Raw genomic sequence first — 56,354 nt, forward strand, 5'->3', positions numbered from 1 at the left:
AGTGGCAAGACAGGCATAAGTGCTATTACCATTGGCGAAAACCAAAGCATGCTGCTGGATGCGGTATTATCTAAAGATGAAGTGCTTACTGTGCGTAATGCAGACTCCGACTTTATCCCGATGCAACAGGTACTGAACAATAAAGTGAAGCTGTCTTTTGGCGATTACCCCGAAACAGCAGGAAACTATGCTGTCACAAAAGGTAATGAGGCGTTGAAAAACATCAGCTTTAACCACGCCCGCACCGAGAGCAACCTGGGCCTGCAAAACAAAGCCATATTGAAGGACTTTACCGAAACCGAATCCGTCAGCACTGTGTATAATGACATTAAATCGGAACGCACCGCCAGCGAACTTTGGAAATGGTTCGTTATCGGCACACTGATATTCCTGTTACTCGAACTACTGATACAAAAATTTGTAAAATGAACCTGATATTCAAAAATGCAACCATCATCGATAAAAACAGCCCGTTTCACAACAAGCCTGTTGACATTAAGGTGGAAAATGGCATTATCAAACAAATAGGCAACAATATAACCGCGGAAGGTTATGAAGCTGTTGAGCTCGACAACCTGCACATTTCGCAAGGATGGTTTGACAGTTCTGTAAGTCTGGGTGAGCCGGGTTACGAGGACAGGGAAACCCTTGCCAATGGCCTTGATATAGCAGCCAAAAGCGGCTTTACCGACATTGCCCTGCAGCCCAACAACAATCCCATTGCAGAAAGGCAGGGCGACATCAGTTTCCTTGTGAACAAAGCTGCCGGATATGCCACTAACCTCCACCCCATAGGCGCATTGACAAAAGGAAGTGAAGGGAAGGATATGGCCGAGCTATTCGATATGAAGAATGCGGGTGCGGTGGCATTTGGCGATTACAACAAAGCCATTGCCGATGCCAATATCCTGAAGATAGCGCTGCAATACGTACAGGATTTCAACGGGCTGGTTATTGCTTATGCACAGGATGACAAAATAAAAGGAAAAGGTGTAGTTCACGAAGGAATTGTAAGCACACGCCTGGGACTGAAAGGCATTCCCGCACTCGCAGAAGAACTGCAGATTGTACGTAATCTTTTCCTTTTAGAATATACCGGCGGCAAAATGCACATCCCAACTATTTCTACAGGAAAATCCATACAAATGATACGTGAGGCAAAAGCTAAAGGAATGGACGTGACGTGCAGCGTTTCGGTACACCATTTAGTACTGACCGATGAAGTGCTGGGTGATTTTGACACACGCTATAAAGTCGCTCCCCCACTCCGTCCCGATGCAGAAAGGAAGCTATTGATTGAGGGTGTGATGGATGGTACGATTGACCTTATCACCTCCGACCACAACCCGCTGGACATCGAGAACAAGAAACTGGAATTTGACCTTGCTAAAGATGGTACTACGGGACTGGAGAGCGCTTTCGGGGCGCTGATGACCGTGCTGCCGCTTGAGGTTATTATTGAGAAATTTACGGCAGGGAAAACCATATTCGGGTTTGGCAGCCACGACATTTCCGAAGGCTCTAAAGCAGGATTTACACTATTTACGCCAACGGGAGATTGGGCATTCGCCAAAAAGGACATCCTTTCGAAATCGAAAAACTCCGCTTTCCTCGGCCAGCCAATGAAGGGCAAAGCGTATGGCATATACAATAACGGAAAATTAATTTTAAACGGTTAATCATGAAAAAGCTATTGGTTCTCGGTGCTGTGCTGACACTAGCCATCGCATGCAAAGAAGAAACGGAAGATAAAGCCCGTGATGTTATCAACGAAGGTGGAAAGGCCGTAAAGGAAACTACCGAAAAAGTAGTGGATGAAGTATCCTCGCACTTTGAGGACAGCCGGGGATGCACTATCGCACTTTCTGAAGAGCTGAAAAACAAAGGCATTGGCACCGGGAAATTTTACATAGAAAAGGATTCGGTAACCAAAAAACACAGCAAGCTGGTAATCTACCTGATCAACGACAAGAATTACAGCGGCGCTGTCAACTTTAAAGTAGCCGATAAGGACGGTGTAGAAATAGGCCGCACATCACTTAACATTGATACTAAAAACGGTTCGGCAGGCTACCGCGATGTAATTTTTGACAGCCGCACCGACATTGAACCAAAAAGTACAATTAGCATTTATTAAATGGACAATACAGTAGAACAAGGCAAGACCAATGCCATCATCAGTTATCTTACCATCATAGGAGCCATCATCGCAATGATACAAAACAGCGAAAAGAAAAATCCTTTCGCATCCTTCCATATCCGCCAGGCACTGGGGTTGGAACTTGCATTTTTTGCCTTAGGCTACCCCATCGGCTATTTTGACAGCTGGGCCATCTCTATGGGGTTTTATATCTTCTTTTTTATACTATGGATTTTTGGATTTATCAGTGCCTTGCAAGGCCAGTACGGTTTATTGCCGATTATAGGGCCGCTGTTCCAAAAATTATTTAAAAACCTGTAATAAATGGATTTATCCCTATACCACCTTGTCCGTGAGCCAAAAGTAAAAAAAGAAAAGAATCCTATGCTGTTACTGCTTCACGGCTATGGCAGCAATGAGGAAGACCTGTTCTCCTTTGCCGCGCAGCTGCCGGATGAGTATTTCATCATATCTGCCCGGGCGCCCTATAACCTGCCGGGGTATGGCCACGCATGGTATGCCATCAATTTTGATGCTGACATGAACAAGTTTTCGGATGAAGTGCAGGCCTCGCAATCGCGCGACGTAATTGCGAAATTCATAGATGAGGCCGTGGCACATTATCCTATAGATAAAGACAGTATAACGCTGATCGGCTTTAGCCAGGGTGCAATACTGAGTTATGCAGTAGCGCTATCCTATCCTGAAAAAATACAACGCGTAGCAGCCCTTAGCGGTTACCTGAATGGTGATATCATTGCCGAAAATTTTAACCACAAGGACATTTCAAAACTGCAGTTTTTTGTTTCGCACGGAATAGTGGATCAGGTAATTCCTGTAGAATGGGCGCGTAAAGCACCTGAATTCTTAAATACATTGGGACTTCAGGCTGAATATCATGAATACCCGGTTGGGCATGGCGTGGCGCCGCAGAATTTTTACGATCTGCTTTCCTGGTTAAACCGATAAAGTTTCAGGTTTTAAGTTATGGCTTCCGGGTTGCAGCTCTGAAACAGAAACCCTGGGTTTATATGCCTTCCGGCTTATCATCACCGGTTATTTGCCCCTCCTCTATTTTGGCGCCGGCATAAAGTATCTGCGAACCTTTTTGGAGTTTGTAGCTATCCTGCTTATGAAGTTTCCATTGCCCATTGACATAAGGGCCATTTTTGGAATCCCTATGCAGTATAACCGATGTTTCGGTATCAGGAAGGAAAAGTTCGGCTTTGTCGCCATCGTCTTCAAAAATTACGAAAGCGCTCTTTACAATGCTTTCGCCTTCCAACTGGTCTATGGAATTGAGCCTGTAGCCTTCTTCAAATGCCCTGATACATTCTTTTCGCAACTGCGACCACTTATAGCCTGCTGAGGTTACACAGCCGTTTTTGTCCTTATCGGTACCCAACTGGACTTTCTTGTCAGTAGTTATGTCGGCTTCGTCGTCACTGCGGTCTTTCATTATAAAATCACATGACTGCAGGAAACAACCCGCCACAAAAAGCAAAAGTATCTTGTTCATCAAATGCATAATAAAGGTTGGCTAATGTACGAAAAAAATTAGTTTACCGTACCGGCATGAAGGAGCGTTTCGATGGTTTCATATTTAAAGCTGCCATCGGGTTCCACGAAATATTTGATGAGTACTTCGCCCCATGCCTTGCCACTGCTGAAGTCGGCAATGATCCAGCGGTGGTTGAGTACCTGTACTTTGTTGATGATCCAGTTTTGGCCGTTAACAGGGTCATAACCTACAAGTGGATTGCCATTTTTATTAGCGTTCAGGCTCATGACGCCGTCCGTTATCCTGGCCTCAAGTGTTGCTATATCTTCATTCTCGAAATATTCCAATGCATTGTCATTGGTTGACAATCTAAAATAATTGGCATCAACCACCCTGCTTTTTTCAGTTTCAAGGCTATCCTTCAGCGACTTCCTGCCGGCTTCCAGCTTTTCAATGCGGCCAGCTTCAAATTTCTGCTTGTTAGTGAAGTACATATAGGTAAACACGTTGATGAGCAGGGCAAAAATGAACAGGTATAAAAAGATATTCTTCTTCATGAGTTAAATAGTAATTTCTAAATTATCGTAAGCTAAAAAAACATTCTCGGGCAACGTTTGCTCCACCTCGGCATGAAAGCCCATGTTGTGGCTTATGTGGGTAAGATAGGCACGCTCCGGTTTAAGTAATTTTATCAGCGCAAGGGCCTCTTCCAGGTTGTAATGGGTATCGTGTGGCTCATGTCGCAGGGCACTTACCACAAGTACTTTAAGCCCTTTCAGTTTTTCAGTTTCCTCCGGTGTAATGTACTTTACATCGGTAAGGTAGGCAAAGCTACCAATCCTGTAGCCGAAAATATCAAGATCGCCATGCTTTACGCTTATGGGTTCGCAGGTCTTATTACCAACAGCGAAGGCCTGTCCCCGCACTACCTCGTTAACAGTAACCGAAGGTGCTCCCGGATACCTGTCAACTTCTGTAAACACATAATCAAAACGCTGACGGAGATTTTTTATTACTCGCTCATGCCCGTAAATGGGTATGTCGCCCTGCCGGAAGAAAAACGGCCTGATATCGTCAAGCCCGGCGGTGTGGTCGGAATGTTCGTGAGTGTATAGAATGCCGTCCAGTTTTTGGCATTGCGATGTGAGCATCTGCTGCCGGAAATCGGGCCCGCAATCAATCACCCAGGAATGGTCATCCCAATGGATCCATACCGATACCCTGAGGCGTTTGTCACGGTGGTCCGCACTGCGGCATACCCCGTCATTACAGCCAATGACAGGGATTCCCTGAGACGTTCCCGTACCTAAAAACCAAACTTTCAAAAGAGGTAATTTTTTACAAAAATAACACTATTTGTTTTAAAAAACCTCTTTGATTTGCTAACTTTGCAACATATCGCTTCCCGCTATGAAATTAACTGAGACTGATATTACGCTGAAAGGCGACAGGATGATTGAACATGTGCCATCGATAAAAGACAAGGCATTGCGCATCAACCTTAATGAAAATATTTACGGAACTTTTTCTGAAATCGGGGCCGGGCAGGAAACTGTTCGCCATTTTTTCAGGTCGGGCGGATCATCCGGCACCATTGCCAAGGCAATGTCGGCTTATGACAAAGATTTCAGTGATGCCATATATGGTGTGGAAGACGATGGACGCTATGTTACCGAAAGCCGCCTGAAAAAGATGCTTAGCCATGAGGTACGCATCATAGAGCAGCGCCTTAAGAGGGATAAACATCCGAATAAGGTATTCTTCAGCTACGCCAATACGGTTGCTACCATCGATTTTGCAAAGCAGTTCAAGGGCCACGGCTGGGTTGGCCTCAAGTACCAGGTAGAACCGGATGAGGACTACAACGAAATCATCCTGCACATACGCTTTAAGGAAACAGATGCACGCCTGCAACAGGAAACACTGGGCATACTCGGTGTTAACCTTATATATGGAGCATTCTACAAATACAACGAGCCTAAAAAGCTGTTGCGCTACCTGTATGACCACCTGGACAAAGACCAGCTTGAAATCGACACCATCAATTTCTCGGGACCGCGCTTTGCCGATGTGGACAACAGGCTGATGAGCCTCCAACTGGTTAAGAACGGCATGACCGATGCGGTAATGTTCGACCCCAGTGGGCACAACGTATTGCCAGCCGCCGTACTCTACAAAAAAAACATACTCGCCCTGCGCGGAAGCTTCCGGCCGGTGACGAAAGTGAATATGGACATGTATGAGAAATCATACAAAATGTTCCTTGAAGAAAATAAGGTAGACAAAGACAAAGCCCTCGTAGTTTTTGAAATAACCCTGTCAAACCTGCGCTCCGAAGGTGAAATCGACGAACGTGATTTTATGGATCGAGCCGAACTGCTATGTTCTCTAGGACAAACAGTTATGATATCCAACTTTCAGGAATACTATAAGGTTGTAGAGTATTTCTCTGCTTATACCAAAGCCCGTATGGGCCTCGCCATGGGAGTGAGCAACCTGGTAGACATATTCGACGAAAAATATTACCGCCACCTTAGTGGGGGAATATTGGAAGCATTCGGAAAACTATTCTATCGTGACCTCAAAGTATTCCTGTACCCTATGAAGGATGAGGAAGGAAATGTCATCGACTCTGAAAACCTGAAGGTGCATCCACGCATGAAGGAACTATACAAGTTCTTTAAATTTAACGGCAAGGTGGTCGACATCAGCGACGTTAACAGGGAACATTTGGAGATTTTCTCGCGTGAAGTGCTTAAAATGATCAGTAAGGGAAAAACAGGCTGGGAAGCCATGCTGCCATCCGGTATTGCGGAAGTCATTAAAGAAAATCATCTTTTTGGTTACGACCCAAAGAAACTGGTTGCGGAAGAACCCAGACCCGAAGGGGCCAGCCAATCACAGTAACCGCATAGTTGTAGACAATGGTTTTTACCACAAAGACACATAGCTATTAAATTCGGATAGTGGGAAACTGAGTACCACAAAACCTGAAGCTTAGCTTGACTATGCCTGTCTACTACCCGGGAGTAATAAAAGACCATACTTTACACGTAAGTGTTTGGCTATCAAAATCCACAAAGTCACATAAGTTAATATGACTAACCCTATCATAGGCATAATGGGCGCCATGCCTGAAGAAATTGACGGTGTCATTTCTTTAATGGATAACCCGCAGTGTACCATTATCGGCATGAGGACTTATACGTCTGGAACGATAAACGGCACCTGCGCCGTGGTTGTTTTCTCCCGTTGGGGAAAGGTTGCTGCATCGGCTACCGCTGCCACACTCATCCATGCCTTCAAAATCACAGAACTGATTTTTACCGGAGTTGCCGGTGCTATCGACCCTACCCTTAAAGTAGGCGATGTTGTGGCAGCGAAAAGGCTGATACAGCATGACCTGGACGCCAGGCCTTTGATGCAGCGATTTGAAATCCCGCTTTTGGGGATGACTTACCTTGAAATCCCTGAAAAAAGAATGGATGAAATAAAAGAGGCCATAGCTCCCCTGTTCATCAACAGAACATTGCAGGAAAACATAGGAAAAAGCATTTTATCAGAATTCGGCATAACGGCCCCAAACCTCCACATTGGCGATATAGCCAGTGGTGACCGTTTCTTTGCTTCAGAATTGCAAAAACAGCAATTGAACGAGGCATTGCCCACAGTGCTTTGCGTAGAAATGGAGGGCGCCGCGGTAGCGCAGGTATGCTATGAGCACAACCTGCCTTTTACAGTAATCCGCACCATATCAGATACGGCAGACGAAAACTCGCACATCGACTTTCCGAGATTCATTGAAAATGTTTCAAGCCGGTATTCCGTAGCCATAATTCAGGCTCTATTAAAGGATTAGACCCAACCGTTATCAAAAGCGAGACGTATGAGCTCACCCGTGGATCTTGCTGCCGATTTTTTTAAAATATTCTTACGGTGTGCATCAACAGTATGCTTGCTGATATTCAGGTAAAGGCTTATTTCCAAACTGCTCTTACCGTTGGCAAGTTCCCTGAGTACGTCCTTCTCCCTTTTTGTAAATATCCCGTTCCTGATCCTGAAAAGGTCTTTTACATCTACATTCATATAAGAAGGCTCCCCATCAAGTCCTATGAAGGATAGTATGGGCTTGGAATCTTTTTTCAGGTGCGTGATATCGGTCTGCACTATAAACGTGCGCACATCGTCGGCATCGTGCTGAATGATTACATACTGGTTAAGTATGCGGACATACTCACCATCGGCACGGCGAAGGCGATGATCATACTGTACTTTGTACTTAAAAAGCTGTTCACCCGAAACTTTGGAGAAGAACTGTGCCACGGCAGCTTCGAAATTAAGGAAATAAGGCATGTCGTCAGGATGTATCGCATCGGAATACACGGTAAGGTCAAAATTTTCCGGAGCATATCCCAAAACATTCTCCATTTCAGGGCTGACCAATTCAAACCTTGATTTCCTTACATTATTAATCATATAATAATAATTACCCACCTGAAAAATGTCCAGAAGTTTTTTGTGCATCCTGATATCAAACGTCAGGTCTGTAACATTCTCTTCGGTAGTAATATTAGCCCATATTTTTTTGAGCTCAGAATAAACATTAGCAGGCATATATCAGCATTTAAAAGGCATTTGAAAAATAACTATTATTTTGATATAAATGCCGTAGTGCATGAGGTTTGCCAAATAGTCAATTATCAAAACAACATTTGACAATTTCAAATACCCGGATTACAATTTACATCAAAAATTGAGCGTTATACAAAAATAACTGTAACAGTTAAGCAAAAACATACCTATAAATAGGGATATTTACAGAATGATTTCGAATACTCAAGCCGCAAACAGGTGTATTGAATGCAAAGGTTGGCGATACGATTCATTTCAAATTGAATTATTCCGATCCCGTCAAAGAGATACAAATTGCAACGAATGTATTCGACATTCAGGATATTTACGATGATTTTAGCAATGATGAGGAAAAAGAAGGGTTTCGTGGGGAGGAAACACTGCAATATAAAAAAAACGTGATTCCCTACGAGGAAAAACAGGGCAATTTATTTGAATTTGATTACGTGATAGATAATAAAAGCATAAGGTTTATTGATATTTACTTTGATTATACCCATGTAATGCGGTTTAAAATAAAAGCCGGACAATAAAAGCAGATTACTTCAATATCTGCTCTGTGTGCATTTTGCTCTTCACATCAGTAATCACTTCCTCAATGATACCTTTCTCATCAATTACGAACGTGGTACGGTTAATGCCGTCGAATAATCTCCCCATAAACTTTTTAGGCCCCCACACGCCAAAGGCATTGATAACCGATTTGTCCTCATCAGCAATCAGGGGGAATGGCAAATTATACTTGTTGCGGAAGTTGCCCTGCTTCTTTTGGGTATCGGCGCTTACACCAAGCAGCTCATAATTAAGGGCCCTGAAACGCCCGAAGTTATCACGAAGGTTGCAGACTTCCACTGTACAGGTAGGTGTACTGGCACCGGGATAAAAAAAGACTACCAGCTTTTTGCCTTTGTAATCGGATAGTTTGTGCATGTTGCCGTCCTGGTCGATGCCCGAAAATTCAGGCGCCTTGTCTCCTTTTTTTAGTGGTGTCATTCGCTTATATTTGTACTGCAAAGCTACTCTAAAATGACCAAAGCGCAAAAAGCCCAATTCATAATTGACACCCTGGACGAAATATACCCGGAAATTCCCATCCCTTTGGACCATAAAGACCCTTATACACTCCTAATAGCGGTACTGATGAGTGCACAAAGTACCGATGTACGCGTCAACCAGATCACGCCGTTGCTGTTTGCCAAGGCCGATAACCCGTATGATATGGTGAAGCTGTCAGTAGAAGAGATACGTGACATCATCAAGCCTGTGGGCCTATCGCCGGCCAAGGCAAAGGCGATACACGGGCTTTCGGAAATTCTGATCGACAAGCATGGCGGCAAAGTACCCGATAACTTCCCCGACTTAGAGGCGCTGCCCGGCGTGGGCCACAAAACGGCCAGCGTGGTCATGAGCCAAGCATTTGGCGTACCTGCCTTTCCGGTAGACACACACATCCACCGGCTGATGTACCGCTGGGGACTTAGCGATGGTAAGAATGTGGTACAAACAGAAAAAGATGCTAAAAAACTTTTCCCTGAAGACCGCTGGAACGACCTGCACCTGCAAATCATCTGGTACGGCAGGCAGTATTCGCCCGCCCGCGGCTGGGATCTGAAAAAGGATGTGATTACGGCGACTATCGGAAGGAAAGAGGTGCTGGAGGAGTATGGAAAAAAGAAGGTAAAATAAACGATACTCACTGTTGATTCCGTCATTGCGAGGAAGAATGACTAAGCGATTTTTCTACATCAACAACAGTAACTGAGCAAAGATTGCCACGCTCCGTAAACTGCGCTTGCAATTAACAACAAACACCATACCGCCTTTAAGGCTCCCCAAGTGTCGCTTGCGCCAAAGATATGTCGAATTGGAACCAAACAAAGCATAAAAAAACCTCCCGTAAATTACTGCGGGAGGTTTTTTCGAATTAATTAGCAATATTCTCGTATGTTCCGTTATCTGTCTTAACTATTTTAAGTGCTTTGGAGTAGTTAAGTATAAAGTCGATTGTCTCTTTTTTAGGTAACATTGTCTGAGCTGCTAATTTCTCTTCAGAGTAGATTTTTGCCATATAGATTGTTTATTTCCCTATACAACGCCATGCAGCTTCATTATATTGCCTAATTGGTCAAAATAATTTTATTTTTTTCGATCACCTTCCTCAGGTTCATGAGCGCATAGCGCATCCTGCCCAGGGCGGTATTGATGCTAACGCCAGTCAAATCGGCTATCTCCTTGAACGACAGGTCCTGGTAGATACGCATCTGCAGTACTTCCTTCTGGTCTTCGGGAAGTTCCTCAATAAGCCTTTGCAGGTCGCTTTCCACCTGTTCGGTAATGATCCTGCTCTCGATGTTCGGGCTGTTATCCGTCATGATAGAGAAAATGGAAAACTCCTCTGTTTCGCGGTGCATTGGCATTTTCTTGTTCCGGCGGAAGTGGTCTACGATAAGGTTGTGCGAAATACGCATTACCCATGGCAGAAACTTACCCTCTTCGTTGTAGGAGTTGGATTTCAGCGTTTTTATCACCTTGATGAAAGTGTCCTGGAAGATATCGTCAGCGATATCCCTGTCGGATACTTTAGAGTAGATAAAACCGTAAATTTTCGATTGGTGCCTGTTGATTAGTATGGCAAGAGCGTTTTCGTCTCCGCCAACATAATTACTAACAAGAACAGCGTCTGGGATTGCAACATTAGCCATAGCACTTACTTTTTAGCGTTTTTGATTGATTTTGGTAATCTGAACTTACGTTCCTAAAAAGTAGTTTTTGCGTATAGGCAGTGTTAATTTTGAATTAATTATAAGCCAAATATAATATAATAAAATTATAAAAAACAACAAGTGATTGAAATTTTAACATATAAAATACAATAACTATAGTAAAATTTCAGCAGAATGCTTATTACTGCTATACTTTTCGCATTACATTACATTTTTGTAAATGCATGATTGTTAATATTTAAACTATCTTTTCACGTCGCTGCAGCCTTCCGATTGTTTTTAATATCCTTTCATTCACAGTTTCAGGCCTTTTAGCTGAATAAATCCAGTTAATGCACATTTTCTGCTCCCAGTTCCTGTGTTTTTTGAAAATTGTGTATAATCCCGGATATTCTTCAAGCCTCGATGTAAAGTCCTCAGGTATTTCAAAAACAGAATTGTCACGGTACAATGTCACACGTACATAGTCACCCTCCTCCTTTTTTATCTTTTTGCGTATTTCGGCCTTTACAGGAAGGAATAAGCCGCCATTGCCCATAGGCATCAGGTTATAATTATTGATGGCATAGGCATCAATCGTACCCTTAACTTTCACCCAGCCAAAGGGCATACCCTTGTCCTGTGGTATTTCCGGTATCCGCACATACGTCCACCCTCCCTTTCCTGCAAAGCGCTCAAGGAGGTAATCTTTATCGGTCAGCAGCTTACTCATCATACGAAATTAATTTTAATGGTTTCTTTTCCGGATATACGGATGTCCCTTCCCATGATCAATGCCCTGTTATCCGCCACATGACCTGCAGGGAAATCAAATAGCACGGGGCAATCGAAATGTTCCAGGGTAATTTCATAGTCATTTTTGCCCCAAGGCAGTGTCGATTCCTTTATATACACCATTTGGCCAACAATAACTGCCTTAAGGGCTTTGAGCTTACCGGCACGCTTCAGCGACACCAGCATGCGGTCGTAATGGTACAGGTATTCGTCAATATCCTCAATGAAAAGTATTTTGCCCTCCCAATCACAATCTGAAGCCGACCCAATCACTGAATAAAGCATGGAAAGGTTGCCGCCAATAAGTGTACCTTCAATTACCCCGCCATCCCAACGGTTCTGGGGGTGCGATGGAATTTGATACTCCAGACTTTCGCCAAAGAGCGCCCTGCGTATGGTTTCAACCGATTCGAAAGAAGCCCTAGTATACGCCTGCAGCATCACAGCATGGAGGCTTTGTATGCCAAAATGATGCACGTGGCAATGCAGCAGCGTGATGTCGCTATACCCTACAAGCCACTTGGGGTTTTGGCGAAATTTCGTCCAGTCGACACTGTCTATGATACGTAATGTACCATACCCTCCCTTGGTAAAGAAAATAGCCCTGATGGTTTCATCATCCAGCATTTGCTGAAGGTCGGACAGCCGTTCGGCATCGGTACCGGAAAGGAAGCCATATTCATTAAAGGCATTTTTACCGATAACAGGCTCCAGCCCCAAGCTTTTCAGCGTGGCTAACCCCTCCTCTATTTCCTGGGGTTCGGTGCGCTTGGCGGTGCTGATAATACCGACTTTGTCGTTGGGTGAAAGGTAGGATGGTGTGATCATTTTTTCAAATTATTGGATGCGACATCAGGCATTATTTTATTTTTCACACGTAAATATATATAATTGCGCAATACATCCTGTTTTCCTGACGTCTTCATGGTATATGTTTTCCAAACCAAAAATACCGTTTTCCTAAAATTAAAAATAGCAACACCTTTTCTTTACCTGCATAACCATTTGATGATTTAAAATTAACCGCCTGAAGATTTTCGCATAAGGCACGCTTAACCGTTGAAGGGTACTTTTACTTCAAACAAAAACTACTTCAACATGACACAATTCAACAAATTTGCACTGCTCGGGGCAGCGTGCTTTGCCCTCGTATCCTGCAACGAGGACGACAACAATTCAACATCGGTAAACAAGGAGATTGACTTTGCCAGCCATTCATCAGTACCTGCTTTCGTATTTCCGATGACGGGCTTTGAGGACATGCAGATCTCTACCCTTATCAGTTCGACCGATGTGCTTTCCCAATCGCCTTCTTTCGTATTTGCCGGACAGCCGGACGGAGCGGGTTTCATGAAAGACCCTGACAGCGATGGCTACATCATGATCAGCAACCACGAAATTTCACAATCGGTATCCAGGGTTTACCTCGACAAAACCTTTAAGCCGGTAAAAGGCGAGTACATCGTGAACAGCCTTGGCGGCATGACAAGGTTGTGCTCTGCAACGCTTGCTACTCCGCAAATCCATGGTTTTGGACCTGTATTCCTTACAGCAGGCGAAAGCGGAGAGGAAAGCATGGTTCACGGCATCGACCCGCTTGGGCTTACGAGCAATGCCGGAAATACCGACAGGGTACTTCCTGCCCTGGGCAAAGCAAGCATGGAAAACGCAGTGCCCCTTCCTAAAGGCGTTTTCTCAGGAAAGACAATCGTATTCATCGGTGAAGACCAGTCATACTCATCATCGCACGCCAGCGCAGGCCAGCTTATCATGTACATGAGCAATACCCTTGGCGACCTGCAAAACGGTAAGCTGTATGCCCTGAAAAGGAATGATGGCAACCAGGTAGAAATGACGATGCAGAAAGGACAGTCGTACGATGTTAGCTTCGTAGAGATACCTAATGCCAAAAACCTTACAGGAGCGGTAATAAACACAACCGTGAATGGCCTTGGCGCCATCCGTTTCTCAAGGGTTGAGGACGTAGATTACGGTAAAGGAAGCAAGTCTAAAAACCGTGACATTTACTTTACGGCTACCGGCCAAGCTTCGTCTAACCAGCCGGTTGAAGGCTACACGATGTGGGGCCGCGTATACCACCTGACTATGGATGCCAATGATCCTTTGAAAGGCAAGCTTGAAGTAATCGTGGAAGGCGACTCAACTCCGGGTACCGGTATCATCAACCCTGATAACCTTTGCGTTACCGAGAACTTCGTATACATCCAGGAAGATGGCGACAGCTACTACACGGCTGCACAGCACGACTCCTACATATGGCAGTACAACATCAATACGAAAACCAACAAGCCGTGGCTGAACATGAACCACAAAAGGAACGACCCAACATGGGTAGCGGCTTACAACCAATCCGGTGAAACACGCTTCGGATGCTGGGAATATGGTGCAATGGAGGACATTTCAGACATCATTGGTGTTCCGGGTACTTTTGCAGTGAATATCCACCCGCACACATGGCAGAAAGATGCTTTCAGGAATGCCGACGGTAGTGGTAACAGCACCAACAAAGAAGGTGGCCAGGTGGTAATCATCAGGAACGTAGAACAATAAACCAACTAATTATTTTTGACTACTGCAACCCTTTTTCACGAAAGGGTTGCTTTTTATTATTATGTATATGAGATATTTTTTATCGCTGATAATAACCCTTTTAGCACTGACAAGCTGTAAAAAGGATAACGAATATACTGTTTCGGTAAAAAGCACAGTGCTTGCTGAGGCCGACAGCCTTTTGACCCTCACAAAGCAATTTTCTGACCTTGCAAAAAAGTCGGACGACACAAAACAGTTGCAGGCTAAATTCAATGAGTGCCGCCTGCAATACAAAAAGTCGGAATGGGCCATTGAGTATTTTATACCCGATGTGGCACGATTCATTAACGGTCCCGCACTCGACGAACTGGAACTGGAAGAAAACAGGGAATTCCCACCCCACGGCTTCCAGGTAATCGAAGAGCTGCTGTTCCCTGAGTTTGATCCTGAAACGAGAGAGGAACTGGTACGCGAGATCAATACGCTGGCCTCCAACATTATGATCTGCCAGAAGCACCTCGATGCCATAACCATGAGCAACGACTATGTGATGGATGCCGCCAAACTACAGGTGTATCGCATCATCACGCTGGGCATTACAGGGTTCGACTCACCTGTAGCAATGGCCTCCATACCCGAAGCCAAAGCATCACTGGAATATCTGCCACAACTGGCTGCTATGATCGATACAGGTACTAATGCCAAAGCCATTAAAGATGAAATAGCAGCACTTGCAAAAAAAGCCGCAAAGTACTGCACCGATAACAACGACTTCAACACATTCAACCGGGCGGTGTTCATTTCGCAGTACCTCAACCCGGTTTCCAAAAAGCTTTCGGAATTGCAAAAAGCCGCCAACATCCCGTATGTGAACCGTACCAATGCGCTGCGTACCAATGCCGAAACGCTATTTTCGGATAATGCTTTTGACGTAGATGCTTTTACTCCTTCACCGGAATATAAATTTACAAAAGAAAAAGCCCTACTGGGCGAAAAGCTTTTCTATGATACCATGCTTTCGGGCGACAATACGCGTAGCTGTGCATCCTGCCACAGACCAGAAAAAGCCTTTAGCGATGGCCTTAAAACCAACACCGGCCTTTCCGGCAACAACCTGAAGCGCAATACCCCTACCCTAACCTACGCCTCATTGCAGCACGGGCAGTTTTGGGACCTGCGCCAACCCGACCTGGAAAAGCAGAGCGTGGACGTTGTAAGCAATGCCGACGAGATGCATGGTTCGATGGCCAATATTGCCAAAAAAGTGGCCGCCAGCGAAGAATACAAAAAATTGTTCCTATCCGCTTTTGGGAAAGGAGAGCCGAAGGAATGGCAGATACAGAACGCCATTGCCAGCTACATCCGTACACTGAACAAATTTAATTCGCGTTTTGATCAGTACATGCGTGGCGATGACAAAGCGCTTGCCACGAATGAGATAAACGGCCTGAACCTCTTTATGGGCAAGGCCAAATGCGCTACCTGTCATTTTACACCCATATTCAACGGGACGGTACCGCCATCCTTCAGCAAGACAGAGCATGAAGTGGTTGGCACGCCTGCTGATGCCAAAGGTACGAAGCTAAGCGAGGATACAGGCCGCTATATTTATAACCAAATGCCGCAGCTGAAGAATGCCTACAAAACGCCGGGGCTTCGCAATGTGGCGAAAACAGCGCCCTACATGCACAACGGGGTGTATAATACCCTGGAAGAAGTTGTGGATTTTTATAATAAAGGTGGCGGTGCCGGAATGGGATTGCCCGTAGATAACCAAACCCTGCCTTTTGACCAGCTAAGCCTTACCCAACAGGAAATGGACGACATCGTGGCGTTCATGAAAACACTTACGGATGAATAAAAAAGAAATGGGCTGTCATTGACCGTTTTGTCATTTCGAGCGAAACGCAGTGGAGTCGAGAAATCTCAAGGTATTCAATTCTGAGATTTCTCCTTGCGTCGAAATGACAAAGCGGTTATAACAGCCCTTTACTATTCCAGTGATAATGTTATCTGCCCGTCATCATCCAGTGTGATGGTCGTATTCTCATCGGTAATGTCAAGCCCTTCCTTCACTTCCGGTTCAGGGATTTCTTCTACAGGCTCCTCATACGGCAAGGGTTCCAGCAGGCTTATCTGCTTCACCTTGTCGGCCGTGAGCTGGTTGCCCAGCGCTTTAATGCCCTTAACAGCAATGAAGTTTTCAAGGTCCACCGTAAGCGTTTCCTTTTGCACGCCTTTTACTTTGGCAAAAACCACCTCGGCAACAGGCCTGTAGTCTGTCGATACAATCTCAAGCTGTGATTTGTCGTGCTCTGAGATGAACGTCTCTTCCTTATTCTCGTTCTCTACCAGGAAGCGTTTCACATAGTAGCGTTCCTTTTCACCATCGAAATAAATGGCGGAGATCGGCTTTTTCGGGTTCCACTTTTCGAGTACGATCATGCCTTCATCAAAATGGGTGGAAAGTTCGGGGATGATGGTCTTCAGCTTGCCCGACTGGTTGATGATGAGCAGCCTGTCGTTTGGCCTGAACTCGCCCAACAGTTCCCCCCTGCCGTCAACATTGAGGCGGTGCACGGTATCGTCAAACCATATCCTGCGTGGCTTAAGCGTAGAAATCCCTTTCTCCTTAAGCTCGATCTTCTTGATCGGGTATTTGGTAACAGTGTTGCCTTTCGAAGCACGCCCCTTGATTGCCATAGTGGCAAAATCCAGGTCGAATTTCAGTTTTTTCACGCTTCCCACCTGGCGTAACAGTACCGTAATCACTTCCGCTTCGCCATTAGGGTTATCGGAGAAGTAGAGCACCATCGAGTCTTTTGTCCCGGCAGTGAGGTCGTACACCTTGTCCCGCGTCACACCCGAAACGTTGAAACGCTTGATGTAGGATGGCCCCGACTTCCCATCGCGGTAAATCATGTTATATATGGTACGCTTGTCGTTCTTGTCGAATACCGCCACGTGTATGATGTCCTTGCCCACAAAGGTCTTGACATCCACTTTGGTAATTATCATGCTGCCGTCGCGCAGGAACACGATCACATCATCGATATCCGAACAGTCGGCTACATATTCGTCTTTCTTCAGTCCGGTGCCCACAAAGCCTTCCTCACGGTTTACGTAGAGCTTGGTGTTTCGCAGTACCACTTTGGTCGCCTCGATATTGTCAAAGCTGCGGAGCTCGGTCTTGCGTTCCCGGCCCTTGCCATACTTGTCTTTCAGGTTCTGGAAATAGGCAATGGCAAAGTCGATAATGTGGTCGAGGTGGTGCTTCACCTGCTCGATCTCGCCTTCAAGGGCCTCGATCTTCTGCTGTGCCTTGTCAATGTCGAATTTGGAAATGCGCTTGATCCGGATCTCTGTAAGGCGTACAATATCCTCTTCTGTTACGGCACGCTTCAGGTGTTGGGTAAATGGCTTCAACCCTTCGTCGATGGCCTTTATCACGCCCTCCCAGGTTTCCTCCTCTTCAATAAGGCGGTAAATCCTGTTCTCGATGAATATCCGCTCGAGCGACTGGAAATGCCAGCTTTCCTCGAGTTCGTCCAATTCAATTTCCAGCTCCCGTTTCAGCAGGTCGACCGTGCGGTGGGTAGATATCCTTAGCATTTCGCTCACGCCAACAAATCGCGGCTTGTGGTCCTCGATAACACAGCCCAGCGGCGCCACCGACGTTTCGCAGGCCGTAAAGGCAAAGAGCGCATCGATGGTCTTATCGGGCGATACGCCCGGTGGGAGGTGGATGAGTATTTCCACTTCCGCGGCAGTATTGTCTTCTATCTTCTTGACCTTTATCTTGCCCTTCTCGTTGGCTTTCAGGATGCTGTCTATCAGCGTAGTGGTATTGGTGCTAAAGGGTATCTGTGTAATAACGAGCGTGCTCTTGTCCTGCTGCGCAATTTTTGCCCTTACGCGCACGCGCCCACCGCGCATCCCGTCGTTGTAATTGGAAACATCGGCAATGCCCGCGGTCGGAAAATCGGGGTACAGCGTAAACGGCTTGCCCTTTAATATCTTAATCGAAGCATCAATAAGTTCAAGGAAGTTATGCGGCAGCACTTTCGTGGAAAGTCCCACGGCAATACCCTCGGCGCCCTGTGCCAGCAGCAGCGGGAACTTTACCGGAAGGTTGATGGGCTCGTTGCGGCGGCCGTCATACGACAGCTGCCACGGCGTGATCTTGGGGCTGTACAATACCTCGAGGGCAAATTTGGAAAGGCGTGCCTCGATGTAACGCGAAGCCGCCGCACCGTCGCCGGTAAGGATGTTGCCCCAGTTACCCTGTGTATCGATAAGCAGGTCCTTCTGCCCTATCTGCACCATGGCATCGCCAATACTCGCATCGCCGTGCGGGTGGTACTGCATGGTATGCCCCACCACGTTGGCCACCTTGTTGTAGCGGCCATCATCCAGCTCACGGAGCGAATGCATAATGCGGCGCTGTACGGGCTTGAAGCCGTCCTCAATGGCTGGAACGGCACGCTCCAGGATCACATACGATGCATAGTCAAGGAACCAGTCCTTGTACATGCCGGTTACCTTGGTTATGGTATCCTGCGGATCGGCGTTTCCGTCCCTCTCGTAAAAATGCTCTCCTTCAAAGGAGTTTATGTTTTCGTCTTCTTCGTTCATCTACTCTTTAAAATATTTTATCCCTGCGTCTTTGAAAATCATCCAAAAAGAACCCACATTCATCAAGCCGTGAGTAAAGTTTTTGGATGTTTCATAATTCCCACACATAAAGCAAATTTCTATGTAAGCAATTATTTCAGAATTTTTATTGTAAAAAAGAATTGAATGTCTGGGATCGAAACAAGCCGCACTTTCAGTAGGTGGGTCATCTATATAAATGGCTTTAAACAGATCCTTTTCGAGTTTCTCATTAATTACTATTCTCTCTTTAATATAGCTAGTATCAATTACCAGTTTTTTATCTTCGACGATAACATTGAAATTTTCCCTGTCCCTATCCCACGAATATCTGCCGGAATAAGAAATCAACTCTATCTTCTCTGCCTCTGAAAAAGGAAAAGTCTCCTCCATTTTGGGGAGTTTTACTTCTTTTTGGACAGCAGCTTTCTCTTCAGCTTTTTTACAACTGAATAATGAAAATGTTACGGCAACAATTATTAAAAATTTACTCCACCGCATCCAGTTCCACTTTCAAATTATTAATGATAAACTCCTGCCTGTCAGGGGTGTTCTTGCCCATATAGAACTCCAGCAGGTTTTGTATCGAGGTCGCACTGTCCAGCTGTACCGGATCGAGGCGTATCTCCTGGCCGATAAAGTGCTTGAACTCGTCCGGCGATATTTCCCCTAATCCCTTGAATCGCGTTATCTCCGGCTTGCCCGAAAGCTTTTCTATGGCGTTGCGGCGCTCCTCCTCGCTGTAGCAATATATCGTTTCCTTTTTGTTGCGTACGCGGAAAAGCGGCGTCTGCAAAATGTAGAGGTGGTTCTCCTTGATAAGCTCGGGGAAGAACTGCAGGAAGAACGTAATGAGCAGCAGACGGATGTGCATACCGTCAACGTCGGCATCGGTAGCGATCACGATGTTGTTGTAACGCAGGTTCTCCATTTCCTCCTCAATGTCGAGCGCGGCCTGCAGCAGGTTGAATTCCTCGTTCTCGTACACGATCTTCTTGCTCATGCCATAGGAGTTCAGCGGCTTACCGCGAAGGCTGAAGACCGCCTGCGTATTCACATCCCTCGACTTGGTTATCGATCCCGAAGCGGAGTCCCCCTCTGTTATGAACAGCGTACTTTCCAGGCTTCGCGGGTTCTTGGCATCGGTAAGGTGCACGCGGCAGTCACGCAGCTTTTTGTTGTGCAGTGAGGCTTTCTTGGCCCTGTCCCTCGCCAGCTTGCGGATGCCCGAAAGCTCCTTGCGCTCGCGTTCGGCCTGTAATATTTTTTTCAGCAGCGCATCGGCCGTTTCCGGGTTGCGGTGCAGGAAGTTGTCCAGCTTATTTTTAATGAAATCGTTGACGAATGTACGTACCGACGGCGCATCGGGCCCCATGTCGGTCGACCCAAGCTTGGTCTTGGTCTGCGATTCGAAAACCGGTTCCTCCACCTTTACGCTAATCGCGCTCACAATAGATTTACGGATGTCGGATGCTTCGAAGTTCTTGTTGTAAAATTCCTTTATAGTACGCACGATCGCCTCGCGGAAGGCGCCCAAATGCGTACCGCCCTGTGTGGTGTTCTGCCCGTTTACGAACGAGTAATATTCCTCGCTGTACTGGGTCTTGCTGTGCGTCATGGCAATTTCTATGTCGTCGTCCTTCAGGTGGATGATGTCATAAATGCGGTCCTCTTCGGCAATGGTTTCGCCCAAAAGGTCCTTAAGCCCGTTCTCGCTAAAGTATTTTTCGCCGTTGTAAATTATCGTCAGCCCCGTGTTGAGGTAGCAATAATTCTTGAGCATTTTTACGATGTACTCGTTACGGTACTTGTAATTCTTGAAAATGGCCTCATCGGCAGTGAAGGTCACTTTCGTCCCCTTGCGCTTGGAGGTTTCCGCCTGGTCTTCCTCTAAGGTCAGCTCACCGGCGGAGAATTCGGCGGCCTTGATGAGCCCGTCGCGCACCGACTCCACACGGAAGTAGTTGGACAGTGCGTTCACTGCCTTGGTACCCACACCGTTCAAACCTACAGACTTCTTAAACGCCTTGGAATCGTACTTACCGCCCGTGTTCATTTTCGACACTACATCCACCACCTTGCCCAGCGGTATGCCACGGCCAAAGTCGCGCACGCTTACGGTCTTGTCCTTCAGCGTCACCTCGATGGTCTTGCCCGTACCCATCACAAATTCGTCGATGGAGTTGTCAATAACCTCTTTTATAAGGATGTAGATACCATCGTCAGGGGAAGAGCCGTCGCCCAGCTTTCCGATGTACATACCCGGACGCATCCGGATGTGCTCCTTCCAGTCGAGTGAACGGATATTGTCTTCAGTGTACTGATTCTGCTCCAGCATAAAATTTTATGGATTTTCCGCTAATATAGCGTAAATGCGCATAAAATGAAAGCAGGCAGGCAGAAACTTATTAAAAGGGTCTTAACAAGTGCGACAAGTATTCTGAGGTATATTTTTGAAGAACTACCACAGAGATTCACAGAGCAGGCACAGAGATTCGCGGAGTAATTTAGATGGCGCCTGGCGCGAGAACATAGAGTAGCCTATCATCTCTGTGTTCTCGCATTGAAGATGCTTCTCAAAATTAATTTCCTCTCTGTGTATCTCTGTGCCTGCTCTGTGTTCCTCTGTGTTATAGCAGACAAATATTACCTAATCCTATACGCCGCCACCGATTTCTGGTTGATGTAGATCGTCAGCACGCCATTCGAATTGCGGTCCAGCGGCACATCGAACTCCGCTATGCTTCCGGTAGTCACGGGTTTGGCATCCTTAAAAACCTTCTCCTTGCTAAAGGCATAATGCACCTTGTCGCCCGGCTGCAGGTTCTTTATTTTAAAAGGGATGTAGGTCGACGGTTTATTGGTGAACGTACCGCCATCAGGGGTTACGAACTCATAGCCGCCCATCAGGTAGTTGCTGTAGTACAGAGGCAGTTCGGCAAAGTCCTTTTCCGTTTTTGTGGTCAGCAGCCATTTTTTATCATCGGGAAAATGGTTCAGGAAGAACACGTTGGGGTCGGTAAAAAAGTATTTGTCATTGAAGCGGAAACCGAACTGCGGCTTCTCGCCCGTTACCGTACCCGCACCCCAGGTGGCATCGAGCAGCTTCCACTCACCGCCTATTTTTATCGCATTCCACGCGTGGTCGCTGGCGCCGGGAGCGGCACCGATGTGGGCGGGATGCGACTTGGACGTACCCGTGATGATCACCGGTTCAAGCCCCGCCTTATCCGCAACAATGTAGAAAAGCGTGGCATAGCCCTGGCATACGCCTTTCTTCGATTTCAGGGTTTTCGTCGCCATGTCCTCCTTGAACTTTTTTTCCTTAGCCTCCTTTTCTGCCTGTGTCTTAAACGAATAAGCCACCGGGCGCTCGTTCACGCCATAGGCCGCGAGGTCGTATTTGATGTGCGTTGCGATCCAGGTAAATATGGCGCGTGCCTTTTCATCTTCGCGTTTAAAGTCGGCATTGACCTTGGCGGCAAATTTATCTGTGTCTGCGAAATCAGGCCAGCCTTTTACAGTGGCATCTACTTTTGCGAAATCCTGTGCCTGTGCAGTTACAGAAAAAATCAGCAAAAGTATAGTATAGAATAGGTTGTGTATATTTTTCATGTGTGTTATTTATCCAAAAAGAGTGCCGGTACTGTTTAACGTTTATATTGTCACATCGAGCGCAGTCGAGATGCGTCAAAATTCCAAATAATATGATATTGTTGTTCTCGACTGCGCTCGAACTGACAAAACGTAATGAACAATATTACGTTAGATTAATTAATTTTATACGCTGCTACCGACTTGCGGTTGGCAAATATGGTAAGCGTGCCTGTTGCCGACTTATCCAGAACAATCGTGAACTCTCCCACCCCACCCGTGATCTTTGGGGTGACCTTGTGCGAGAAGGCGCCCGACGTATATTGGTACAGCACATCGTCGCCTGCTTTCAGGCCGCGTATCTTAAACTGTAATAACTTCGAACCGTTCGATTTTAGTATGCCTGTTGTCGGGCTTATGATTTCATAATCAAGATTGTACTGCAAGGGCAGTGCCGCAAACTCCGACTCGCTTTTGCCCGTGAGCAGCCACTTTTTATCGTCGGGAAAATGGTTCAGGAAAAACTGTTGCGGACTGGTAAAGAAGTAATTGTCATCATACCCCAAATCGCCCGAAATGCCGCCCGATCCCCAGGTAACATCTACCAGCTTCCACTGCCCGTCGGCCTGCACCACATTCCACGCGTGGTTGCCCTTGGCAGGCGCCTTGCCAATGTCTGAGGGTACCGACTTTGCCGTGCCATACACCACCTGGCTTTGCAGGCCCAGCTTCTCCGCAACTACCTTGTATAGCATGGAGTAGCCGTGGCATACCCCTTTGCGGGAAAGCAGCGTTTTGTTGGCCAGGTCGTTCTCAATGGCAACCAGCTTTTTCCTGCGTTCGGCTTCGTTCTTAGCCGAAAAACGGATGGGCTTGCGTCCCGGTGCGTTGGTCGAACGGTCATAGCTGATGTTCATGGCAATCCAGGTGTAGGCCGCACGTGCCCGATCATCCTGACGGGTAAAGTCGGCCGCAATCTGCGAAGCCAGCCTCTCGGTTGTGGCAAATGTTTTGGGGTACGATTTTACTTTCGCATCGACTTTTGCATAATCCTGTGCGTTAGCTAATGCCATCGAAAAAATGCTGATAAAGAGTAGATTAATTGTCTTCATGCATATTGCTATCCAAGAAGGATGCCAAAATAGTTGCAAGGTTATAAGTTTCAAAGTTGCAAAGTTTTTAGGACACCTGAACTTTGAAACTTTGAAACTTTGAAACTTTGAAACTTTGAAACTTTGTTACTTACTATCGATAATGCGTAAATATCCCGCCTTCATAAACCGTCCACAGTGCGGCTTTCTGGTTGGCGGCTTTCAGTGCGTTATTGGCCCAGGTGTTGCAGGTATAGAACAGGCTGTACTTGCCCGTACCTTCATAAAAAGCATCGTACTGCCCGTAGCTGTGGTTGGCGATCCAGAGGACTTTCTTATCCTCACCGAACTGGAAACTTTCATTGATGTACTGCACCAGGCTTTCGTAATCTTTTTTGCTGATAGTGAGCTTTATGCAGCTGTCATCTTCTTTGAGGTCGGAATAATAGCGTGTATGCATGGCCGAGGTACCGAGGTAGAATGCCGCTTTGGCCGCAGTACTGGCCTTGAGGTCGCTCCACTCGGGCGTGTCGAGGTAAAAGCCCTTATCGCCCCACCCGAACGCTACATACTTCATGATGCTGTCCTGAGACTTGGTATGGGCATAGAGGATCTCCTTGCTCCAGTCCTTCACGTCATTCTTTACGGGGACAACGATGTCGGTATGTACGCCGTTGGAATTGATGAAAATGGTCACATCGCTACTGGCTTCCGGTTCGTCGTTTACGGTGATGTGCGAGCAGATTATTACCGCCAGCACATACACCACAAGGAATGCGACGATGGCCAGCAGGAACCTGCCTGTAAATTTGAGTGCCTGCCTAACCTTTTTGTTCATGGTCGAAATTGCGTATAATATCCCTTAACGCATCGTCGAACTCTTTATTGGATATCTTGCCGGCCTCTACATCAAAATTCTCCTGGAACTTGGGCAGGGAGAACTCCGCACGGATATCGCCACCATAACGCGGCAGGCTGATCTTGGCGGCTTCCAATGCATTTTTCGCGCCATAGCCTCCCGGTGAAGTCGACAGCAAAAGGACAGGCTTATTATCAAAAACCAGCTTCTTTTGGCGCGAAGCCCAGTCGTATATGTTTTTAAAGGCCACGGTCATCCCGGCATTGTGCTCGGCCACAGAGATCACGAGCATGTCGGCCCATTCGATCTTGTCGAGGAACACACGGGCAACGGGCGGCTGGCCCATTTTCTTTTCTTTGTCTACACTGTACGAAGGCAATTCAAAATCGTTAAGGTCGAGTATTTCGGTTTCAGCCCCATCAAACAGGCTTGCGGCATAAGTAGCGAGTTGCTTGTTGATGGATTTTGTAGAGCTGCTTCCGGCAAAGGCGAGTAGTTTCATATGTAGTTTATTTGTTGATTCGGTAATTTGGTGATTTGGTGATTTGTTCATTCGTTTAGGGTAAAAATAAGAATATTTACAGAGTGTACCGAATATAAAGGCAAACTTCCTATATTTGGGATATGGAACTGGCTCCCGAAATAGAAATGAAACGGAATAAGCTTGCTGAACTTTGTAAAAAATATAAAGTTAGCAGGCTGTTTGTGTTTGGTTCTATGGCTAATGGAAATTTTAATTCTGGTCAAAGCGATGTCGACCTTATTGCCGAAATTGATGAAGAAAATCCGGTAGCAAAGGGAGAAACCATAATGAGTTTATGGACGGAACTGGAAAATCTCTTTTCACGGAAAGTTGATTTAGTAACCGGTGAAGTACGTAATCCTTATCTCAAAAAGCAGATAGAAGCCACCAAACAAATCATTTACGATGCAGCGGTCTGATAAGTACTTGTTTGATATCCTGCATGCCATAGAAATGATCGAGGACTTTTTGGCTGAAACACCATCATTTGTACAGTATTGCAATGATTTAAAGACCAAGAGCGCGGTCGAGCGGCAATTGGGTATCATCGGTGAAGCAGTCAACAAATTTGAAAAAGAAAATACCGGCAAGGCCTTATCCTATTCGCGCGAAATAATAAATTTTCGCAACAGGCTTATCCATGCCTATGACAGTGTTGATGATTCGGTAGTTTGGGCAATTAAAACCAATCATTTGCCGTTACTGAAAGAAGAAGTGCAAAGCAGGCTCGAATAGTCGCAGTTTTACACTTTTAATCAACATCTTATGAGTAAAACAGCCCGCCAAAAAGCAAAACGAAAAGCTATCATATACCGTGTACTGGCCATATTTTTCCTTCTCATGCAGCTATCGGTTTACATGGGCGAATTACTCAATCCTGAATCGCAAAACATGTCGGGCGGGGTTCTTACAGGATATATCATAGGCATCAGCCTGTTCCTGTATGTATCCCTTATATTTTTTTATCTTTATTATAAAGCGGCAAAAACGGCCAGGACGATTGTGAGCGAAGAGGATCTGGAGGGTATTGGGCAGAATTAGACAACGGCCACCATCCACAACTCGTAATTCGTAATTGACAATTCATAATTCCTACTCATCCCCATACTCTCCCCCATCCTGCGACAGCCAGCCTTTGCTGCCGTCCGGTAGCGTATACCTCGCAAAGCCTTTGTCGAATTCCGAAAGCTCCTTATAACGGGCGCTGTCATTCTGCGGCCAAAAACCGTGCAGGCCATCGCTTTTAAATCGCAACGGCAGGCCCATGTCGTATTCCCGTGCCGTAAAAGCATAGTTATCCGGTTCCAGGGATAGGCTATACGTGCCGTCCCTCTTCAGTTCGATAATGCTTTTTGCACCACTGTTCAGCGTTACGATATAGCCTTTAGGGTTGGTGTTGTAGGGACTGTAATAGGCCGTTGTAAGGCCATAGGAAATTGTCTTGCCGTTAAGCAATTTTACCTCCTTAAAGTCGGATATTTTGGCGATTATTGTTTCCGTAACCCTCGTTTCGCCATATCGGTAGGTGTGTCTGTGCTTGTAATAGCCGCCCTGCTTTACTATGGTATCGCTGTAATGCGGGATAGTGCCGCAGCCGTCCATCCTCATATCGGGGAGTTTCTCCAACAAGTTGCCCTCGTGGGTAAGGTAAAATACCTCATTGCCCACCAGCACCCCCGCATACGAATCGGATTGCGGCTGCAGGGCACGGATGTTTTGCGGACCCGGTTCGCCGTTACGGTACAGCAGCGTGATTTTCTTCCCTGAATGCACCGCCACCATCGATGCAGTTACTGTGCTTATGGAATCATGCACAGCGGGGATGATTTCTTTTTTTCCATCGCGCAACCTGAGCCCATACCTGCCATTTTCGGTAAAGATTTCGGTAAGCGGAAAATGCAGGCGTACTTTTTTGCGCAGCCCTTCGGCATCGGTAATGGGTACTGCAACGGGCCGCGCGTTGCCATAGCCGTAAAACATGCACAGCTTGTAGCCGTCCTTCATCGGGTAAATGCGTCCGGCAATGTTACCGTCTTTATATACGTTAAGGAGTGTTTTCCCTGAGATGGTTTGCGTCTCCAGCGTGCAGAACACAAGGTTTTCATGATCAGGGTATACAGTAGAAATATTGCGGATCACCATCAGCTTGTTAGGCAAAAAATTCACGACCTGGTATTGCGAGGCGCGCTCCACCTTTGGGTAATCGAGTTGGATTTCCAGTAAATCCTCCAGCATCTTTCCCTCTGTAGTTTTTTGAAGTGATTGTATCTCCACTACCGATGTTTCGGGAACATGGAGCAGTTTTGCCAGCGATGCGGGGCTGTCTGCCGCGCGGCCGTATTTCGGCTTGCCGTTTTCCACACTCACCTCACTGTACAGCGCACCGGTTTTTACGGCATATTTATAGTCCATAATATACTCCGGTTCAAAGGGCTGTTGGGCACAGGCAGTAAGGGTGTGGAGCATGAAGGCTAAGACAATTCCGATTTTCATAAGGGCTTTTTTAAGCATAGAGGGCTTTTGAGTGGAAAAGGTTGGGAGCGCCTGCAAATAAAACTAAAAAACCTGCCGGAAAGTATCCGGCAGGCTCTTACTATTTAACTTCGATATCTCAATACTAAAATCTCAATACTAGATACTATTTACACGTTAAACCTGAAGTGCATCACGTCGCCATCCTTCACGATGTACTCCTTGCCTTCCACTTTCAGCTTTCCGGCTTCCTTCACTTTGGCTTCGGTGCCGTAGGTAACGTAGTCGTTGTAGGCAATCACCTCGGCGCGGATGAACCCTTTCTCAAAATCGGAGTGGATCACACCGGCAGCCTGTGGGGCAGTGTCACCAATATTGATGGTCCACGCGCGAACCTCTTTCACACCTGCCGTAAAATACGTCTGCAGGCTAAGCAGCTTGTAGGCCGAACGGATAAGCGCGGAGGCGCCCGGCTCTTTCAGGCCAAGGTCTTCCAGGAACATCTGGCGCTCCTCGTAGGTTTCAAGCTCGGTGATGTCGGCTTCGGTACCCACGGCAAGGAACATTACCTCGGCGTTCTCGTCCTTCACCAGCTCGCGTACCTGCTCAACATATTTGTTGCCTGTCGCGGCAGCGTTTTCGTCCACGTTGCACACATATAGCACCGGTTTTGTCGTAATGAGCTGGAAGCTGTCCATCATGGCAGTCTCCTCCTCATTTTGCGGCTGTACCGTACGCGCCGACTTCGCCTGGAGCAAAGCCTCTTTTATTTTTTCCAAAAGCGAAACTTCCAGCTGGGCCTCCTTGGCGCCTACCTTTGCGGCTTTCTTCGCTTTTTCAAGGCGCTTTTCAACCGTTTCGAGGTCTTTCAGCTGTAGTTCGATATCAATAGTTTCTTTATCGCGGATGGGGTTCACGCTGCCGTCTACGTGCACAATGTTGTCGTTGTCAAAGCAACGCAGCACGTGGATGATGGCATTGCACTCGCGGATATTGCCCAGGAACTGGTTGCCCAATCCTTCGCCTTTGCTGGCGCCTTTTACAAGTCCGGCAATGTCCACAATCTCAACCGTCGCAGGGACAACACGCTCCGGGTTTACAAGCTCCTCCAGCTTTTCAAGCCTCGGGTCGGGCACGTTCACTACGCCAATGTTCGGCTCGATGGTACAAAATGGAAAGTTTGCACTCTGCGCCTTGGCGTTAGACAAACAATTAAAAAGTGTCGATTTCCCTACATTGGGCAATCCTACTATCCCTGCTTTCATTTATATATGTGGTTTTTGAGGGTGCAAATATAGGGAGAAAGTTACAGAGTTTCAAAGTTACAGAGTTTCAAAGTTCCAAAGTCAAAAAGTGATAATGTTACAAGCCTCATTCAATCCAGAAGCTTTGAAACTTTGCGACTTTACGACTTTACAACTTTACAACTTTACAACTGACAACATTATAAATACTTTATGTTTTCCTAAAAACACATTTAACATTGTGCGCGTACCTTTGTAGTTATAACCTAAAACTATGATAATTATGAAAAATATAGCTGTAATGATAATGCTTGCCCTGGGGCTGACCCTGAATGCGCAGGTAAACAAGAACGTAACCGAAGAAAGCAAGACCACTGTAGTTACCGTAGACAACGGTACCGGCAAGCCTAAAAAAGTGGTGAAAACCGAAAACACCAATGCCGTACAGAACATCGAGCTTCAGGATGCTGAAAGCAAAAAGCTGAACAAGGACCTGAAACGCACCCCTGTACAGGTGAATACGTCTACCACCGTATCGGGCGACGGCATCCCAACGTATTACGAAACCAACGGCCACCGCTACATCTTCGTGCCGGACAAAAATGGCTTCAAAGTATCGTCATCAGATGATGTGAATAATACCGGCGTGCTGCGCAGAACCTCAAACGGGCAATACATTTACCGTTCAGGCGACCGCACTTCGCTGGGCTATACGGATGCCAACGGAAATTTTGTGATAGAGACTTATGATGAGAGTACCGACGGTGTTACGGTAGAAACGTATACCAGGGTAAAACAATAAATAGATTGGTTTGATTATTTGCTATGAAAACTGAAAAAATCCCGAAGTGCGAGCTTCGGGATTTTTTGTTTTTATTCCATTGAGGCAAACCATTTTTTAAGGGCTTTGAATATGGCAAAAGCTACCGGGCCTACCAATGCCAGCACCAGCCCAAGGGCAATGTCATAAAGGGTAAGCCAGTAATTGATGATGGTTGCAACATTGTATTCATCTTTGGCTGTGTCGTACAGCACCGTCACTTCATCGCCATCGTCCAGGAACTCTACCATTTCCAAATCGGCCAGGTTAAATTCGACATCCTCCCCGCCCGCCTGAAAAAGAATGACCGGGGCAGACACCCATTTCTGGTGCTCTTCATCGTTGCCGGAACGGTTGTGTACCGTATAATGGAGCAAAACCGATTCGTGCCGCACTACCTCGCCATCGGCCCTGTCGTACATAAAATAGTGTACACCCTTATAAATAAAATTAAACGCCAGAAGGATAATTATAGAGGTTATGTACTGTTTGACCATTAGCTGCCTTTTTTTTGATTTTTGTAAAATTGCACTGTTTCTGTAAGTATCGTGCCAAGCACTGCACCGCCAAATATCCAATACATATCACCAAGCCTTAGCCAGTAAGGGAAAAAACGGTTGATTTCAGGATGGTCGGGATCGGTGTATAGTACCGTCACTTTTTCATTAACATCATACGATGTCCAGAAACCCCATCGGCTTTTGGCCATTGTGTATCCCACCCCGTCAATAGTATATGAAATGACCGGTGCAATGGCATCAGTTATAAAAGGGTCCTGATTACTATAGCTGATCGACGTTAGAGCTTCTAAATCCGCCACAGTGCCTTCCGTTTTATGGTAACTGATAAAAAGCGCTCCCTTAATTACGAAGTTAATGAGTAAAGCTATCGCAAGAAAATATAAAAAGGTTTTGGCCATGCGTAAAGATAAAAAATCCCGGAATATCCGGGATTGTTTTTTTACTCATTGTGCAAAAAGGCCTGCCTGTTGAGCAGCGTTTCCTCGCTCTCTACGTGGTTGTCATCGGGCACGCAGCAGTCTACCGGGCAAACGGCGGCACATTGCGGCTCCTCGTGGAAGCCCTTGCATTCGGTACATTTATCCGGCACAATGTAATAGATGTCGTCTGATATCGGGGTACGCGGTGCATCGGCATCCACTTCTTCACCTGTAGGCAAAACTACACGTCCCTTCAGCGCGGTGCCGTCTTTGTAGCGCCAGTCGTCGGCGCCTTCATAAATGGCCGTGTTTGGGCATTCAGGCTCGCAGGCCCCGCAGTTGATGCATTCGTCTGTTATAATGATAGCCATGGCTTATGTCTTAGTATTAATACGTAAATTTGCTGCAAAATTACGTCCAAATCCATTCATACGCAACAATAATGACGTTAACAGAAACAAAAAACGCATTCATACAGCTGGGCAAGTTCCTGTCGCAGTTCGCATTGGATGCCAACCATAAAAATCCCGAAGTGCTTCATAACGAGGAATTTTATGACCGCTTCATCGCGCTCATAGCGCTTTCCAGGTCGCACAATGGCTGGTATACCGAAGAACAGGTATATTTTTCGGTGAACTCGTGGGCAGAAGCGCTGACGCCGGAAAACCTTGATAAATGGCTGGCTCCCTACGACCTTACAAATTCAGGAGGCAAAACCGTTGGCCTTATCCTTGCCGGCAACATCCCGCTGGTAGGCTTCCACGATTTCCTTTCGGTGCTCATTACCGGCCATACGGCATTGGTAAAAACATCCTCCAACGACCAGCACCTCCTGCCCTTTTTGGCCCAATACCTTATTGCCGTGCAGCCCGTTATTCGGGAACGCATCATTTTTACCGATGGCAAACTGGAAGACTTTGATGCCGTAATCGCAACAGGCAGTAACAATACCGCCCGTTATTTCGAGTATTACTTTAAGGACAGGCCGTCTATCATCCGCAAGAACCGCAATTCGGTAGCCGTGCTTACAGGCCATGAGACGCATGAAGAACTGGTTGGGTTGGGAGAAGATATTTTCCGCTATTTTGGGTTGGGATGCCGCAACGTATCAAAACTGTTTGTGCCGAAAGGGTACGATTTCAAAGATTTTTTTGCAGCGATATACCATTATAAGGACGTCATCTTTTATGAGAAGTATGCCAACAACTACGACTACAATAAGGCGGTGTTCCTGATGAGCAACTTCAAGCTGCTGGATAATGAATTCCTTACCCTGAAAGAAGACAATGGCTATGCATCGCCCATATCGAGCGTATTTTATGAATTTTATGACAATATCGACGATGTAAGGCAGCGCCTCGGGGCCGAACATGAACAGCTGCAGTGCATAGTGGGCAGCGGTGTCATGCAAGGCAGCATCCCTTTTGGGCAGACCCAAAAACCGGCCCTGTGGGATTATGCCGATAATGTGGACACAATTGCATTTTTATCAAAAATATAGCGAAATTATTTATAATTTTTTTTGCCATTTTTAGTTCCTATTACTGAACTTTGCATCTCCAAAACAACATCATATAAATGAAAAAACATAATTTCAGTGCAGGCCCTTCCATCCTGCCACAGGAAGTTTTTGAAAAAGCCGCCCAGGCAGTACTTGACTATAATAATTCCGGACTTTCCATACTTGAAATATCGCACCGCAGTAAGGATTTTGTGGCCGTGATGGACGAAGCAAGGGCACTCGCGCTTGAGCTGATGGGGCTAACCGGCAAAGGCTACCAGGCGCTTTTCCTTTCGGGCGGGGCAAGCCTTGAGTTTGTAAGGGTGCCGTACAACCTGATGACCAAAAACGGAAAAGCGGCTTACCTGGATACGGGGACATGGGCTGCAGGCGCAATCAAGGAAGCACGCGAATTTGGCGATACCCTTGTAGTAGCATCATCCAAAGCTGATAATTATACACACATACCTGCCGGATATGCCATCCCTGCCGATGCAGACTATTTTCACTGCACCAGCAACAATACCATATTCGGTACGCAGATGCATGCCTTCACTGAAACGGGGGTACCGGTGGTTTGCGACATGAGCTCGGACATCTTTTCGCGCCAGCTGGATTTTTCCAAATTCGGGCTTATTTACGCCGGTGCACAAAAGAACATGGGCCCTGCCGGCACAACGCTGGTTGTGGTAAAAGAAGAATTGCTGGGCAAGACCGGAAGGCACATCCCGTCGATACTCGACTACAAGCAGCACATCGATAAGGAAAGCATGTACAACACGCCATCGGTGTTTGCTGTCTATACTTCCTACCTTACGCTGCAATGGCTGAACAACAATGGCGGCATTGAAGCCATGGAGAAAAAGAACAACGCCAAGGCGGAGCTGCTGTATGCGGAGATTGACCGCAACCCCTTATTTAAAGGCACTGCGAGGACCGAAGACCGCTCCAAAATGAACGTTACCTTCCTCCTGGACGATGAGTCGCACACCGAACAGTTCGACAAGCTGTGGAAGGCCGCCGGCATCAGCGGACTGGCAGGACACAGGTCGGTAGGCGGTTACCGCGCCTCCATCTACAACGCCATGCCGATAGAAAGCGTGCAGGTGCTTGTGGATGTCATGCAAGAGTTGGAAAAGAATGTTTAATTTGTTTAAAGTTTAAAGTTTCAGGTTGCCACTCTAGCCCTTAAACACGAGGGCAGCTCAATCTGACCCGAGGGCATAGCCCGAACTGGCGAAGCAAATCTGAAATCTAAAATCTGAAATAAAAACTCTCAGTAATTCAGAAACCGAGTGCAGCTCAATCTGAAATCTGACCCGAGGGCAAAGCCCGAACTGACGAAGTAAATCTAAAATCTGAAATCTGAATGAAAGTATTAGCAAACGACGGCATCTCAAAAAGCGGCATTACGGCGCTTGAAGGAGCCGGATTTGAAGTGATCACGACCAAAGTAGCCCAGGAACAGGTGGCTAATTACATAAATGCCAATGATGTAAGCGTATTGCTGGTGCGCAGTGCTACCAAAGTTCGCAAGGACATCATCGATGCCTGCCCGGGCCTTAAGATCATAGGGCGCGGCGGCGTAGGCATGGACAACATCGACGTGGAATATGCGCGCGAAAAAGGCATCCATGTAATCAATACCCCGGCATCATCGTCGGATTCGGTGGCCGAGCTGGTATTCGCGCACCTGTTTACCGGCGTACGCTTCCTGTATGATGCCAACCGCAACATGCCCCTGGAAGGCGACAGCAATTTCGAAGGGCTTAAAAAGGCTTACGCCAACGGCATCGAGCTGCGCGGCAAAACGCTGGGCATCATCGGTTTCGGTCGCATAGGGCGTTCGGTAGCGAGGATAGCGCTTGGGTTGGGCATGCGTGTCATTGCTTCGGATAAATTTGTGGGCAATGCCGAAATACGCGTTGACTTCTACAACGGGCAGTTCATCAATGTGGACATCCCGACCGAGCCGATGGAGGACATCCTGAAGCATGCCGACTTTATCACGCTGCACGTTCCGGCACAGGAAAGCGGCTACGTGATTGGCGCACCGGAATTTGAGATCATGAAAGACGGCGTGGGCATCATCAATGCGGCGCGCGGCGGCATTATTGATGAAGTAGCGCTGATCGATGCACTGGACTCAGGCAAGGTAGGCTTTGCCGGCCTCGATGTTTTTGAAGAAGAGCCAAAACCTGCCGTACAGGTACTGATGCACCCTAAGGTTTCCCTGACACCGCACATCGGCGCGGCCACACTGGAGGCACAGGACCGCATTGGCACCGAACTGGCCGAGCAGATTGCCAGTTTGCTAAAGACTGAGAATTCGTAATAATTTATTGTATAGTATTAAGGCCGTCTTGCGACGGCTTTTTTTTCGTCCTCACCCCAACCCTCTCCAAAGGAGAGGGAGCAGGGATGTGCTTACTCATGCCTGAAATAAATGGCTAGCTTTCCAAAAACTTCCTCAATGCATCGTGTACAAAGTACGTCCAGCCACCAATGAAGGACTCCCTAGTAAAGTCTTTGAGCGGCGGGAAGGTGTCGAGGCCGGTGTGGGTGAGCACCAGGCGGGTCTGGTCACCCTCGGGGAACAGTTCCCAGGTTACGTGCGACATTCCCTCATAATCCTTATACGACCAGCTGTAGGTGATCTTCCTGCCCTCTACTACCTCGGTCACTTCGCAAAAATGGACATAGTCGCCGCAATCGCTCTGGCCGGTAAATTCAAAGGTGAAACCCACCTCAGGCTTAAAATCTTCAAGGTCGAAATACCACCGGCGCATCTGCTCCACATCGGTAATGGCGCGCCACACTTTCTCGGTAGGGGCGTTATACGTACGTTCAATAATCAATGGATCTTTCATGGTCGCTGTTTTTATAGTAATGGTTTAACGTATGGTTTGTTTCATTTTTGTCATAGTGATGCAAACACGCATTTTCGCCGTCAAAACACCTGCGGACTTTTGCATTATTTATGGTGTTTTCGATCCGGGCCTAAAAGTCCTCTTGGGGTTACCCAAAAATACCCTTGCATACTACCCTAAAATACCCCGGTACTGACCTTAAAATACCTCCTGGCATACCTTAAAACCGCCCTGCCGGGATGATTTTAGGGTATCAGGCATCTGAGGTATCCAAAAAGTCACCTAAGGCATCGAGTTTCTCATCCCAGAACGATTTGTATCGGGCCACCCATTCGGATACCTCCTTAAGCTTATCGAAATGGGCGCGGCAAAAGCGCTCCCTTCCCTCCTGCCTCATGGTTACCAAACCGCACTCGGCAAGTATGCGCAAATGCTTGGAAACAGCCGGGCGGGTCATACTAAAATGCTCTGCCACAGCATTTACGGTCATTTGCTTCTTCGCCAGCATATTGATGATCTCCCTCCGTGTGGGGTCGGCTATCGCCTGGAATACATCCCTTCTCCTGGTCTCCATTATTGCCTGCCTTCAAACCGATAGTCAAAAGCCCCTTCCCGCAGGTGGATTCCATGCTGCAGCCAGGCTTTAAGGCATGCCAGGAAGTTGGCCCAGCCCTCGGTATTGCCCTTCAGCCAATTGATTCCGGCCTCGTTGTTGGGGGCGCTTTTCTCGGTAACAATAACAACTGTATCCTCGCCTTTGGGTGTCAGGGTTATTTCCACAAGCATCTCATTATCAGCATTATCCCAATGATAAGAGACATACTCATCCTGTATTACCTTACCTACGCGTACAGGTACATCCATATCAATTTCCGGAAAGCGCCAGGTAATGGTTTTGCCTTCTTCCATCCTCCCGGATGACTGGGAAATAAAGTAATTAGACATCTGCTCAGGATTCACAACAGCTTCAAAAACCTCATTTACAGGCTTCTGTATCTGGATTCCTGCTTTGATTTCAAGTGTTTCAGGTTGCATAGTTCAATATTTAATTAAAAGTAACCGTTTGGTTACACAAATATAAGAAACCATTTGGTTACACAAAATATTTTTGATACAATTTTACATTCGCTATATTTGGACATGAAAAAAATCATTCTTTCCCTTGCGCTGCTGGCGTTGCTGTCGTGCAAAGACGATTCGGTAAAGCCGGTAAACGGAACCGAAATAACCACTGAACAAGCCGGCGATTCTGCAAATGCGGTAACTGAAAAAGCTCACGATCAGTCTGTTGAAGATGAGATAATTGTACTGCAAAAAAACATAACCAACTCCACTCCTGCCGACCGGAGAAGCCTGTTGCAGCGCTACCTCTCCTATTCAGATAAAATTGATGGTGCAGTAGCTGAAATTTACAGTCTTTTTGCTTACGAGTATGAGCAGGAACATACAGCCGACTTCTATTCGGTGCTCCAGGATTCGGATACCGATATTATAGTACAATGGGCCGATGAGGCCTCCGCCGAAATTGCCATACGCATTGAGACCCTGGCGGAAGCCGAAGCTTTTTTACAAGACCTGAAGCACACCAACGAAGCAAAGATTACAGCCCTTGAACCCGCCCAGACGGAACTGTTTAATTTATATCATAAACAACTGGAGGAGAAGGTATACAACTACATTCAAAAATAATGAAAGGAAAACTACTCTTACTGCTCTCCATAACCGGTTTGCTCTGCACATCGTGCCTTTCAATCGGTTTGCACATGATTGGGGCTTACGATAAGGAAGCAACTGTTTCGCACTACACTAACGGTGACAAAGATGTAGCCTATATACCGATGAAACACATTGGGCCTAAGGAGTTTTACAGGAATGTAAAAAGGAAGGTTGACTCCTTACAGGCTGAGGGATACATTGTATATATGGAGAGTGTCCGCGTAACCGACTCTCTCACGCCACAGCAAAAAGACACATTAAAATGGAAAATCAGAAAGCTTACAGGAATAAACATAACCTCTTCGGGTTATATTGACACCATAAACGGCACATTAATGGGTTACAAATTTAAAAACAGGAAAGGACTTGTCAACCAGCCAAAATACTATGCCCTGGGGGTGGATACTATTAAAGGCCGTATCGTAGATGTACCGATGAACCATCTGGTGCGGGTATATGAAAACGAATATGGCCCGATCATACTGAACGATTGCGACTATGCATCGCCCTTCGACACAAAATATAACTGTGGCAAGATTAACAGCAATGAATCGAATGCCATGATACTGGACTACCGAAACAGCTACCTTGCCGGCACGATCTCAGATGAACGCTCTAAAAAAATTGCCGTATTATATGGCGCCCTGCATGAAAGCGGCATGTATAAAGAACTAAAAATGCGTGACTCTGCCTGGGTTCGCAAACCAAGACAATGAGCCACCGCCATTTCATCATATACAAGCCTTATGGCTACCTGAGCCAATTTACCTACAACCTTAAACGCACCAAAAAGCTGCTGGGCGAGCTGTATGATTTTCCAGAAAATACTATGGCCATCGGGCGTTTGGACGAAGACTCTGAAGGGCTCCTCCTGCTCACAACAGATGGCATGATGAGCGAGATCGTACGGAGCAGGAAAGTAGAAAAGGAATATTACGTACAGGTAGATGGCACGGTAACTGAAGAAGCTATAGAACAGCTTAAAGACGGTGTGGAGATCGGCTTTAAAGGGACGCGGTATGTTACTAAACCTTGTGAAGCATCAATTTTACATGAAACCCCTGCATTTCCCGAAAGAGGAAAGAAGATTCGCGATGAGCGCCACGGCCCTACTTCATGGCTCTCGGTAACCGTTACCGAAGGCAAGTTCCGGCAGGTACGAAAAATGACCGCGGCAGTTGGTTTTCCTACGCTTCGGCTGGTAAGAGTGCGCGTAGGCAACGTCGCTTTGGGCAGGTTGCAGCCAGGAGAGGTGACGGAGGTCGGAGGGTTTGATGTGTAGAAACACGGATGACACGGATTTTCTACAGGCAGGGTGTAGAGACGTTGCACTGCAACGTCTGACATAATTTATATACCGCAAACGTTGCAGCGCAACGTTTAATATAATTGATGTATAGCAGACGTTGCAGCGCAACTTCTCTACAACAAATCCAAGCAACCATATCTATGTAATAGAGATAAATATTGTAAGATTTTTTAGCAAAACTTTAGAATAAAGCTGTTCATTTAATGCCTATTTTTAACACTAAATGAATGCAAAGGTCAAAAAATATTTACGTAAAGCCGGAAAGATAGTCCTGTGGATAATAGGTTCCGTTATTGGGTTGTTCCTGCTACTTGTATTGTTGCTCCAAATCCCTTATTTTCAGAATCTGGCTAAAGATGAAGCTGTCAGCTATTTGGAGGGTAAAATAGGCACTAAAGTCGAGCTCGACCGCATCGAGATCGGCCTGCCGAAAAAGGTGATACTGGAAGGCTTTTACTTTGAAAGCCAACAGGGCGACACGCTGCTCGCCGGCGAGAAACTGGCAGTAGACATCAGCCTTTTCAAGCTTTTTAGCAACGAGGTAGAGATCAATTCGATTAACCTTGAAGGCATTACTGCGAATGTAAAGCGCAATAAAGACTCGGTTTTCAACTTCGACTACATCATCAGGGCTTTTGCTTCGGACAAGCCAAAGGACACGACATCGGCCCCGATGAAATTTTCAATAGATAAGATTAACCTTGATCGCATTAAGATCAGGTATGATGATGCTATTACCCGGAATAACCTTGCTGCAAGCATTGGACATTTTGATACCCGCATTAAGACATTTGACCTTGAGAAGCTGGAGTTTGAAATTCCAAAAATAACCCTCGACGGCCTCAAACTCACTCTTGAACAGGGTATGGTTGCACAGGTGGCACAATCGACCCAGAAAGCAGCTGAGGAAGCCTCGAAGCAACCCAACCTGAAGCTGAAACTTGGCGTGTTAGCGCTCTCCAATATCGACATTGGCTATGACAATGAGGGCAGCCGCCTCGATACAGGTATAGTATTGAAAACACTGAACCTTGATGTTAACGAAATTGATCTCAGGAAACAATTGATTGACCTTAAAAGCCTTGAATTAAAAGGGCTTAAAGGCCAGCTTGCTTTCGGCAAATTTGAGAAGCAGGTACAGGAGGCGCTCCCGGCACAATCGGCAGCGGTACAGCAGGCTCAGTGGAAATTCAAATTGGGGAATACCGATATTGATGATGTAGCATTTAAATTTGACAACCAGAATTTTGCCCCGGCAGCCAAAGGCATCGACTACAACCACCTTGACATTTCTAACCTGACGCTGAACGCTAAAGATTTTTCGTATGGCCCGGATGCCATTTCGGGAAATATTGACAAGTTTACTTTAAGGGATAAAAGCGGTGTGGACATTAAAGAATTGCGTACCGAGTTCTTTTACGGGCCAAAGGGTGCCGAGCTGAAAGGACTGTACCTTGAAACTCCAAGTACTTTATTGAAAGACCAAATCATCGTATCCTATCCTTCACTTGAATCGCTGCAAACCGACATTGGCGAGCTTGGCGTAAATGCTAATCTGGAAGGCAGTAAGGTTGGTTTTAAGGATGTGCTGCTTTTTGTACCTACACTGGCCGACACACCGCCGTTTAAGGGCAACCCGAATGGTACACTGAACATAAGCAGTAGAATGGAAGGAAAGGTGAAAGACCTGTATATAGCCAATCTTGAAGTGAGCGGCATTGGGTCGACTTCCATCACGGCAAGTGGCAGGATTAAGGGGCTGCCGGACGTGAAAACTGCTTACATGGACCTGAATGTAAAAGCATTCCGCTCGACGTCTAAGGACATCAACAGCTACATTCCACCCGGTACAATACCTGCCAACATACAGCTTCCGGCAAACCTTTTGGCGAAAGCCAAATTTAAAGGTACACTTGAAAATTTCAGTACCAACATAAATCTCGTGAGCAGTTTTGGCAATGCCAATGTAAAAGCCACATTTGATCAAAGGCGAAAAAATTATGAACGCTATGATGCCGATGCAGACATACAGAACTTCGATATAGGGAAGTTGATAAAGAATGATTCCCTGGGTAAAGTCACATTAAAAGCTAAAGTAAAAGGAACAGGCTTAAACCCGCAGACAGCGAATGCTTTGGTGGATGGGAAACTGGCTAAAGCAGAATTTAACGGATATACTTATCGCGACCTGGCAATCAATGGCAAAATAAATAAAGGTGCCTTCGATATAAAGGCTGCAATGGACGACCCAAACCTCGATTTCCAGCTCGTTGCAAGCGGTGGGTTTAAAGATAAATATCCTAATGGAAAAATACGCCTGAATGTTGACATTGCCGACCTCAACAAGCTCAACCTTCATGCAGGACCGCTAAAACTGCGCGGCAACGTTGATGCCGATATTGCCGACGCCGATCCGTATAACCTGAACGGCACCATTAGCCTGCACCATTTTATGTTTGCCAATGCCGAAGAGGAGTTTGCGCTGGATTCCATTAGTATTGTCGCGTTGACTAAACCCGATACTACTTCCATTACTTTGCAATCATCTGTTGCCCGCGCCAAAATAACTGGTAAATACAATGTTGCCGAAGTGGGTACAGCAGTGTCCAATACATTTACGAAGTATTATAATAGTAATCCGTCAGCACAAAAAAAAACCACAAGCCCGCAACAGTTTGACATAGAATTAGTTATTGACAACGATCCTGTACTTTACAAGCTCATTCCGGCGATTGAAAGGCTGGAGCCGATAACTATGAAAGGTGCATACAACAGTGTGAACGACAGCATCGTACTGAACGGAAGCATACCCCGGGTTGTATATGGTAATTATACCATTTCGGGTGCGAAGATCGATATTAAAAATGAAGAGGATGCACTGGCTTACAACGTGGTGATCGACCAGGTGCAGGGCGAGCAATTCGTACTTCCACATACCAGCCTTACGGGTAACATTAAGGACAATACTATTTTGTATACACTTCGTATAGAGGATGCTAAAGAAAAGGAACAATACCTGGTTACCGGACAGTTGAGAGCCAATGAGGGCAACACCGAATTGCAGCTGAATCCCGATGGCCTAAAACTGAATTATGAACCCTGGGATGTTGCTGTAGACAACCTGCTGCGTTTTGGTAAAGATGGTATTTATGCGAACAATTTTGAAATAAGCAATGAAGGTGGGGCAATTAAGCTGCAATCACAATCGGAAGCGCCAAACAGCCCACTAAATGTAGAGCTACGAGACTTTAAGATCGAGACGCTCACCAACATGATCCAGAAGGATGACCAGAAATTCAAAGGGACGATAAACGGTACGGCCGAGGTGCGCGACCTGACGCAAAGCCCGGTGTTTGTAGCCGACCTGGACATTACCGATTTTGCCGTGGCGAAAGATACCGTGGGTAACATTAAAGTGCTTGTAAATAATGAAGTAGCGAATACATACGCTGCCAAAGTGGAAATAACAGGCCAGGACAACCAGGTAAACCTTGACGGCAATTACAATACCACCGGGCAGAATTTTGACCTCGACCTTAATATTGAAAAGCTAAATATTGCCAGTATACAGGCGCTGAGCTTCGGGCAGGTTAAAGATTGCGAAGGCTACCTTTCAGGACGTTTTGACATTACCGGCACGGCGAGTGACCCGAACATCAGCGGCAACCTGAAATTCAACGATGTGGTGCTGAGGGTAACGCAGCTGAACTCGAAGTTTAAAGGCATGAACGATAATATTACCGTTAATGAAAGCGGCATACGTTTCGATAACTTTGACATCGAGGATGAAAAGAATAACCAGCTGACCATCAACGGTACTATCGCGACCACCGATTACAGGGATTTTGCCTTTAACTTAACGGTGGATGCGGAGAATTTCAGGGCGGTAAACTCGAAGGCAAAAGACAATGATTTTTATTACGGCAAGCTGTTCATCGATACACACCTCAATGTAAAAGGCACTATGAACGCCCCTGTGATTGACGGCGACCTCAAGGTAAACGAAGATACCGAGTTTACTGTGGTACTCCCCCAGCAGGATCCATCGATTGCCGACAGGGAGGGTATAGTAGAGTTTATCGACCAGGACAACATGGAAATGCAACAGCGCCTTAAAATCGAAGAAACTGTGAACGCTACCCAGTTTAAAGGAATGGATGTTTCTGTAAACATACAAATTGTAAAAGAAGCTGAGCTAAACCTCGTTATAGATAAGGGTAATGGTGACTTTCTACAACTAAAGGGTGAAGCAGACCTCACGGGCGGCATTGACCAATCAGGAAAAACCACATTGGCCGGCCGTTATGAATTTGACGAAGGAGCGTACCAAATGACCTTTAACCTCATCAAACGAAAATTTGATATTCAGAAGGGAAGCTATATCCTTTGGACAGGTGAACCTACAGAGGCCGATGTGAACATTACTGCCGTATACAAGGCTGATATCCCCCCTATTGACTTGGTTGAGAATCAAATAACCGACCCTGCCAGAAGAAACATGTACAAGCAGAAAATTCCAATCCATACACTCCTGAAAATAAATGGTGAACTGCTTAAGCCTGAACTTTCATTCGACATTATCGTACCCGAAGGGAATTATAATGTTGCCCCTTTTGTGCTGGCTGATACTAACACCAAACTGGCACAGATACGCGAACAGCCTTCGGAACTCAACAAGCAGGTGTTTGCAATATTACTGCTAAACCGATTTATAGGCGAAAATCCATTTGCCAGCGAAGCAGGCGGAACCAGCGGTGAGGCACTGGCCAGACAGAGTGTGAGTAAACTCCTTTCGCAGCAGCTGAACAACCTTGCAGGTGACCTCATCAATGGGGTTGAACTGAACTTTGACCTTGAAGCTACTGAAGATTATACCACCGGGCAACAGGAAAATCGTACCGACCTTAATGTAGGCATATCCAAAAGACTACTGAACGACAGATTAAAAGTGACGGTAGGCAGCAGTTTTGGGCTGGAAGGCCCACAACAGGCAAATGAGGAAACCACCAACATTGCAGGTGATGTTGCTGTAGACTACCAACTTACTAAAGATGGTCGCTATATGGTAAGGGCATACCGAAAAAACGAATACCAGATAGCGTTACAGGGACAGGTAGTGGAAACCGGGGTTGCTTTCATTATTACCATGGACTATAATAAATTCAGTGAACTATTCCACCGAACTGAGGAAGAAAAAGAAGCAGCAAGGCAGGAAAGAGAGCGAAGAAAACGCGAAAGAGAAGAAAAAAAGAGGAGAAAAACAGAGGCTGAGCAAAAAGGAGATAAGAAGGATGACTTGCCACCAAACAGCACTAATGAAGAAGATGAGAATAAATAAAATTTCATATTATCTGATAATAGGATTGCTTTTTGCTTACGGCTGCAGCAACACCAAGTACCTTCCCGAGGGCGACATGCTATATGTAGGTGGTGAAGTTGAAATAAAAGATACAGTTATGAGCCGCAAGGAGCGCAAAGCTATGGAGAAAACCATGGAAGGACTTTTACGCCCCAAACCCAATAGCGGCTTTTTGGGATTAAGGCCAAAGCTATGGATATATAACATTGCAGGCACTCCTTCCAAGGACAGTGGTTTTAAATACTGGCTAAAGAATAAGGTGGGTGAACCACCTGTGCTTTTCAGCCAGGTAGATTTGGATTATAATGCCGATATACTCCAAAACTATGCTGAAAACAAAGGGTACTTTAAGGTACGAACCGCAGCTGATTCTACCTCGCGCAACCGAAGAGCAAGAGCTAAATATACGGTTACACCAAAACAGCAATATAAGATTCGTAAAGTGATATTTCCAGGAGATTCTACGGCTACAGAACTTGACAGTACAGTGGCAAATATCCGCCGCAGGAGCCGCCTTAAAAAAGGGCAGCCCTATGACCTGGATGTAATTAAGGAAGAACGCGAGCGCATTGACCAAAGGCTGAAGAATAAGGGGTACTTTTACTTTAATCCTGACTATATTCTTATACAGGTTGACAGTACTGTAGGTAACCACCAGGTAGACCTGATTGTGAAGGTAAAAGGTGAAACCCCTGAAATAGCAAAAAGGGTATATAGCATCGGTGATATAATTATATATCCGAATTATTCTTTAGCGAACGCAAAAGACACGCTTGTAAATGATCCAAGAGCAGTGGAACGCTTTAAAGACCTTACCATTATTGACCCGGAACATACCTTCCGCCCCATTATATATGACCGAACGATGTTCTTCCATAAAGGAGATGTTTACAGCCGCAGAGAACACAATCTTACCCTAAACCGACTGGTCAACCTTGGGACATTCAAATTTGTAAAGAACGAATTCCGCCCTTCAGATTCCCTTGATACAGTGCTCAACACGTATTACTATCTTACACCCTTACCTAAAAAGTCAGTGCGATTCGAAATTTTAGCCAAAACCAATTCTGCAAACTACAATGGTACCGAAGCCAGTATAAACTGGAGTAACAGGAATGCTTTTAAGGCTGCCGAACTCCTTTCACTATCGTTATTTGGAGGGGCTGAAATACAGTCTTCCGGGCAAAACAAAGGATATAATGTATATCGCGTGGGTGGTGAGGCAAGCATTACATGGCCTCGATTCATTACCCCAATAAAAATACAGGATTCAAGTGCGTTTGTACCGAGGACACGCGCCATGGTTAGTTACGAATATCAAAACAGGGCCAGGCTGTATTCGCTAAACTCTTTCCGTACCCAGTTTAGCTACTTATGGAAGGACGACATACGGTCAGAACATCAACTGAATGTTTTTGATGTAAACTATGTTAGCCCCGCTACAGTTACCCAAGAGTATTATGATCAAATAAGCAAAGCAACTGAAGACGGTGATTTAGGTGCTGCGGACGCATTGCAGAAAGTAATAGATAAGCAACTCATTTTTGGGCCTACTTACTCTTACACATTCACCAATACTATGCGAAAGTTCCGCAAGCATACCTTTTACTACAAAGGTTCGCTTGATCTTGCGGGAACCATTGCTGGCCTTACTACCGGAGCCGATGCAAAAACGAAAGAACCCGAGGAGATATTGGGCGTGCCGTTTAGCCAGTTTGTAAAAACCGAACAAGATTTTCGGCATTACATGAAAGTGGGCGATAAATCACAATTGGCAAGCCGAATTATTGTCGGTGTAGGCTTGCCTTACGGCAACTCGACGGAATTGCCTTTCATGCGTCAGTTTTTTATTGGAGGAACCAACAGTATACGGTCATTCAGGGCAAGGTCTATAGGCCCGGGAACCTTCAGGACCAATGTAGATGGCGACAGCTTTTTACCTGACCAAAGTGGCGATATTAAGCTTGAATTAAATACAGAATATCGGGCAAATCTTTTCAGTGTTATCAATGGTGCATTGTTTTTGGATGCAGGGAATATATGGCTTTGGAATAAAAATGCAGACAAGCCCGGAGCAGAGTTTAGCAATAAGTTTTATGAAGATCTGGCTGTAGGTGCGGGAACCGGTTTGCGTGTTGACATTACATTCCTTGTACTCCGCCTTGACCTGGCCTTCCCATTACGTAAGCCATGGCTTCCGGAAGGCGAACGCTGGGTGTTTGATGAAATAGATTTTGGAGGAAAAACCTGGAGGAAGAATAATTTAGTATTCAATTTGGCAATTGGGTATCCTTTTTAATTGTTAGCACGCAACCTTGTTATTAATGTTGCATCTATTAAGAAAAAACCTATGAAAAGCCTATCTCTGCCAATTGCCTTACTCCTAAGTTTTTATAGTCATTCTCAATGTTGGGAGAATGTGTTTGCCGGAGATGCAACAAGTTTTGGAATACAAACCGATGGTACGCTGTGGGCCTGGGGTGTTAACGATTTTGGAGAAATAGGCAACGGTACTACGGTTGACCAATTGTTACCTGTACAAATTACATATGATACCGATTGGGTTTCTGTATGTGAAGGCTTTGCCCATACTATTACTATTAAAAGTAACGGTACTATGTGGGTATGGGGAATGAATTACTTCGGGCAATTAGGCATTGGTTCAACAGAAGAAATCCATACACCGATACAATTAGGTACAGATTCTGATTGGCGTTTTGCAGCTACAGGATTTGGATATACAGTAGCAATTAAAAACGACAATACTCTTTGGGCGTGGGGAAATAATTTAGGAAACTTGGGTGACGGAACACAAACAGACCGTTACGCCCCAATACAGGTTGGAATTGATAATAATTGGGAAACTATAGCATGCGGCCAGGCACACACAATTGCAATCAAACAAGACAACACTTTATGGGGATGGGGGTTTAATGATGCCGGACAACTTGGAAACGGAACAAATGCAGATACAACGCTACCCGAGCAAATTGGCCAAGATACAGATTGGGATACGGTTGCGACCGGTTATTCACATACTTTAGCTTTAAAAACTGATGGTACATTATGGGCTTGGGGATTAAATAATAATGGGCAATTAGGCGACGGTACATTTGTAAATAGAAATAATCCGGTACAAATCGGAACTGACTCCGACTGGAGACAAATAGTTTGCGGGATGTACAATAGCACAGCGCTGAAATCCGACGGAACAGTATGGGAATGGGGTAATGTGAGGAATCCCGAAACCGGCATGATGGAATATTATACTACACCTGTAAATTTACAAGAAGGGGAATGGGAAAAAATTGCAAAGGGATATCATTATGCGTTGGGAATTAAGAGCGACAATACAATATGGGGCTGGGGACATAACGGCTACGGAAATTTAGGCATAGGTTCTACAGAAGAAATGCTATGGCCAACCCAGGTGCTTTGCCCTCCGCCATTATCTGTAACTGACCAAACAAAAGAAAATTTTGTCATCTATCCCAATCCTGCCAAACAAACAATTACCATTAAAAATCCGGGACAAGGGATTGCTGATGAAATTTCTGTATTGGATATTTCAGGTAAGGTTGCATTAAAAGTTTTCCATACTGATCAAATCAATATTGAAAATTTGCAATCAGGAATATACCTTGTCAAAATTGCTTCGGGAAATTCAAGCCAAATCGAAAAACTTATAAAAATATAATTTTAGCGAAGCCAATCGCATTAGCTAAAAATCCATACGACCCCATAAATAATTATCGAATAATTCTGAAAATCAAAGTATATGGGGTTGCTTCGGTAAAGCTATGTCTTAGACCTTTTATCCGGCCTGATTATCATGCGCAATGACTGGTCGCGGGAGAAGTACGCAATCATCCAGTTATAGGCAGTAACAATCCTGTTACGGTAACCTATGAGGGACATAAGATGAATAAACAGCCACATTAGCCAGGCGATGAATCCTTTAAAGTGCATTTTTGGCTTTGGTAAATCGACAACAGCCTTGTTCTTGCCAATAATGGCCATAGACCCTTTGTCATTGTACTTAAATGCTTTAGAAGGCTTATTTTTTAGCTCATTTTTAAAGTTCTTTGCAAGATTTTTCCCCTGCTGTATGGCCACCTGCGCTACCTGAGGATGTCCTTTTGGCCAGTCGGTATCAGTAGTTTGCAGGCAGGTGTCGCCAATGGCATAAATATCTGTGACATTTAAAATTTTATTGTACTCATCGACCAGCATTCTTCTTCCTGGCCCATAGCTCTCAACAGGAATGCCTTCAAATACTTTTGCAGATACACCTGCCGCCCATATCAGGTTTTTAGAATGGATGGTCTCGCCTGTGCTGAGATGTACTGTGTCGTCGGTAAAATCGGTAACGCGCGTATTAAGCTTAACAACAACACCCATTTTAGTCAACGCATCCAATGTATCCTGTTGCGAATCTTTACTCATGGGCGAAAGCAGCGCATCTCCCCCATCCACAAGATAAATGTGGCTTGCACTTGTAGAGAGTTCCGGATATTCTTTTCGAAGAATACCGTTTTTCATCTCGGCAAACATACCCGAAACCTCAACACCTGTTGGGCCGCCACCGGCAACAACAATATTGAGGTATTTACGGCGTTCCCTGCTGTTTTTGCAGATGGTTGCCTTTTCCATCCGTTGCAGCAGCTGATTACGCATTTCTATTGCATCGTTTAGGGTCTTCATGGGTATGGCATTTTTGCGAACGTTTTCCATACCGAAATAATTAGTTTCGGCGCCCGTTGCAAAAACTAGGCGATCATAATCCAACTCGCCATTATGCAATATGACTTTTTTTTCAGAAATGTTTACAGAAAGCACCTCCCCCATCCTAAAACCTATATTGCCGGCATGACGGAAAAGCTTTCGAAAAGGATAACTGATACTGGAAGGTTCAAGAAAAGCTGTTGCCACCTGATAGATAAGGGGGGGAAAGAAATTATAATTGTTTTTATCAACGAGCGTAACTTCAATTCTTTTATCTCCGGCAAGTTCCTGCGCAAGGTTTACCCCGGCAAAGCCACCTCCTACAATCACTATTTTCATGGCAAATCTTTTATGCAGCTTAGCTGCTTTTCTTCTATAAAGTTAAGTATATTACTATTAATGCACAAAGCTTTCTGAAGGTCGTCACTAAATTTATGAAATAATTGACATTTTCAAATTTGTAAGTCAATTCTTCATATACATGATCAAATCTGTAATTGTTTATTTTATTGTTATGTTAATAGTGTAGTATTTGCCTGATGCTATAATTATTTTTATGGTAGTAAATGAATATAGCTCAAATGAAAAAGATCTTCACAAAAACCACATATAAAAACATTAAATGCATCCTTGTAGATACTTTCAATGGATTCATGAATGATAAAGGACTGAAATTAAGCGCATCCTTGTCTTATTATACTGTTTTTTCTATGGCCCCACTGCTACTGCTGATAATTTCCCTTGCGGGTGCGGTATATGGCAGAGAGGCGAGCGAAGGCAGGATATTTGATGAAATAAACGGCCTTATAGGTAGCGAAGCCGCACTACAGGTGCAGCAGATAATACGTAACCTCGAACTCTCCGGTAAAACTACATTATCGGTTATCATAGGTGCAATAACACTGGTTATAGGTGCCACAACGGTTTTTGGTGAAATTCAGGATTCTATCAATATAATATGGAAGGTAAAAGCCAAGCCAAAACGAGGTTGGGTAAAATTTCTAAAAGACAGGCTGCTCTCAGGCTCCATTATTGTAGGCCTTGGATTTTTGCTGATAGTATCGCTAATTGTTAATGGCGTATTACTAACCATAAGCGACATGCTTAAGGCACGTTTCCCGGACCTGACAATTATTCTTTTGAACGCAGCCAACCTGGTCATAAGTTTTTTAGTAATAACTGTATTATTCGGGGTGATATTTAAAGTTCTCCCAGATGCTAAAATTTCGTGGAAACACGTGCGTGCCGGGGCATTTTTTACGGCTTGCCTGTTCCTTTTAGGACGTTATCTAATCGGTATTTACATTGAAACCACTGCAGCAGGATCACCTTATGGTGCAGCCGGGTCTATTATTGTAATATTGCTTTGGGTTTATTATACTGCCGCAATTTTGTATTTCGGGGCCGAGTTCACACGGGCCTATACAAGTTTTAAAGGGGCAAAAATTGAACCTGCAGAGTATGCCGTATATGTAGAGCAGAAAGAAAAAGAAAGAGATGTTAAATTCATACCCCCGATGGAATCTTCATTAGATTACGAAAAAAAAAAGCCGTGAAGGTGAGGAAACAAATCTTCGGTTATTATTTTCATACATAAAAAAACTCCCCGGAATATAATCGCGGGGAGTTTAGTGTTCTGATCTATGATTACCTTATCATTACAGGCTTTTATCTACATTTAGCCTGCCTTCTACTCCGGCATCATTATCCATATCTCCTGTTACTGCGCCATAAGCCCATTTAATCATAGATATCATCTTTCCATATTTGGTATCCCAGTAGTAGGCATCTATAGGTTCTACTTTTATCACGGTAACATCCGGGTCGTCTTTTCCTTCCTCAAACCAGGCTTTAGCAATAGGTGTCCATACATCATCAATATGGGCTTTATCCTTGTAGATAATAGCCTTTCCAAATACTGAAAGAAAATGTGCGTCAGAGTTTTTAGCGAATATCAACTGCACTTCATCATCATGCTTTATCTCAAAGTTTTTATTGCTTTTTTTCGATGAGATGAACCATAAGCTGCCATCTTCATCCACATCTACCACACTCATGGGTCGCGTAGGTATAGGCCTTACAGATAGTTCTGTGCAAAACATGCACATCCCTATATCGTTTGCCATTTCTTTAATTTTTTCCCTTGCCTCCTTGCTGAAGAGGTCTTTAAAATTGTCTTTCGACGTGCTTGATCCTGACATAGCTTTTTATTTTTTAGTTAGTTGTTATATCCTTCGTCCTGGCTGCGTTCTGAAACCCAATCCACAGCTTCATCATATTGTGTGTGCTTATAGGCTCTGAACTCCCCTGGCATAACTTTACTGAATATGTCTGTAAAGGTTTTAAGGACTTCAGAGTCAGAAATAATAGCAGCACGGTTCCATTTTGTAATGTTTTGAATTCCAAGGAGTGCATCCTGAAACCAGGCGCCTAAAGTGAAATCTGCCGGAGAATTGTCTAGGACAAGCATATAATTTAGCTTACCTGTCTTCTCGACAAGGTGTGATACCTGTAGCTTTACGATCTCAAAATCCTCTTTGGTAACTTCTCTGTCGGCACGGAAGCCAACCATGTTATCCGGAAGGTCGGGTATCTGTATGATCATAGCATTTGAGTTTAGAATTATCTTAAACCCAAAGTTACCTGTAAAGAAATTAAACGTATGTTATTGGCATCATAATAATTACAGAAGGTTATGGTAAATTATGGTGCACGATATTACTTTTAATTTCAGGTAAATATTAATGATGGCTGCATTCAAGGAAGAATGGTAAAAATAAATGAATTAAACTTTCAGGCTGTATTCATGAGCTCTAGCAACCTTTTACACTATATTCTTATGTGTTAAGTTTAAAAAAGATTATACAAGTTCCTTCTTCATGATAAAATCTTCCATCAAATAACCGTTCCCAATGTTAATATCCTCCTCACCTGCTTTTTCAAAGCCCGCTTTTTTATAGAAATTGACAGCTTTATTAAAACGGTTCACATTGAGCACAATTTTATCATTGTTGTTCTTCAATGCTTCTTTTTCAATTACCGACAGAAGCTTTTGACCTACGCCTTTGCCTTGCGCTTCGGGAACAACATATAATTTATGAACTTTCGCGGTTTCCGTATAGTAGTTGAGTTCATAGGATGCAAAGCCAAGAATATTACCATTTTCTGATGCCAAAAGAAAATGATGGTTCTTTATTAAAATCTGTTCTGAAAATGCCGCCGGACTATACATCATTTCGAGCATATAGTCAAGTTGCTCAGATGAAAGTATGGAAAGGTAAGTAGTATACCAGGTACGGTCAGCAATCTCACGAATAATATTATAATCTTCATATAAGGCTTTTCTTACTTCAATCATTTTTTTATTATTGAAAAAAGCCCGTAATTACTGGCTTTTATTATTAAGTAAATGTACAAAAAAATTATTGGCACAGTAATTGGATAAACCAAATCAAGTAACAATTTTTTATTCTATCAGGCATTAATTTACGCATCATGAAAACTAATATATTCCATACAGTCTTTTTCGCCCTTGCAAGCATTGGCGGAATATTTGCCCAGGATGTAACCACTGTGAGGGCAAAGTCCGACATCAGTGACAACCTCGACCTAAAAGCGGTGGCTTCAATATTTGGTGATTCACGCGACCTTGAAGATTTTGAGCGCAGGCTCAACGACCCGGACATACAGATATCCAACCTCGACCTTAATGGCGATAACCGCGTAGACTATCTTAGAGTAATTGAAGCTACTGAAGGCAATACCCACCTTATCATTCTTCAGTCCGTACTTGGAGTGGACACATTCCAGGATGTAGCAACAATTGAAGTGGAAAGGGACCGCAATAACAATGTGCAAGTACAGGTGGTTGGTGATGTTTATATGTACGGCGCTAATTATATATATGAACCGGTTTATGTTACAAGGCCCGTATTGTTCGACATCTTTTGGGTAAGCAGCTACCGTCCCTATTATTCACCCTGGTACTGGGGATATTATCCAAGATATTACAGTTACTGGGCACCTTATCCAATATACCGATACAGGAATAACTGCCATGTACATATAAATAGCAGGAACAGCTACCATTATGTAGACACAAGGAGAAGTACACGTGCTGTAGCAATGTATAGGGGAAGAAGATCCAATGCTTACGAAAGAGAGAACCCGGGACGAGGATTTAGCAGCAGGAACAACGGAGCATCGAACAGGTATGCATTAGAGCAAAGCCGTGGAGGTTCAAGATCGCAAAACGCTTCTTATTCTACAGGGTCATCACGTAGCTCTTTTACAAGTTCTTCATCACGCTCCACTTCGACAGGCACTTCAAGAAACACAAGTGTAAATACAGTTAGAAGCAGCGGAAATAACAATAGTGTTAGGAGCTCATCACCATCAAGGCAGGCTTCTACTTCTACCAGGTCGAACAGCGCTACTGTAAGAACATCCGGCACTCCGTCAAGAAGCAGCAATAGTACAACTGTCAGGTCAGCAGGGACAACACCGGCAAGGAGCCAGGCCACACCGGCAAGGAACAATTCATCTATTGAAAGGAATAACACTCCTGCCGTCCGCACACAAAATGCGCCGTCAAGAAGCAGTCAATCTGTATCTCCTTCAAGAGGCAGTGGCAGCTCAGTAAGAAGTACCCCTGCTGCAAGCAGGCAAAGCTCATCTGCACCATCAAGGTCGGGTGGCAGCCAGGGCGGTAGATCAAGAGGTTAAGTTAAGTTATATATTTGGAAAAGAGGTCGTCTAAATGTTTTAGGACGGCCTTTTTTGTAGCCTAAACAATCCGTTTTGTCTTTATCGCTTCTACCCATTCACCTTTACCACATACCGAACAGATACCAGATGTGGGTTCCAGGCGCTGGGTATTGGCACAAAAGGTGCAGGCATATATTCCGGCTTTAGGGATGTTTTTGCTTTTAAGCAAAAACAGCTGCGGCCGCAAGGGCAGGCCATACTTTACATCAGCATCATCATAGAAAAAAACACTGATTGCCCCATTTGTCTCTATATATGCGTTACGCACCTGACCCAGGTGTTCGATGGATTTCAGTCGCAATTCAGCAAAGAATTCGTCCTGTGCCAGGTCTTCCCTTTCAAAACTGGTTATGGAGAATTGGCCATCTTCAATCAGGCATTTCACCCGGCCTTCAATGAAATTCTCAAACTTTTTGCTTTTGCCCAACAACCATGTCACAGTTCTATACATTAACAAAATTATCAGGAAAACAAGTATGGCCGGTATCAACCCAACATCTTCATAAAACATTGGGTCACCTGCTGCAGACCCTAATGAAATAATAATGACCACCTCAAATACTGAAAGTTGCTTCACTCCCCTTTTGCCTGCAAATTTGAGCGTGAGCAGCACCACCGTAAACATTATAACGGTACGAAATATTACTTCAAAAAGGAATTTAAAAGGCAAGTCATTAAACAATAACCGCCTCCATTCGAATATATCTTCCATGGTATCAGAATAATCATCCTAAAATTAGCTGATTTTATCATTCAACGATTTTGCATTAACAAACTTTGGCAGAACTTTAATATCACGTTATAGCCAATTGCCCTTCATGCAGAGTAATTTTATGGTATCAAACTAAATATTAAAAATAAAACATTATGAGCAAGAAAGTAGCCATATTGGCAACCAATGGATTTGAAGAAAGCGAACTGAAATCACCAAAAGAATACCTCGAGGAACAAGGCTGGACAGCCGACATCGTTAGCCTGAAAAGTGGCACCATCAAGGCATGGGCCAACGGCAACTGGGGCGGCGACTACAAGGTTGACAAAACCCTTGACCAAGTGACATCGGGCGATTACCATGCACTTGTACTTCCGGGAGGTGTTATTAATCCAGACCAGTTAAGGAGAAGCGAAGATGCCGTAGCATTCGTAAAGAGCTTTTTCGACGAGAAGAAACCTGTAGCAGCAATATGCCACGGCCCGCAGATACTTATTGATGCCGAAGTGGTAGATGGCCGCGAGCTTACTTCTTTTTTCTCTGTTAAAAAGGACCTCATGAATGCCGGTGCCAACTGGAAAGATGCTGAAGTAGTGGTAGATAATGGCTTGGTAACAAGCCGTACCCCGGATGACTTGCCTGCATTTAATAAAAAAATGGTAGAGGAAATCAAAGAAGGAAAACACGAGCTGCAGCATTCATAAGAATATTTAAGGCTAATGCCTGATTCGATGAAAGCCTTCATGCCATTGCGTATGAAGGCTTTCTTTTTTAACTTTATAAAAAATATCCAAACAATGAAAATTAAACTATTAATCATTACCCTGATGATGGCACTACAGGTAAATGCACAACTGAAGCCTATAGCTTACAAAGAAGGCTCTCAAAAGCTAAACGGTTTTTCAGGAGTGCCGAAAAAACCACTTAAACAAAACCCAGGCATTCTTATCCTCCCGGCATGGATGGGCATCAATAACCATACAAAGGAAGTCGCGACTAAGCTAAACGAATTGGGCTATTACGCCTTTGTTGCCGATATTTATGGGGAGGGCAACACCCCCACTACCCCGCAACAGGCCGGTGAGAAATCGGGATATTACAAAAATAATCCTGAGCTCTACCAAAAAAGAATCAAGGCAGCCCTTGATGCGCTAATAGCCAGCGGCGCAGATAAAGACAATATTGTTGTAATAGGTTATTGCTTTGGCGGTACAGGAGCATTGGAAGCCGCACGGGGCGGGCTGAATGTAAAAGGAGTAGTTTCTCTTCATGGTGGGCTGGGCAAGGATGCCTCACGACCTAACGGGACAATAAAACCTAAAGTACTTATACTTCATGGTGCAGATGACCCTTATGTTCCACAAAAGGACATTGAAGCCTTCCAAAAGGAAATGAAAGATGGCAAAGCTGATTGGCAAATGGTATACTATTCCGGTGCCGTACATGCTTTTACTGAAAAAGAAGCCGGCAACGACAACTCTAAAGGAGCAGCGTATAACGCAACGGCAGACAAACGCTCATGGGAGCATTTTTTACTATTTTTAGAGGAGGTCTTCAAACAATAATTGCTGAAAATTACAATTTCAATTCTGGCAAATTGGTGTAATTCGTGTTACTTACATTTTACGTGTAACAAAACACTATATTTACTCTACTAATACCCAAAATAACCATCATGAGAAAAGCACTTTTATTAGCTTCACTGTCGCTGTTTGTACTTTCATGCAGTTCAGGAAAAAACACACCAAAGGATTATGCCAAGGCGAATGTCGAAAAATATATGAACTCCATTACGCCGGAAGACCTCAAAAAGCATCTCTTCATCGTTGCCGGTGACGAAATGGAGGGTAGAAATACAGGAGAGCCAGGCCAGAAAAAAGCAGGGGAATACCTTATAAAGCAATATGAGGCTAATAATATTTCTTTTCCTGAGGGGGCGGAAAATTTTTACCAAAAAGTGCCATCCGCATATATGGCCAAATCATTTAGCCCTAAACTGGGAGATTCTGAAAATATATGGGCCTATATTGAAGGAACTGAAAAGCCGGATGAAGTGTTAGTCATTTCGGCACATTACGATCATGTGGGCATGAAGAATGGTGAAGTATACAACGGTGCCGACGATGATGGCTCTGGTACAGTTGCCCTGCTTGAGATAGCTCAGGCATTTATGAAAGCAAAAGCAGATGGATACGGTCCGAAACGCTCTGTACTTTTCCTTCATGTTACCGGAGAAGAACATGGCCTGCATGGTTCACGATACTATTCCGAAAACCCATTGTTTCCTATAGCCAATACCATTGCTGACCTTAACATCGACATGATAGGCCGAAGGGATGATAATCACAAAGACAATGGCAACTATGTGTATGTTATTGGATCGGATCGACTTAGTACCGACCTGCATAACATAAACGAAGAAGCCAACAAAAAATACACAAAGCTGGATCTTGATTATAAGTATAATGACAGGAAAGATCCAAACCAGTTTTATTTCAGGTCGGACCATTATAACTTCGCAAAAAAAGGTATACCAATCATCTTCTATTTCAATGGTGTACATGCCGATTACCATAAGCCCGGCGATACGCCTGATAAGATTGAATATGACCTGTTAGCCAAAAGGGCACAACTTGCTTTTGTAACGGCATGGGAACTGGCCAACCGCGATAACCGCCCTGTGGTTGACAAGGACGGAAAATAATTGGCCCATTACAGTTTCATAACTTATTTTCAGTAAATTAGCAGGACAACCAACAAATTAAAATTATGAAAACAAAATTCTTTGCAGTTCTTTTTGTCTTGTTTGCGGCACAGTTTGTTGCGGCACAGGATAAAACAAATGCTAACGCCCGAACATCACGCGCCCTGGCAAA

General features: G+C 45.1%; 59 protein-coding genes (2 of these 59 cut by a window edge). 30 read left to right on the forward strand and 29 right to left on the reverse strand.

Annotated elements, in window-relative coordinates; genetic code table 11:
* The 5 genes in view from OGH69_RS14130 to OGH69_RS14150 are tightly spaced (at most 3 nt apart) and all read left to right on the forward strand, a layout consistent with a single transcriptional unit that may run on beyond the window.
* A protein-coding gene (locus OGH69_RS14130; protein WP_265175130.1) for a BatA domain-containing protein crosses the window boundary here: on the forward strand, positions 1-429 show its end. 1,494 nt of this gene lie to the left of the window's left edge; only the last 429 of its 1,923 coding nucleotides appear in the window; its start codon lies off the left edge, out of view; it ends in the stop codon at positions 427-429.
* Positions 426-1,679, forward strand: a complete 1,254-nt coding sequence (locus OGH69_RS14135) for a dihydroorotase (protein WP_265175131.1) — start codon at positions 426-428, stop codon at positions 1,677-1,679. Before OGH69_RS14130 ends, OGH69_RS14135 begins: the two co-directional genes overlap by 4 nt.
* Before the next feature lie 2 nt (positions 1,680-1,681).
* Positions 1,682-2,137: a hypothetical protein gene (locus OGH69_RS14140; protein WP_265175132.1), complete on the forward strand. Its 456-nt coding sequence runs from the start codon at positions 1,682-1,684 to the stop codon at positions 2,135-2,137.
* A complete protein-coding gene (locus OGH69_RS14145) occupies positions 2,138-2,461 on the forward strand; it encodes a DUF4870 domain-containing protein (protein WP_265175133.1) in 324 nt (107 codons plus the stop codon).
* Positions 2,462-2,464: 3 nt separating this feature from the next.
* On the forward strand, positions 2,465-3,109 hold the full coding sequence (locus tag OGH69_RS14150) for an alpha/beta hydrolase (RefSeq protein WP_265175134.1): 645 nt from the start codon (positions 2,465-2,467) through the stop codon (positions 3,107-3,109).
* 58 nt (positions 3,110-3,167) lie between these two features.
* Here the strand turns inward: OGH69_RS14150 and OGH69_RS14155 are convergent, their stop codons facing one another.
* From OGH69_RS14155 to OGH69_RS14165, 3 genes are read right to left on the reverse strand one after another with little or no spacing between them, the layout of a single operon-like run.
* Positions 3,168-3,659: a hypothetical protein gene (locus OGH69_RS14155; protein WP_265175135.1), complete on the reverse strand. Its 492-nt coding sequence runs from the start codon at positions 3,657-3,659 to the stop codon at positions 3,168-3,170.
* A gap of 38 nt (positions 3,660-3,697) precedes the next feature.
* Positions 3,698-4,198, reverse strand: coding sequence for a hypothetical protein (locus tag OGH69_RS14160; protein WP_265175136.1), 501 nt, complete (start codon positions 4,196-4,198; stop codon positions 3,698-3,700).
* Positions 4,199-4,201: 3 nt separating this feature from the next.
* On the reverse strand, positions 4,202-4,966 hold the full coding sequence (locus OGH69_RS14165) for an MBL fold metallo-hydrolase (RefSeq protein ID WP_265175137.1): 765 nt from the start codon (positions 4,964-4,966) through the stop codon (positions 4,202-4,204).
* Between the two features lie 85 nt (positions 4,967-5,051).
* On the opposite strand from OGH69_RS14165, the gene OGH69_RS14170 reads away from it, so the two are divergent.
* Positions 5,052-6,548 carry a TonB-dependent receptor gene (locus tag OGH69_RS14170; RefSeq protein WP_265175138.1) on the forward strand — a complete coding sequence of 499 codons (1,497 nt, stop codon included), beginning with the start codon at positions 5,052-5,054 and terminating at the stop codon, positions 6,546-6,548.
* Positions 6,549-6,738: 190 nt separating this feature from the next.
* The gene (locus tag OGH69_RS14175) at positions 6,739-7,500 is read left to right on the forward strand and encodes a 5'-methylthioadenosine/adenosylhomocysteine nucleosidase (protein WP_265175139.1); all 762 of its coding nucleotides are present in this window, start codon (positions 6,739-6,741) and stop codon (positions 7,498-7,500) included.
* Here OGH69_RS14175 and OGH69_RS14180 read toward each other — a convergent pair.
* Positions 7,497-8,255 carry a LuxR C-terminal-related transcriptional regulator gene (locus OGH69_RS14180; RefSeq protein ID WP_265175140.1) on the reverse strand — a complete coding sequence of 253 codons (759 nt, stop codon included), beginning with the start codon at positions 8,253-8,255 and terminating at the stop codon, positions 7,497-7,499. The genes OGH69_RS14175 and OGH69_RS14180 overlap by 4 nt on opposite strands.
* Before the next feature lie 242 nt (positions 8,256-8,497).
* On the opposite strand from OGH69_RS14180, the gene OGH69_RS14185 reads away from it, so the two are divergent.
* Positions 8,498-8,806, forward strand: coding sequence for a hypothetical protein (locus OGH69_RS14185; protein ID WP_265175141.1), 309 nt, complete (start codon positions 8,498-8,500; stop codon positions 8,804-8,806).
* Positions 8,807-8,813: 7 nt separating this feature from the next.
* Here OGH69_RS14185 and bcp read toward each other — a convergent pair whose 3' ends face one another.
* A complete protein-coding gene (bcp, locus tag OGH69_RS14190) occupies positions 8,814-9,266 on the reverse strand; it encodes a thioredoxin-dependent thiol peroxidase (RefSeq protein ID WP_265175142.1) in 453 nt (150 codons plus the stop codon).
* A gap of 33 nt (positions 9,267-9,299) precedes the next feature.
* Here bcp and nth point away from each other — a divergent pair, with 33 nt between their 5' ends.
* The gene (gene nth, locus OGH69_RS14195; protein WP_265175143.1) at positions 9,300-9,959 is read left to right on the forward strand and encodes an endonuclease III domain-containing protein; all 660 of its coding nucleotides are present in this window, start codon (positions 9,300-9,302) and stop codon (positions 9,957-9,959) included.
* Positions 9,960-10,197: 238 nt separating this feature from the next.
* Here nth and OGH69_RS14200 read toward each other — a convergent pair whose 3' ends face one another.
* The 4 genes from OGH69_RS14200 to OGH69_RS14215 form a co-directional block, all read right to left on the reverse strand.
* On the reverse strand, positions 10,198-10,341 hold the full coding sequence (locus OGH69_RS14200; RefSeq protein ID WP_265175144.1) for a hypothetical protein: 144 nt from the start codon (positions 10,339-10,341) through the stop codon (positions 10,198-10,200).
* A gap of 49 nt (positions 10,342-10,390) precedes the next feature.
* Entirely contained in the window at positions 10,391-10,975 is a 585-nt protein-coding gene (locus tag OGH69_RS14205) for an RNA polymerase sigma factor (RefSeq protein WP_265175145.1), read from the reverse strand.
* 259 nt (positions 10,976-11,234) lie between these two features.
* Positions 11,235-11,711 carry a DUF1905 domain-containing protein gene (locus tag OGH69_RS14210; protein WP_265175146.1) on the reverse strand — a complete coding sequence of 159 codons (477 nt, stop codon included), beginning with the start codon at positions 11,709-11,711 and terminating at the stop codon, positions 11,235-11,237.
* Entirely contained in the window at positions 11,708-12,598 is an 891-nt protein-coding gene (locus OGH69_RS14215; RefSeq protein ID WP_265175147.1) for a S66 peptidase family protein, read from the reverse strand. The genes OGH69_RS14210 and OGH69_RS14215 overlap by 4 nt, the downstream gene beginning before the upstream one ends.
* Positions 12,599-12,868: 270 nt before the next feature.
* Here OGH69_RS14215 and OGH69_RS14220 point away from each other — a divergent pair, with 270 nt between their 5' ends.
* Both OGH69_RS14220 and OGH69_RS14225 read left to right on the forward strand, forming a co-directional pair.
* A complete protein-coding gene (locus OGH69_RS14220) occupies positions 12,869-14,341 on the forward strand; it encodes a PhoX family protein (RefSeq protein ID WP_265175148.1) in 1,473 nt (490 codons plus the stop codon).
* 67 nt (positions 14,342-14,408) lie between these two features.
* Entirely contained in the window at positions 14,409-16,184 is a 1,776-nt protein-coding gene (locus OGH69_RS14225) for a cytochrome c peroxidase (RefSeq protein ID WP_265175149.1), read from the forward strand.
* Between the two features lie 131 nt (positions 16,185-16,315).
* Here OGH69_RS14225 and OGH69_RS14230 read toward each other — a convergent pair whose 3' ends face one another.
* From OGH69_RS14230 to OGH69_RS14260, 7 genes are all read right to left on the reverse strand, one after another.
* Complete coding sequence (locus OGH69_RS14230) at positions 16,316-18,958, reverse strand: DNA gyrase/topoisomerase IV subunit A (protein ID WP_265175150.1); 2,643 nt, start codon at positions 18,956-18,958, stop codon at positions 16,316-16,318.
* Entirely contained in the window at positions 18,959-19,477 is a 519-nt protein-coding gene (locus OGH69_RS14235; RefSeq protein WP_265175151.1) for a hypothetical protein, read from the reverse strand.
* Complete coding sequence (locus tag OGH69_RS14240) at positions 19,464-21,314, reverse strand: DNA topoisomerase IV subunit B (protein ID WP_265175152.1); 1,851 nt, start codon at positions 21,312-21,314, stop codon at positions 19,464-19,466. Before OGH69_RS14240 ends, OGH69_RS14235 begins: the two co-directional genes overlap by 14 nt.
* 308 nt (positions 21,315-21,622) lie before the next feature.
* Positions 21,623-22,591 carry a transglutaminase domain-containing protein gene (locus OGH69_RS14245; RefSeq protein WP_265175153.1) on the reverse strand — a complete coding sequence of 323 codons (969 nt, stop codon included), beginning with the start codon at positions 22,589-22,591 and terminating at the stop codon, positions 21,623-21,625.
* A gap of 155 nt (positions 22,592-22,746) precedes the next feature.
* Positions 22,747-23,682 (reverse strand): transglutaminase domain-containing protein, encoded by a 936-nt coding sequence (locus OGH69_RS14250; protein WP_265175154.1) that lies wholly within the window; start codon positions 23,680-23,682, stop codon positions 22,747-22,749.
* 133 nt (positions 23,683-23,815) lie between these two features.
* The gene (locus OGH69_RS14255; RefSeq protein WP_265175155.1) at positions 23,816-24,499 is read right to left on the reverse strand and encodes a TIGR02117 family protein; all 684 of its coding nucleotides are present in this window, start codon (positions 24,497-24,499) and stop codon (positions 23,816-23,818) included.
* A complete protein-coding gene (locus OGH69_RS14260; RefSeq protein ID WP_265175156.1) occupies positions 24,483-25,022 on the reverse strand; it encodes an NADPH-dependent FMN reductase in 540 nt (179 codons plus the stop codon). The genes OGH69_RS14255 and OGH69_RS14260 overlap by 17 nt, the downstream gene beginning before the upstream one ends.
* A gap of 122 nt (positions 25,023-25,144) precedes the next feature.
* Here OGH69_RS14260 and OGH69_RS14265 point away from each other — a divergent pair, with 122 nt between their 5' ends.
* Genes OGH69_RS14265 through OGH69_RS14275 form a run of 3 tightly spaced genes read left to right on the forward strand, consistent with a single transcriptional unit; the run spans position 25,145 to position 26,084 of the window.
* Positions 25,145-25,462, forward strand: coding sequence for a nucleotidyltransferase family protein (locus OGH69_RS14265; RefSeq protein WP_265175157.1), 318 nt, complete (start codon positions 25,145-25,147; stop codon positions 25,460-25,462).
* The gene (locus OGH69_RS14270; RefSeq protein ID WP_265175158.1) at positions 25,449-25,778 is read left to right on the forward strand and encodes a HepT-like ribonuclease domain-containing protein; all 330 of its coding nucleotides are present in this window, start codon (positions 25,449-25,451) and stop codon (positions 25,776-25,778) included. Before OGH69_RS14265 ends, OGH69_RS14270 begins: the two co-directional genes overlap by 14 nt.
* A gap of 30 nt (positions 25,779-25,808) precedes the next feature.
* The gene (locus tag OGH69_RS14275) at positions 25,809-26,084 is read left to right on the forward strand and encodes a hypothetical protein (RefSeq protein ID WP_265175159.1); all 276 of its coding nucleotides are present in this window, start codon (positions 25,809-25,811) and stop codon (positions 26,082-26,084) included.
* A 51-nt stretch (positions 26,085-26,135) separates the two neighbouring features.
* On the opposite strand, the gene OGH69_RS14280 is transcribed toward OGH69_RS14275, so the two are convergent.
* Together OGH69_RS14280 and ychF are read right to left on the reverse strand one after the other, a co-directional pair.
* Positions 26,136-27,536: a hypothetical protein gene (locus OGH69_RS14280; protein ID WP_265175160.1), complete on the reverse strand. Its 1,401-nt coding sequence runs from the start codon at positions 27,534-27,536 to the stop codon at positions 26,136-26,138.
* A 149-nt stretch (positions 27,537-27,685) separates the two neighbouring features.
* Positions 27,686-28,780 carry a redox-regulated ATPase YchF gene (ychF, locus tag OGH69_RS14285; RefSeq protein ID WP_265175161.1) on the reverse strand — a complete coding sequence of 365 codons (1,095 nt, stop codon included), beginning with the start codon at positions 28,778-28,780 and terminating at the stop codon, positions 27,686-27,688.
* A 262-nt stretch (positions 28,781-29,042) separates the two neighbouring features.
* Here ychF and OGH69_RS14290 point away from each other — a divergent pair, with 262 nt between their 5' ends.
* Positions 29,043-29,561, forward strand: coding sequence for a hypothetical protein (locus tag OGH69_RS14290; protein WP_265175162.1), 519 nt, complete (start codon positions 29,043-29,045; stop codon positions 29,559-29,561).
* A gap of 71 nt (positions 29,562-29,632) precedes the next feature.
* Here OGH69_RS14290 and OGH69_RS14295 read toward each other — a convergent pair whose 3' ends face one another.
* From OGH69_RS14295 to OGH69_RS14305, 3 genes are all read right to left on the reverse strand, one after another.
* Positions 29,633-30,076 (reverse strand): hypothetical protein, encoded by a 444-nt coding sequence (locus tag OGH69_RS14295; RefSeq protein ID WP_265175163.1) that lies wholly within the window; start codon positions 30,074-30,076, stop codon positions 29,633-29,635.
* Positions 30,076-30,399, reverse strand: coding sequence for a hypothetical protein (locus OGH69_RS14300; RefSeq protein WP_265175164.1), 324 nt, complete (start codon positions 30,397-30,399; stop codon positions 30,076-30,078). The genes OGH69_RS14295 and OGH69_RS14300 overlap by 1 nt, the downstream gene beginning before the upstream one ends.
* Positions 30,400-30,539: 140 nt before the next feature.
* Entirely contained in the window at positions 30,540-30,890 is a 351-nt protein-coding gene (locus OGH69_RS14305; RefSeq protein ID WP_265175165.1) for a 4Fe-4S dicluster domain-containing protein, read from the reverse strand.
* Between the two features lie 71 nt (positions 30,891-30,961).
* Between OGH69_RS14305 and OGH69_RS14310 the strand changes: the two genes are divergently transcribed.
* From OGH69_RS14310 to OGH69_RS14320, 3 genes are all read left to right on the forward strand, one after another.
* Positions 30,962-32,020, forward strand: a complete 1,059-nt coding sequence (locus OGH69_RS14310) for an acyl-CoA reductase (protein WP_265175166.1) — start codon at positions 30,962-30,964, stop codon at positions 32,018-32,020.
* A 77-nt stretch (positions 32,021-32,097) separates the two neighbouring features.
* On the forward strand, positions 32,098-33,168 hold the full coding sequence (serC, locus tag OGH69_RS14315) for a 3-phosphoserine/phosphohydroxythreonine transaminase (protein WP_265175167.1): 1,071 nt from the start codon (positions 32,098-32,100) through the stop codon (positions 33,166-33,168).
* Between the two features lie 221 nt (positions 33,169-33,389).
* Positions 33,390-34,355, forward strand: coding sequence for a D-2-hydroxyacid dehydrogenase (locus tag OGH69_RS14320; RefSeq protein ID WP_265175168.1), 966 nt, complete (start codon positions 33,390-33,392; stop codon positions 34,353-34,355).
* Between the two features lie 115 nt (positions 34,356-34,470).
* Here the strand turns inward: OGH69_RS14320 and OGH69_RS14325 are convergent, their stop codons facing one another.
* From OGH69_RS14325 to OGH69_RS14335, 3 genes are all read right to left on the reverse strand, one after another.
* Complete coding sequence (locus tag OGH69_RS14325) at positions 34,471-34,890, reverse strand: SRPBCC family protein (RefSeq protein WP_265175169.1); 420 nt, start codon at positions 34,888-34,890, stop codon at positions 34,471-34,473.
* Between the two features lie 253 nt (positions 34,891-35,143).
* A complete protein-coding gene (locus tag OGH69_RS14330; protein ID WP_265175170.1) occupies positions 35,144-35,464 on the reverse strand; it encodes an ArsR/SmtB family transcription factor in 321 nt (106 codons plus the stop codon).
* Positions 35,464-35,925: an SRPBCC domain-containing protein gene (locus OGH69_RS14335; RefSeq protein ID WP_265175171.1), complete on the reverse strand. Its 462-nt coding sequence runs from the start codon at positions 35,923-35,925 to the stop codon at positions 35,464-35,466. The genes OGH69_RS14330 and OGH69_RS14335 overlap by 1 nt, the downstream gene beginning before the upstream one ends.
* 105 nt (positions 35,926-36,030) lie before the next feature.
* Here OGH69_RS14335 and OGH69_RS14340 point away from each other — a divergent pair, with 105 nt between their 5' ends.
* The 6 genes from OGH69_RS14340 (at position 36,031) to OGH69_RS14365 (ending at position 46,971) form a co-directional block, all read left to right on the forward strand.
* Positions 36,031-36,579: a hypothetical protein gene (locus tag OGH69_RS14340; protein ID WP_265175172.1), complete on the forward strand. Its 549-nt coding sequence runs from the start codon at positions 36,031-36,033 to the stop codon at positions 36,577-36,579.
* On the forward strand, positions 36,579-37,322 hold the full coding sequence (locus tag OGH69_RS14345) for a hypothetical protein (protein WP_265175173.1): 744 nt from the start codon (positions 36,579-36,581) through the stop codon (positions 37,320-37,322). The genes OGH69_RS14340 and OGH69_RS14345 overlap by 1 nt, the downstream gene beginning before the upstream one ends.
* Positions 37,319-37,888 (forward strand): pseudouridine synthase, encoded by a 570-nt coding sequence (locus OGH69_RS14350; RefSeq protein WP_265175174.1) that lies wholly within the window; start codon positions 37,319-37,321, stop codon positions 37,886-37,888. Before OGH69_RS14345 ends, OGH69_RS14350 begins: the two co-directional genes overlap by 4 nt.
* A gap of 250 nt (positions 37,889-38,138) precedes the next feature.
* On the forward strand, positions 38,139-43,253 hold the full coding sequence (locus tag OGH69_RS14355) for a translocation/assembly module TamB domain-containing protein (RefSeq protein WP_265175175.1): 5,115 nt from the start codon (positions 38,139-38,141) through the stop codon (positions 43,251-43,253).
* Positions 43,231-45,573 (forward strand): translocation and assembly module lipoprotein TamL, encoded by a 2,343-nt coding sequence (locus OGH69_RS14360; RefSeq protein WP_306354395.1) that lies wholly within the window; start codon positions 43,231-43,233, stop codon positions 45,571-45,573. The genes OGH69_RS14355 and OGH69_RS14360 overlap by 23 nt, the downstream gene beginning before the upstream one ends.
* A 51-nt stretch (positions 45,574-45,624) precedes the next feature.
* A complete protein-coding gene (locus OGH69_RS14365; protein WP_265175176.1) occupies positions 45,625-46,971 on the forward strand; it encodes a T9SS type A sorting domain-containing protein in 1,347 nt (448 codons plus the stop codon).
* A 101-nt stretch (positions 46,972-47,072) separates the two neighbouring features.
* Here OGH69_RS14365 and OGH69_RS14370 read toward each other — a convergent pair whose 3' ends face one another.
* Positions 47,073-48,338, reverse strand: a complete 1,266-nt coding sequence (locus tag OGH69_RS14370) for an NAD(P)/FAD-dependent oxidoreductase (RefSeq protein ID WP_265175177.1) — start codon at positions 48,336-48,338, stop codon at positions 47,073-47,075.
* Between the two features lie 242 nt (positions 48,339-48,580).
* Here OGH69_RS14370 and OGH69_RS14375 point away from each other — a divergent pair, with 242 nt between their 5' ends.
* Complete coding sequence (locus tag OGH69_RS14375; RefSeq protein WP_265175178.1) at positions 48,581-49,555, forward strand: YihY/virulence factor BrkB family protein; 975 nt, start codon at positions 48,581-48,583, stop codon at positions 49,553-49,555.
* A gap of 102 nt (positions 49,556-49,657) precedes the next feature.
* Here the strand turns inward: OGH69_RS14375 and OGH69_RS14380 are convergent, their stop codons facing one another.
* From OGH69_RS14380 to OGH69_RS14390, 3 genes are all read right to left on the reverse strand, one after another.
* Entirely contained in the window at positions 49,658-50,200 is a 543-nt protein-coding gene (locus OGH69_RS14380; protein WP_265175179.1) for a pyridoxamine 5'-phosphate oxidase family protein, read from the reverse strand.
* Between the two features lie 17 nt (positions 50,201-50,217).
* Positions 50,218-50,604: a SpoIIAA family protein gene (locus tag OGH69_RS14385; protein ID WP_265175180.1), complete on the reverse strand. Its 387-nt coding sequence runs from the start codon at positions 50,602-50,604 to the stop codon at positions 50,218-50,220.
* 255 nt (positions 50,605-50,859) lie between these two features.
* Entirely contained in the window at positions 50,860-51,357 is a 498-nt protein-coding gene (locus tag OGH69_RS14390; RefSeq protein WP_265175181.1) for a GNAT family N-acetyltransferase, read from the reverse strand.
* A 137-nt stretch (positions 51,358-51,494) separates the two neighbouring features.
* On the opposite strand from OGH69_RS14390, the gene OGH69_RS14395 reads away from it, so the two are divergent.
* A complete protein-coding gene (locus tag OGH69_RS14395; protein ID WP_265175182.1) occupies positions 51,495-52,724 on the forward strand; it encodes a hypothetical protein in 1,230 nt (409 codons plus the stop codon).
* Between the two features lie 61 nt (positions 52,725-52,785).
* Here the strand turns inward: OGH69_RS14395 and OGH69_RS14400 are convergent, their stop codons facing one another.
* A complete protein-coding gene (locus tag OGH69_RS14400; protein WP_265175183.1) occupies positions 52,786-53,478 on the reverse strand; it encodes a DUF421 domain-containing protein in 693 nt (230 codons plus the stop codon).
* Between the two features lie 155 nt (positions 53,479-53,633).
* Between OGH69_RS14400 and OGH69_RS14405 the strand changes: the two genes are divergently transcribed.
* The 4 genes from OGH69_RS14405 to OGH69_RS14420 all read left to right on the forward strand — a co-directional run.
* Positions 53,634-54,182 carry a type 1 glutamine amidotransferase domain-containing protein gene (locus OGH69_RS14405; protein ID WP_265175184.1) on the forward strand — a complete coding sequence of 183 codons (549 nt, stop codon included), beginning with the start codon at positions 53,634-53,636 and terminating at the stop codon, positions 54,180-54,182.
* A gap of 93 nt (positions 54,183-54,275) precedes the next feature.
* A complete protein-coding gene (locus tag OGH69_RS14410) occupies positions 54,276-55,043 on the forward strand; it encodes a dienelactone hydrolase family protein (RefSeq protein WP_265175185.1) in 768 nt (255 codons plus the stop codon).
* A 110-nt stretch (positions 55,044-55,153) separates the two neighbouring features.
* The gene (locus OGH69_RS14415) at positions 55,154-56,182 is read left to right on the forward strand and encodes a M28 family metallopeptidase (RefSeq protein WP_265175186.1); all 1,029 of its coding nucleotides are present in this window, start codon (positions 55,154-55,156) and stop codon (positions 56,180-56,182) included.
* Between the two features lie 65 nt (positions 56,183-56,247).
* On the forward strand, positions 56,248-56,354 hold the beginning of the coding sequence (locus OGH69_RS14420; RefSeq protein WP_265175187.1) for a hypothetical protein. The gene runs 247 nt beyond the window's last position; only the first 107 of its 354 coding nucleotides appear in the window; it begins with the start codon at positions 56,248-56,250; the stop codon falls past the right edge of the window.

It is taken from the genome of Flavobacterium sp. MFBS3-15 (genome assembly GCF_026107645.2).
In the GTDB taxonomy this organism is placed as follows: Bacteria; Bacteroidota; Bacteroidia; order Flavobacteriales; family Flavobacteriaceae; genus Flavobacterium.

Excerpts from the sequence above, each read along its gene's own strand:
- OGH69_RS14180 (WP_265175140.1), bottom strand. The coding sequence starts at position 8,255 with ATGCCTGCTAATGTTTATTCTGAGCTCAAAAAAATATGGGCTAATATT.
- OGH69_RS14375 (WP_265175178.1), top strand. The coding sequence starts at position 48,581 with ATGAAAAAGATCTTCACAAAAACCACATATAAAAACATTAAATGCATC.
- OGH69_RS14325 (WP_265175169.1), bottom strand. The coding sequence starts at position 34,890 with ATGAAAGATCCATTGATTATTGAACGTACGTATAACGCCCCTACCGAG.
- OGH69_RS14340 (WP_265175172.1), top strand. The coding sequence starts at position 36,031 with ATGAAAAAAATCATTCTTTCCCTTGCGCTGCTGGCGTTGCTGTCGTGC.
- OGH69_RS14410 (WP_265175185.1), top strand. The coding sequence starts at position 54,276 with ATGAAAATTAAACTATTAATCATTACCCTGATGATGGCACTACAGGTA.
- OGH69_RS14355 (WP_265175175.1), top strand. The coding sequence starts at position 38,139 with ATGAATGCAAAGGTCAAAAAATATTTACGTAAAGCCGGAAAGATAGTC.
- bcp (WP_265175142.1), bottom strand. The coding sequence starts at position 9,266 with ATGACACCACTAAAAAAAGGAGACAAGGCGCCTGAATTTTCGGGCATC.
- OGH69_RS14365 (WP_265175176.1), top strand. The coding sequence starts at position 45,625 with ATGAAAAGCCTATCTCTGCCAATTGCCTTACTCCTAAGTTTTTATAGT.
- OGH69_RS14330 (WP_265175170.1), bottom strand. The coding sequence starts at position 35,464 with ATGGAGACCAGGAGAAGGGATGTATTCCAGGCGATAGCCGACCCCACA.
- OGH69_RS14360 (WP_306354395.1), top strand. The coding sequence starts at position 43,231 with ATGAAGAAGATGAGAATAAATAAAATTTCATATTATCTGATAATAGGA.
- OGH69_RS14400 (WP_265175183.1), bottom strand. The coding sequence starts at position 53,478 with ATGGAAGATATATTCGAATGGAGGCGGTTATTGTTTAATGACTTGCCT.
- OGH69_RS14405 (WP_265175184.1), top strand. The coding sequence starts at position 53,634 with ATGAGCAAGAAAGTAGCCATATTGGCAACCAATGGATTTGAAGAAAGC.
- OGH69_RS14380 (WP_265175179.1), bottom strand. The coding sequence starts at position 50,200 with ATGTCAGGATCAAGCACGTCGAAAGACAATTTTAAAGACCTCTTCAGC.
- OGH69_RS14255 (WP_265175155.1), bottom strand. The coding sequence starts at position 24,499 with ATGAACAAAAAGGTTAGGCAGGCACTCAAATTTACAGGCAGGTTCCTG.
- OGH69_RS14150 (WP_265175134.1), top strand. The coding sequence starts at position 2,465 with ATGGATTTATCCCTATACCACCTTGTCCGTGAGCCAAAAGTAAAAAAA.
- OGH69_RS14270 (WP_265175158.1), top strand. The coding sequence starts at position 25,449 with ATGCAGCGGTCTGATAAGTACTTGTTTGATATCCTGCATGCCATAGAA.
- OGH69_RS14290 (WP_265175162.1), top strand. The coding sequence starts at position 29,043 with ATGAAAAATATAGCTGTAATGATAATGCTTGCCCTGGGGCTGACCCTG.
- OGH69_RS14260 (WP_265175156.1), bottom strand. The coding sequence starts at position 25,022 with ATGAAACTACTCGCCTTTGCCGGAAGCAGCTCTACAAAATCCATCAAC.
- OGH69_RS14145 (WP_265175133.1), top strand. The coding sequence starts at position 2,138 with ATGGACAATACAGTAGAACAAGGCAAGACCAATGCCATCATCAGTTAT.
- OGH69_RS14310 (WP_265175166.1), top strand. The coding sequence starts at position 30,962 with ATGACGTTAACAGAAACAAAAAACGCATTCATACAGCTGGGCAAGTTC.
- OGH69_RS14140 (WP_265175132.1), top strand. The coding sequence starts at position 1,682 with ATGAAAAAGCTATTGGTTCTCGGTGCTGTGCTGACACTAGCCATCGCA.
- OGH69_RS14245 (WP_265175153.1), bottom strand. The coding sequence starts at position 22,591 with ATGAAAAATATACACAACCTATTCTATACTATACTTTTGCTGATTTTT.
- OGH69_RS14320 (WP_265175168.1), top strand. The coding sequence starts at position 33,390 with ATGAAAGTATTAGCAAACGACGGCATCTCAAAAAGCGGCATTACGGCG.
- OGH69_RS14415 (WP_265175186.1), top strand. The coding sequence starts at position 55,154 with ATGAGAAAAGCACTTTTATTAGCTTCACTGTCGCTGTTTGTACTTTCA.
- serC (WP_265175167.1), top strand. The coding sequence starts at position 32,098 with ATGAAAAAACATAATTTCAGTGCAGGCCCTTCCATCCTGCCACAGGAA.
- ychF (WP_265175161.1), bottom strand. The coding sequence starts at position 28,780 with ATGAAAGCAGGGATAGTAGGATTGCCCAATGTAGGGAAATCGACACTT.
- OGH69_RS14305 (WP_265175165.1), bottom strand. The coding sequence starts at position 30,890 with ATGGCTATCATTATAACAGACGAATGCATCAACTGCGGGGCCTGCGAG.
- OGH69_RS14240 (WP_265175152.1), bottom strand. The coding sequence starts at position 21,314 with ATGCTGGAGCAGAATCAGTACACTGAAGACAATATCCGTTCACTCGAC.
- OGH69_RS14205 (WP_265175145.1), bottom strand. The coding sequence starts at position 10,975 with ATGGCTAATGTTGCAATCCCAGACGCTGTTCTTGTTAGTAATTATGTT.
- OGH69_RS14155 (WP_265175135.1), bottom strand. The coding sequence starts at position 3,659 with ATGAACAAGATACTTTTGCTTTTTGTGGCGGGTTGTTTCCTGCAGTCA.
- OGH69_RS14335 (WP_265175171.1), bottom strand. The coding sequence starts at position 35,925 with ATGCAACCTGAAACACTTGAAATCAAAGCAGGAATCCAGATACAGAAG.
- nth (WP_265175143.1), top strand. The coding sequence starts at position 9,300 with ATGACCAAAGCGCAAAAAGCCCAATTCATAATTGACACCCTGGACGAA.
- OGH69_RS14235 (WP_265175151.1), bottom strand. The coding sequence starts at position 19,477 with ATGCGGTGGAGTAAATTTTTAATAATTGTTGCCGTAACATTTTCATTA.
- OGH69_RS14265 (WP_265175157.1), top strand. The coding sequence starts at position 25,145 with ATGGAACTGGCTCCCGAAATAGAAATGAAACGGAATAAGCTTGCTGAA.
- OGH69_RS14390 (WP_265175181.1), bottom strand. The coding sequence starts at position 51,357 with ATGATTGAAGTAAGAAAAGCCTTATATGAAGATTATAATATTATTCGT.
- OGH69_RS14275 (WP_265175159.1), top strand. The coding sequence starts at position 25,809 with ATGAGTAAAACAGCCCGCCAAAAAGCAAAACGAAAAGCTATCATATAC.
- OGH69_RS14280 (WP_265175160.1), bottom strand. The coding sequence starts at position 27,536 with ATGAAAATCGGAATTGTCTTAGCCTTCATGCTCCACACCCTTACTGCC.
- OGH69_RS14170 (WP_265175138.1), top strand. The coding sequence starts at position 5,052 with ATGAAATTAACTGAGACTGATATTACGCTGAAAGGCGACAGGATGATT.
- OGH69_RS14230 (WP_265175150.1), bottom strand. The coding sequence starts at position 18,958 with ATGAACGAAGAAGACGAAAACATAAACTCCTTTGAAGGAGAGCATTTT.
- OGH69_RS14215 (WP_265175147.1), bottom strand. The coding sequence starts at position 12,598 with ATGATCACACCATCCTACCTTTCACCCAACGACAAAGTCGGTATTATC.
- OGH69_RS14210 (WP_265175146.1), bottom strand. The coding sequence starts at position 11,711 with ATGATGAGTAAGCTGCTGACCGATAAAGATTACCTCCTTGAGCGCTTT.
- OGH69_RS14175 (WP_265175139.1), top strand. The coding sequence starts at position 6,739 with ATGACTAACCCTATCATAGGCATAATGGGCGCCATGCCTGAAGAAATT.
- OGH69_RS14220 (WP_265175148.1), top strand. The coding sequence starts at position 12,869 with ATGACACAATTCAACAAATTTGCACTGCTCGGGGCAGCGTGCTTTGCC.
- OGH69_RS14350 (WP_265175174.1), top strand. The coding sequence starts at position 37,319 with ATGAGCCACCGCCATTTCATCATATACAAGCCTTATGGCTACCTGAGC.
- OGH69_RS14295 (WP_265175163.1), bottom strand. The coding sequence starts at position 30,076 with ATGGTCAAACAGTACATAACCTCTATAATTATCCTTCTGGCGTTTAAT.
- OGH69_RS14135 (WP_265175131.1), top strand. The coding sequence starts at position 426 with ATGAACCTGATATTCAAAAATGCAACCATCATCGATAAAAACAGCCCG.
- OGH69_RS14345 (WP_265175173.1), top strand. The coding sequence starts at position 36,579 with ATGAAAGGAAAACTACTCTTACTGCTCTCCATAACCGGTTTGCTCTGC.
- OGH69_RS14370 (WP_265175177.1), bottom strand. The coding sequence starts at position 48,338 with ATGAAAATAGTGATTGTAGGAGGTGGCTTTGCCGGGGTAAACCTTGCG.
- OGH69_RS14395 (WP_265175182.1), top strand. The coding sequence starts at position 51,495 with ATGAAAACTAATATATTCCATACAGTCTTTTTCGCCCTTGCAAGCATT.
- OGH69_RS14225 (WP_265175149.1), top strand. The coding sequence starts at position 14,409 with ATGAGATATTTTTTATCGCTGATAATAACCCTTTTAGCACTGACAAGC.
- OGH69_RS14160 (WP_265175136.1), bottom strand. The coding sequence starts at position 4,198 with ATGAAGAAGAATATCTTTTTATACCTGTTCATTTTTGCCCTGCTCATC.
- OGH69_RS14200 (WP_265175144.1), bottom strand. The coding sequence starts at position 10,341 with ATGGCAAAAATCTACTCTGAAGAGAAATTAGCAGCTCAGACAATGTTA.
- OGH69_RS14250 (WP_265175154.1), bottom strand. The coding sequence starts at position 23,682 with ATGAAGACAATTAATCTACTCTTTATCAGCATTTTTTCGATGGCATTA.
- OGH69_RS14385 (WP_265175180.1), bottom strand. The coding sequence starts at position 50,604 with ATGATCATACAGATACCCGACCTTCCGGATAACATGGTTGGCTTCCGT.